General features: G+C 66.7%; 53 protein-coding genes (2 of these 53 running past the window's edge). 24 read left to right on the top strand and 29 right to left on the bottom strand.

Annotated elements, in window-relative coordinates:
- A protein-coding gene (locus tag ACOGJB_RS08770; RefSeq protein ID WP_419840430.1) for a hypothetical protein crosses the window boundary here: on the bottom strand, positions 1–95 show its beginning. 1,033 nt of this gene lie to the left of the window's left edge; 95 of the gene's 1,128 nt are visible here — the first part of the coding sequence; its start codon is at positions 93–95; its stop codon lies off the left edge, out of view.
- A 100-nt stretch (positions 96–195) separates the two neighbouring features.
- Complete coding sequence (locus tag ACOGJB_RS08765; protein ID WP_419840429.1) at positions 196–1,311, bottom strand: L,D-transpeptidase family protein; 1,116 nt, start codon at positions 1,309–1,311, stop codon at positions 196–198.
- A 200-nt stretch (positions 1,312–1,511) separates the two neighbouring features.
- Here ACOGJB_RS08765 and ACOGJB_RS08760 point away from each other — a divergent pair, with 200 nt between their 5' ends.
- Positions 1,512–1,949, top strand: coding sequence for a nitroreductase family deazaflavin-dependent oxidoreductase (locus tag ACOGJB_RS08760; RefSeq protein WP_419840428.1), 438 nt, complete (start codon positions 1,512–1,514; stop codon positions 1,947–1,949).
- A gap of 49 nt (positions 1,950–1,998) precedes the next feature.
- On the opposite strand, the gene ACOGJB_RS08755 is transcribed toward ACOGJB_RS08760, so the two are convergent.
- From ACOGJB_RS08755 to ACOGJB_RS08745, 3 genes are all read right to left on the bottom strand, one after another.
- The gene (locus ACOGJB_RS08755; protein WP_419840427.1) at positions 1,999–2,958 is read right to left on the bottom strand and encodes an SDR family NAD(P)-dependent oxidoreductase; all 960 of its coding nucleotides are present in this window, start codon (positions 2,956–2,958) and stop codon (positions 1,999–2,001) included.
- Positions 2,955–4,229 (bottom strand): cytochrome P450, encoded by a 1,275-nt coding sequence (locus ACOGJB_RS08750; protein WP_419840426.1) that lies wholly within the window; start codon positions 4,227–4,229, stop codon positions 2,955–2,957. The genes ACOGJB_RS08755 and ACOGJB_RS08750 overlap by 4 nt, the downstream gene beginning before the upstream one ends.
- A gap of 219 nt (positions 4,230–4,448) precedes the next feature.
- Entirely contained in the window at positions 4,449–4,943 is a 495-nt protein-coding gene (locus ACOGJB_RS08745) for a hypothetical protein (protein WP_419840425.1), read from the bottom strand.
- A gap of 128 nt (positions 4,944–5,071) precedes the next feature.
- On the opposite strand from ACOGJB_RS08745, the gene ACOGJB_RS08740 reads away from it, so the two are divergent.
- Positions 5,072–5,602: a hypothetical protein gene (locus ACOGJB_RS08740; RefSeq protein WP_419840424.1), complete on the top strand. Its 531-nt coding sequence runs from the start codon at positions 5,072–5,074 to the stop codon at positions 5,600–5,602.
- Here ACOGJB_RS08740 and ACOGJB_RS08735 read toward each other — a convergent pair.
- Both ACOGJB_RS08735 and ACOGJB_RS08730 read right to left on the bottom strand, forming a co-directional pair.
- Complete coding sequence (locus ACOGJB_RS08735; RefSeq protein WP_419840423.1) at positions 5,599–10,779, bottom strand: hypothetical protein; 5,181 nt, start codon at positions 10,777–10,779, stop codon at positions 5,599–5,601. The two genes, ACOGJB_RS08740 and ACOGJB_RS08735, sit on opposite strands and share 4 nt — an antisense overlap.
- 166 nt (positions 10,780–10,945) lie before the next feature.
- Positions 10,946–11,167: a hypothetical protein gene (locus ACOGJB_RS08730; protein WP_419840422.1), complete on the bottom strand. Its 222-nt coding sequence runs from the start codon at positions 11,165–11,167 to the stop codon at positions 10,946–10,948.
- 27 nt (positions 11,168–11,194) lie between these two features.
- On the opposite strand from ACOGJB_RS08730, the gene ACOGJB_RS08725 reads away from it, so the two are divergent.
- Complete coding sequence (locus ACOGJB_RS08725; protein WP_419840421.1) at positions 11,195–11,386, top strand: hypothetical protein; 192 nt, start codon at positions 11,195–11,197, stop codon at positions 11,384–11,386.
- A gap of 81 nt (positions 11,387–11,467) precedes the next feature.
- Here the strand turns inward: ACOGJB_RS08725 and ACOGJB_RS08720 are convergent, their stop codons facing one another.
- Positions 11,468–11,602, bottom strand: a complete 135-nt coding sequence (locus ACOGJB_RS08720) for a hypothetical protein (protein ID WP_419840420.1) — start codon at positions 11,600–11,602, stop codon at positions 11,468–11,470.
- A gap of 255 nt (positions 11,603–11,857) precedes the next feature.
- Between ACOGJB_RS08720 and ACOGJB_RS08715 the strand changes: the two genes are divergently transcribed.
- Positions 11,858–13,774: an N-6 DNA methylase gene (locus ACOGJB_RS08715; RefSeq protein ID WP_419840419.1), complete on the top strand. Its 1,917-nt coding sequence runs from the start codon at positions 11,858–11,860 to the stop codon at positions 13,772–13,774.
- A 47-nt stretch (positions 13,775–13,821) separates the two neighbouring features.
- Here ACOGJB_RS08715 and ACOGJB_RS08710 read toward each other — a convergent pair whose 3' ends face one another.
- From ACOGJB_RS08710 to ACOGJB_RS08700, 3 genes are all read right to left on the bottom strand, one after another.
- Positions 13,822–14,475 (bottom strand): MamI family restriction endonuclease, encoded by a 654-nt coding sequence (locus tag ACOGJB_RS08710; protein ID WP_419840418.1) that lies wholly within the window; start codon positions 14,473–14,475, stop codon positions 13,822–13,824.
- A gap of 283 nt (positions 14,476–14,758) precedes the next feature.
- The gene (locus tag ACOGJB_RS08705) at positions 14,759–18,550 is read right to left on the bottom strand and encodes a hypothetical protein (RefSeq protein WP_419840417.1); all 3,792 of its coding nucleotides are present in this window, start codon (positions 18,548–18,550) and stop codon (positions 14,759–14,761) included.
- A 248-nt stretch (positions 18,551–18,798) separates the two neighbouring features.
- Positions 18,799–22,548, bottom strand: a complete 3,750-nt coding sequence (locus tag ACOGJB_RS08700; protein ID WP_419840416.1) for a hypothetical protein — start codon at positions 22,546–22,548, stop codon at positions 18,799–18,801.
- Between the two features lie 279 nt (positions 22,549–22,827).
- On the opposite strand from ACOGJB_RS08700, the gene ACOGJB_RS08695 reads away from it, so the two are divergent.
- Entirely contained in the window at positions 22,828–24,504 is a 1,677-nt protein-coding gene (locus tag ACOGJB_RS08695; protein WP_419840415.1) for a thiamine pyrophosphate-binding protein, read from the top strand.
- A gap of 94 nt (positions 24,505–24,598) precedes the next feature.
- On the opposite strand, the gene ACOGJB_RS08690 is transcribed toward ACOGJB_RS08695, so the two are convergent.
- The 7 genes from ACOGJB_RS08690 to ACOGJB_RS08660 all read right to left on the bottom strand — a co-directional run bounded on the left by ACOGJB_RS08690 (position 24,599) and on the right by ACOGJB_RS08660 (position 29,567).
- Positions 24,599–25,792, bottom strand: a complete 1,194-nt coding sequence (locus ACOGJB_RS08690; protein WP_419840414.1) for an acyl-CoA dehydrogenase family protein — start codon at positions 25,790–25,792, stop codon at positions 24,599–24,601.
- The gene (locus tag ACOGJB_RS08685) at positions 25,792–26,940 is read right to left on the bottom strand and encodes an Ldh family oxidoreductase (protein ID WP_419840413.1); all 1,149 of its coding nucleotides are present in this window, start codon (positions 26,938–26,940) and stop codon (positions 25,792–25,794) included. Before ACOGJB_RS08685 ends, ACOGJB_RS08690 begins: the two co-directional genes overlap by 1 nt.
- Positions 26,937–27,125 carry a hypothetical protein gene (locus tag ACOGJB_RS08680; protein WP_419840412.1) on the bottom strand — a complete coding sequence of 63 codons (189 nt, stop codon included), beginning with the start codon at positions 27,123–27,125 and terminating at the stop codon, positions 26,937–26,939. The genes ACOGJB_RS08685 and ACOGJB_RS08680 overlap by 4 nt, the downstream gene beginning before the upstream one ends.
- Positions 27,126–27,441: 316 nt before the next feature.
- Positions 27,442–27,657, bottom strand: a complete 216-nt coding sequence (locus ACOGJB_RS08675; protein WP_419840411.1) for a type II toxin-antitoxin system HicA family toxin — start codon at positions 27,655–27,657, stop codon at positions 27,442–27,444.
- Entirely contained in the window at positions 27,654–27,926 is a 273-nt protein-coding gene (locus tag ACOGJB_RS08670) for a type II toxin-antitoxin system HicB family antitoxin (protein ID WP_419840410.1), read from the bottom strand. The genes ACOGJB_RS08675 and ACOGJB_RS08670 overlap by 4 nt, the downstream gene beginning before the upstream one ends.
- Positions 27,927–27,956: 30 nt before the next feature.
- Complete coding sequence (locus ACOGJB_RS08665) at positions 27,957–29,015, bottom strand: isocitrate/isopropylmalate dehydrogenase family protein (protein ID WP_419840409.1); 1,059 nt, start codon at positions 29,013–29,015, stop codon at positions 27,957–27,959.
- A 48-nt stretch (positions 29,016–29,063) separates the two neighbouring features.
- A complete protein-coding gene (locus tag ACOGJB_RS08660) occupies positions 29,064–29,567 on the bottom strand; it encodes a DUF2269 family protein (RefSeq protein ID WP_419840408.1) in 504 nt (167 codons plus the stop codon).
- 222 nt (positions 29,568–29,789) lie between these two features.
- On the opposite strand from ACOGJB_RS08660, the gene ACOGJB_RS08655 reads away from it, so the two are divergent.
- From ACOGJB_RS08655 to ACOGJB_RS08605, 11 genes are all read left to right on the top strand, one after another.
- Positions 29,790–30,044, top strand: a complete 255-nt coding sequence (locus ACOGJB_RS08655; protein ID WP_419840407.1) for a hypothetical protein — start codon at positions 29,790–29,792, stop codon at positions 30,042–30,044.
- A 3-nt stretch (positions 30,045–30,047) separates the two neighbouring features.
- Positions 30,048–30,923, top strand: coding sequence for an FAD binding domain-containing protein (locus ACOGJB_RS08650; RefSeq protein ID WP_419840406.1), 876 nt, complete (start codon positions 30,048–30,050; stop codon positions 30,921–30,923).
- 1 nt (position 30,924) lies between these two features.
- Entirely contained in the window at positions 30,925–31,494 is a 570-nt protein-coding gene (locus ACOGJB_RS08645; protein ID WP_419840405.1) for a (2Fe-2S)-binding protein, read from the top strand.
- 1 nt (position 31,495) lies between these two features.
- The gene (locus ACOGJB_RS08640; RefSeq protein WP_419840404.1) at positions 31,496–33,877 is read left to right on the top strand and encodes an aerobic carbon-monoxide dehydrogenase large subunit; all 2,382 of its coding nucleotides are present in this window, start codon (positions 31,496–31,498) and stop codon (positions 33,875–33,877) included.
- Positions 33,874–34,947, top strand: coding sequence for an XdhC family protein (locus ACOGJB_RS08635; protein WP_419840403.1), 1,074 nt, complete (start codon positions 33,874–33,876; stop codon positions 34,945–34,947). Before ACOGJB_RS08640 ends, ACOGJB_RS08635 begins: the two co-directional genes overlap by 4 nt.
- A complete protein-coding gene (locus ACOGJB_RS08630) occupies positions 34,947–35,531 on the top strand; it encodes an SRPBCC family protein (RefSeq protein WP_419840402.1) in 585 nt (194 codons plus the stop codon). The genes ACOGJB_RS08635 and ACOGJB_RS08630 overlap by 1 nt, the downstream gene beginning before the upstream one ends.
- A 10-nt stretch (positions 35,532–35,541) precedes the next feature.
- On the top strand, positions 35,542–35,793 hold the full coding sequence (locus ACOGJB_RS08625) for a hypothetical protein (RefSeq protein WP_419840401.1): 252 nt from the start codon (positions 35,542–35,544) through the stop codon (positions 35,791–35,793).
- Positions 35,794–35,804: 11 nt separating this feature from the next.
- Entirely contained in the window at positions 35,805–36,032 is a 228-nt protein-coding gene (locus ACOGJB_RS08620) for a hypothetical protein (RefSeq protein ID WP_419840400.1), read from the top strand.
- A gap of 64 nt (positions 36,033–36,096) precedes the next feature.
- Positions 36,097–36,312 (top strand): hypothetical protein, encoded by a 216-nt coding sequence (locus ACOGJB_RS08615; RefSeq protein WP_419840399.1) that lies wholly within the window; start codon positions 36,097–36,099, stop codon positions 36,310–36,312.
- 1 nt (position 36,313) lies between these two features.
- Positions 36,314–36,604: a hypothetical protein gene (locus ACOGJB_RS08610; protein ID WP_419840398.1), complete on the top strand. Its 291-nt coding sequence runs from the start codon at positions 36,314–36,316 to the stop codon at positions 36,602–36,604.
- Positions 36,601–36,960: a hypothetical protein gene (locus tag ACOGJB_RS08605; RefSeq protein ID WP_419840397.1), complete on the top strand. Its 360-nt coding sequence runs from the start codon at positions 36,601–36,603 to the stop codon at positions 36,958–36,960. The genes ACOGJB_RS08610 and ACOGJB_RS08605 overlap by 4 nt, the downstream gene beginning before the upstream one ends.
- Positions 36,961–37,025: 65 nt before the next feature.
- Here the strand turns inward: ACOGJB_RS08605 and ACOGJB_RS08600 are convergent, their stop codons facing one another.
- The 9 genes from ACOGJB_RS08600 to ACOGJB_RS08560 all read right to left on the bottom strand — a co-directional run bounded on the left by ACOGJB_RS08600 (position 37,026) and on the right by ACOGJB_RS08560 (position 44,526).
- Entirely contained in the window at positions 37,026–37,511 is a 486-nt protein-coding gene (locus ACOGJB_RS08600; protein WP_419840396.1) for a hypothetical protein, read from the bottom strand.
- Between the two features lie 93 nt (positions 37,512–37,604).
- The gene (locus ACOGJB_RS08595; RefSeq protein WP_419840395.1) at positions 37,605–38,258 is read right to left on the bottom strand and encodes an RDD family protein; all 654 of its coding nucleotides are present in this window, start codon (positions 38,256–38,258) and stop codon (positions 37,605–37,607) included.
- On the bottom strand, positions 38,255–40,123 hold the full coding sequence (locus tag ACOGJB_RS08590) for an SGNH/GDSL hydrolase family protein (protein WP_419840394.1): 1,869 nt from the start codon (positions 40,121–40,123) through the stop codon (positions 38,255–38,257). Before ACOGJB_RS08590 ends, ACOGJB_RS08595 begins: the two co-directional genes overlap by 4 nt.
- A gap of 182 nt (positions 40,124–40,305) precedes the next feature.
- Positions 40,306–40,773, bottom strand: a complete 468-nt coding sequence (locus ACOGJB_RS08585; RefSeq protein WP_419840393.1) for a hypothetical protein — start codon at positions 40,771–40,773, stop codon at positions 40,306–40,308.
- 89 nt (positions 40,774–40,862) lie between these two features.
- Positions 40,863–41,162: a hypothetical protein gene (locus tag ACOGJB_RS08580; RefSeq protein WP_419840392.1), complete on the bottom strand. Its 300-nt coding sequence runs from the start codon at positions 41,160–41,162 to the stop codon at positions 40,863–40,865.
- A gap of 20 nt (positions 41,163–41,182) precedes the next feature.
- Positions 41,183–42,382 carry a vWA domain-containing protein gene (locus ACOGJB_RS08575; RefSeq protein ID WP_419840391.1) on the bottom strand — a complete coding sequence of 400 codons (1,200 nt, stop codon included), beginning with the start codon at positions 42,380–42,382 and terminating at the stop codon, positions 41,183–41,185.
- Positions 42,379–43,272, bottom strand: a complete 894-nt coding sequence (locus ACOGJB_RS08570) for an AAA family ATPase (protein ID WP_419840390.1) — start codon at positions 43,270–43,272, stop codon at positions 42,379–42,381. Before ACOGJB_RS08570 ends, ACOGJB_RS08575 begins: the two co-directional genes overlap by 4 nt.
- A gap of 27 nt (positions 43,273–43,299) precedes the next feature.
- Entirely contained in the window at positions 43,300–43,560 is a 261-nt protein-coding gene (locus ACOGJB_RS08565; protein ID WP_419840389.1) for a hypothetical protein, read from the bottom strand.
- A 135-nt stretch (positions 43,561–43,695) separates the two neighbouring features.
- Positions 43,696–44,526: a DUF429 domain-containing protein gene (locus ACOGJB_RS08560; protein WP_419840700.1), complete on the bottom strand. Its 831-nt coding sequence runs from the start codon at positions 44,524–44,526 to the stop codon at positions 43,696–43,698.
- A 112-nt stretch (positions 44,527–44,638) separates the two neighbouring features.
- Between ACOGJB_RS08560 and ACOGJB_RS08555 the strand changes: the two genes are divergently transcribed.
- From ACOGJB_RS08555 to ACOGJB_RS08525, 7 genes are all read left to right on the top strand, one after another.
- Entirely contained in the window at positions 44,639–46,849 is a 2,211-nt protein-coding gene (locus ACOGJB_RS08555; protein ID WP_419840388.1) for a molybdopterin-dependent oxidoreductase, read from the top strand.
- A gap of 53 nt (positions 46,850–46,902) precedes the next feature.
- Positions 46,903–48,330: an MFS transporter gene (locus ACOGJB_RS08550; RefSeq protein ID WP_419840387.1), complete on the top strand. Its 1,428-nt coding sequence runs from the start codon at positions 46,903–46,905 to the stop codon at positions 48,328–48,330.
- Positions 48,331–48,537: 207 nt separating this feature from the next.
- Entirely contained in the window at positions 48,538–49,629 is a 1,092-nt protein-coding gene (locus ACOGJB_RS08545; RefSeq protein WP_419840386.1) for a Zn-dependent alcohol dehydrogenase, read from the top strand.
- 72 nt (positions 49,630–49,701) lie between these two features.
- Positions 49,702–50,526: an SDR family NAD(P)-dependent oxidoreductase gene (locus tag ACOGJB_RS08540; RefSeq protein WP_419840385.1), complete on the top strand. Its 825-nt coding sequence runs from the start codon at positions 49,702–49,704 to the stop codon at positions 50,524–50,526.
- A 141-nt stretch (positions 50,527–50,667) separates the two neighbouring features.
- Entirely contained in the window at positions 50,668–52,062 is a 1,395-nt protein-coding gene (locus ACOGJB_RS08535; protein ID WP_419840384.1) for an MFS transporter, read from the top strand.
- Positions 52,063–52,073: 11 nt separating this feature from the next.
- Positions 52,074–52,238 (top strand): hypothetical protein, encoded by a 165-nt coding sequence (locus ACOGJB_RS08530; RefSeq protein ID WP_419840383.1) that lies wholly within the window; start codon positions 52,074–52,076, stop codon positions 52,236–52,238.
- Between the two features lie 131 nt (positions 52,239–52,369).
- Positions 52,370–55,390, top strand: a complete 3,021-nt coding sequence (locus tag ACOGJB_RS08525) for a choice-of-anchor R domain-containing protein (protein WP_419840382.1) — start codon at positions 52,370–52,372, stop codon at positions 55,388–55,390.
- A gap of 119 nt (positions 55,391–55,509) precedes the next feature.
- Here ACOGJB_RS08525 and ACOGJB_RS08520 read toward each other — a convergent pair whose 3' ends face one another.
- Entirely contained in the window at positions 55,510–56,529 is a 1,020-nt protein-coding gene (locus ACOGJB_RS08520; RefSeq protein WP_419840381.1) for an alpha/beta fold hydrolase, read from the bottom strand.
- A gap of 44 nt (positions 56,530–56,573) precedes the next feature.
- Entirely contained in the window at positions 56,574–57,008 is a 435-nt protein-coding gene (locus tag ACOGJB_RS08515) for a DUF6941 family protein (protein ID WP_419840380.1), read from the bottom strand.
- Positions 57,009–57,106: 98 nt separating this feature from the next.
- On the opposite strand from ACOGJB_RS08515, the gene ACOGJB_RS08510 reads away from it, so the two are divergent.
- Positions 57,107–57,201, top strand: partial view of a hypothetical protein gene (locus tag ACOGJB_RS08510; RefSeq protein WP_419840379.1) — the 5' portion only. The gene runs 178 nt beyond the window's last position; only the first 95 of its 273 coding nucleotides appear in the window; the start codon lies at positions 57,107–57,109; the stop codon falls past the right edge of the window.

Here is a 57,201-nt window from a genome sequence, read left to right as displayed (position 1 = left end):
GTGTCGTCGCGTGCCTGCCGACGCAGCTCGTCGAGGACATCGTCGATCTGTGAGTCTTCCGAGTCGTCTGTGTCACGTTGTGCCTGACCGAACACGCTCGCAGTATCGCGCTGCTGATGTGCCTGGAGCGGTCTCGGCGGCATCTCCGCGGCGCCTGCGCTGCAACACCGCATTGCAGCGGGGGCACGCCCTTGATCAGGCGAGCACGATCACCGGGGTGCCGATCGACGTCCACTCGTAGAGCTGCTCGGCCTTGTCGTCTCGTTGGCGCACGCAGCCCAGCGACAAGAAATCGCCGAGTTCTGACTCACTCTGTACGGGGGTGTCGCGCCAGCCGCGGGGAATGGAGTGGAACCCGATCCAGTCGCCGTCCTCGTCTGTGGTGAATCGCACCATGTGCTCCATGGTGACCAGCCAGTTGTAGGAGATCGCGTCCTCGGACTTCGAGGTGACTGCATAGCGGCCCGGCACCGGCGACGTGGCATGCCCGCTGACCGGATAGTTGTCGACGACATACCCGTCGGCGTCGACGAGCCAGATCCACTGGCTGGCGCGGTCGTAGATGACGTGGCGCGCCCCGGCGAGCCCGACGTCTGGCACCGAATTGCCGCTGTGCCACAGCGCCCGACCCTGCGGCGTGATCACCGACAGTGCGCCGCTGTCGTCGAGCTGCAACGCCGCGCCCGATTCGCTGCGGGTGTCGCTGGTCCACAGTCTCGCGGCCGCGCCATCGGAGGCCCCATCCCCGAAACCGGGGCGGGCGGTGTCAAAGAGGGCGAGCTCGCCGTCAGCGCGCATCACCAGCAGCGGCATCACTGCCTCGACAGGCCCCGTCGACCACAGCAGGCCGTGCCGGCCCAAGCCGTCGTCAGTGTTGCGCAGGGTCAGCCGGCCGTCGGGTTCGAGTGTCAGCCGGTACCAGCCGTTCGGCGATGTGGCCGACTGCCCGACCGACAGATACTCCCCGGATTCCAAGACGACCGTCGAAGGCGGTGGCTGTGGGGGCAGATTCTTCGAGCCGAAGGCATCGTGAGCGCCGTCGGGTGGCCACGACGTGTCGAAGTCGAGGTGCCAGCGCTGGCTCGGTTCGGCATTCAGATCCGAAATGCTGCTGGCCGCTGAGGCGACATCGACGGGCAGCAGGACGAGCGCAATGGTCACGAGGACCGCCGCAGCACCTCGAAGCCCGCCACGGCGCGACCTGATGCCGCCAAGGCGGAGGCCGGCGCTCGATCTGGCACGGCGGGTTCGCCCCGCACCGCACATGCGCGGTGCGCCGACGATGCGCAGGGGCGTCCTCCAAGCGAGCACGCATGACGAGAGTACGCCACAACCGGCGCACATGGCAACGAGCGCCGGCCAGAGCGCGGACCAAGACTTCTGGTGGCGGCGCCCGTTGCCTCCCGCTCTTGTTCGCTGTCGCTCTCGGGCAGCTTGGGCCCCCGGCTACGCCTACCCGAACAGCCTCTAGGGTTCGTGAGTCCACTGGTTCGAGCGGGAGCGGGCGCATCATGTCGATGAAGGGAATGCAGGACAGTCAGGTGCTGTCGTTCAACGAGCAGATCATCGCCGAGTTTCGGGAGAACGAAGGGCGCTGCGGCGGCAGGTTCGAGGGCAATCCGATGCTGCTGATGACGATGACCGGGGCTCGCAGCGGCCGCCAGATCACCAACCCGCTCACCTGTCACCACCACGGCGACGACTACATCGTGATGGCCTCAGCCGGCGGTCACGAGCGGCACCCTTCCTGGTACTTCAACATCATTGCCAACCCTGGGGTGACGCTCGAAGTCGGCACCGAGACCTTCGCTGCAACCGCCGTGGTGCTCGAAGGCGACGAGCGCAGTGAAGCGTTCGACGCCATGTGCGAGGCGATGCCCCGCTTTGGCGACTATCAGGATTCCGTGGAACGCGAGATTCCCATCATCGCCCTGCGCCGCATCGGTTGAGAGTCTGAGCGGACAGGCAAAGCTGCGGCCCGCCACGACACAGGGTCGCTCAGCCCCCGCCGCTGTCCTCGTTCGAGACGGCGAGCTCGCCGAGCACCGTGGCAGCCACTTCGCCGACATCCCAGCTGGAGGTGTCGTGTGCGGCCAGCCGGTCGAATGCGGCTGCCACCTCAGCGGCCCGAGCGTCGGCATAGGCGCGAGCGTTGTAGTGCGTCGCGATGACGAAGTGCCCGGCGGCGACGCCTTCGAGCGCTCGTTGCGCCACCACTTCGGCTGGCATGCCGCGTTCGATGATTGCCTGGGAAATGGGCTGCGGCTCGGTGGGTCCGCCGAACTCGCCGGGCCGATGAGCGCCGGAGGCCCACAGCCGGCTGGAGGTGAGCCCCGGGCACAGCACGCTGATGCCCACATGGGCAGGCAACTCGGCCCGCATCACCTCGCACAGCCCGAGCACCGCATGCTTGGATGCGGTGTACGCGCCGGCCCCTGCGTGCGGCAGGCCCAGGGAGTGCTCTGAGCCGGTGGCGAGCAGCCATCCCGGTTCTTGCGCGGCGGCCATCGCGCGCCCGAACGAGCGCAGCGTGGCGAGCACGCCGAAGAAGTTCACCTCGAGCACCCAGCGGGCGTCGCGCGGCTCGCCGTCGAGCAACGGTCCTCCCGAAGCGGCCACCCCGGCGTTCGCACATACCAGCCCAGGAGTGCCGTGCCGGGCGCAAAGCTCACCGGCCAGCCCATCTAGGGCATCGGCGTCGGTGACATCGCAGCGCACCCCAACCGCTTTGCCGCCTCCTGAGTTGATGTGCGAGGCGACCTGCTCGGCTGCGTCGTTATCGATGTCGGCCACCACCACCGTCGAGGCGCCGCGGCGCGCTGACTCGGCGGCGAGGGCTGCACCGATGCCGTTGCCGGCCCCGGTCACCACCACCAGACGTCCGGCGACGGTGTCGGTTGACTCGCGACGCGACGCGCCCGAGCCGTCGTCTGAGGCAATCTCCCCCGCTCCGCTCACGATGCTGCTGCCGCGGGGTCTTCGCTGCCGCGGCCGGCCGCGTGGGGGCAGGTAAGCACGGGCATGGCGGTGATGGCGTTGAACCAGACGCTGCCGGTGGGTGTGTAGGGCTCGGCGAGGGAGATGTCGGGCAGACGCCGGTAGAGCTCGCCGAGCAGGATGCGCAGTTGGGTGCGTGCGACTGCGGCGCCCAGGCAGAAGTGCGGTCCTGCGCCGAACGCGAGGTGCGATGACGCGTTGGCGCGTGTGATGTCGAATCGGTTGGGGTCGTCGAAGACATCTTCGTCGCGGTTGGCCGAGACGTAGGACAGGTACACCTTGTCGCCTTTGGGGATGGTGACCCCGTGCAGCTCGATGTCGGTGGTGGCAGTGCGGCAGAACTGCATGACGGGCGGCGAGTGGCGCAGCACTTCTTCGATGGCGTTGGGCAGCCGGTTGTCGAGGTCGTCGAGCAGCAGGGCCTTCTGGTCGGGGTGTTCATCCATGAGGCGCACGAAGTGGGCGGTGGTGTTGCGGGTGGTCTCGTGCCCGGCGATGGAAAGGGTGATGAAGAACTGGGTGATCTCGTCGGGGGTGAGCGCGCGGCCGTCGACTTCGCCGTGGGTGTACTTGGACAGCATCGTGTCGTCGTCGGCATCGCCGCGGCTCTTCACGAGCGTGTCCAAGAACACGTACAGCTCGAACATGGACGTCTCGAAGTTCGGGTTGAACTCAACGTTCGCGATGTCGTTCGCGATGCGCAGGTACTCGCGGCGCTGTTCTTGGGGCACGCCCATCATCTGGCACAGCAGGATCATCGGCAGTTCTGCGGCCACCTCGAACACGAACTCGGCGCGGTCGCGTGCGGCCAGCTCGTCGATCACCTGCTCTGCCTGGGCCGCCAGGAACGGCTCCAGCGCTGCGACACGCCGCGGGGTGAAGCCTGGCTGCAACAGCCGCCGATGCTGGGTGTGCTGGGGCGGATCCATGCCCAGCAGCCCCGCACGCTGCATCTCGAGATTGGCAGGAGTCTGCTTGACGTCCACCCACAGCACCGAGTTCTCCCACGCCGAGAAGCGCTGCGGGTCCTTCGAGGCTGCATCCACGTCGGCATATCTGCTCAGCACCCAAAAGCCCACGCACGGGTTCGCCAGCTTGTTCTCGGGCGGCGGCGGGTTCCACCACACCGGCGCCTCGCGGCGAAGCATCTCGAGGTAGTCATACGGCGCGCTGCCGATGCGCGCCATGTCGGCCTGGCTGGCCAAGTTCACATCGCCTGGTCGCAAAGTCACAGCACCCCCCGTGCTCGCCGTGTTCCTCGATCGCTCGGTGTCCGCTCACGTCAGCCGCGCCGACAACGCAGAGCCCACCGATGCCCCGGCGCCTGCCAGCGCATCAATGGTCGTGCGGTGCACAGACCTTACGCGAGCGCTGAGACACTGCGTCACGCAGCTCCGTCGTCGCGGCGTTGACGAAATCCGGCACCGATCCGGCCTTGCCGATCATGTGGCTCAGGCGGCTGCCTTCTGTGAGACGTGCAGCACCAGTCCGCTGGCGAGCAGCGTGCCGATGAAGAGACCCTGGGTCAGGACGTGGTCGCGCGCTCCGAACAGAATCGCTCCTGCTGTCAGCAGCGCAAAGAACAGCACGCTGAGACCGATGCAGGCGGTGCCGACCTCGTAACGGTGCGGCTTGCGGGTTGCGAAGGCGATCAGCGACACCAAGAACAGCAGGCCGAGCACGATTTCGGTGATGCCGACGATGATCGCCAGCGGCCATGCCAGCGATGTGCTCAGTCCCAATGAAGGCAGCAGTGCGCCTTCCAGCGCCATCTTGAAGTTCACGCCGTAGAACGTGTCGGCGTTGAGGAACTTGTCGAAGCCGTTCAGCAGCCAGAACAAGCACCAGTACAGGCTGAGTACCGTGCCGATCATCGTCGGCTTGCCAAATCGGACGAGCGCGCCGATGAGACCTGGCGCGTCGCCGCTTGCGTTGCCATTGGGCATGGATTCGTCCTCCTCGAACGACAGGGTGACCGGGACGAGTCAACAGCGCCTGCGGCGCCTGCGCTCGGTTTGTGATTCCCGGCGTGGTCACCCTATGCCGAACATCGGCCCTTCGGGAGGCATGCTGATTGCGTGTTCTGGGGGCCGAGGCCACGATGGATCCCGTCACCGCTTTCGAGGCTGCTTCGCCGGCATTAATCACAAGATGCCTCGTCGAGGAAGTCGAAGCGCTTCAGACGGTCGACGAGCCTGCCCACTGCAGTCCTCGGCTCGAAGCGCTCTCCCTCGGCGGCGGCGGCGCCTTTCTGGCCTCAGACTGCCGAAGCGAATGCGATTCCGAGATCATTGCGGTGTACCTCGCTGAGTTCATGTCGCGGGGGCTGTCGCTGGAGACGTCCATGAAGCACAGCCTCGACGATCTCGATGGCGTGTTCACCTACGTCTGCGTCACCGGCAATCAGCTCGGTGTCGCCAAGGACGAGATGGCAGCCAAGCCGCTCGTGCTGTTCGAATCCGACCCGCTGGTGGCCGTCGCCACCGAGGAAGTGGCCATCCGATCGCTGGTGAAGCGTGAAGTGGTCACCCGAGACCCCTACGAGCGAGAGGTGCTGGTGTGGCAGGTACTGGCCGGCGGTGCGCCGATCGGCAATGACGACTAGTCGTCGTCGATGATCGTCATGGTCCCTTCCGCCCGTTCCAGCGTCGCGCCGTCCGGGGCGGAGAGCCTCACCGTGAAGACTTCGTCCGGTTCGTCCCTGGAGTCCTGATTCAGCCACACGGCTCCGGTGCCGCTGGTCTTGCCCGCCCGAATCAGGATCTCTCCTCTCGCATGCCAGAAGTCGTGAGCGTAGCCCTGACCGCCGCGCGCACGGTTTGCGCTTTGCGAATGACTGGTAGCCCACTGCACCGTGATGTCCTCATTCGACGCCTCGGAAAGGGTCACTCGGAACACCAGGTCCGAAGCGCTTTCCGATGCGGAAGCGTCCTCTATGGAAACGGTTACGGAGGACTCAACCGGCGGATCGTCATCGTCGGCCACGCCGACCGTTGCGGTCTTGACTGTGCCGAGGTCGTACTCGGAGCCGTCGACCAGTGTCGCCGTGACGGAGCCGTCGGCTTCGTCCGCCGAGTCGTCGGAGGTGGCGACGTTGAACGTCGCGCTGCCGCCGGTCGGAATGCTGACGGTTCGCGAGCCGGTCGCAGCGCCATAGTCGCCGCTGGCCGTGATCGTCACAGTCACCGAGATGGCGCTCGTCGGCGCTGGAGTCGCCGTCAGGGTGAAGCTCGCGCTGCCGCCCTCGGTCACCCCAGCGCCGCCTGCGATGCTGACCACCGGGATCGGCGGATCGTCATCGTCTGCGACGGCGACCGTTGCGACCTTGTTCGCACCGAGGTCGTAGTCGCTCCCGGCGACCACAGTCGCCGTGACGGAGCCGTCGGGCTCGTCCGCCGAGTCGTTGGTCGTCGCAACGCTGAACGTAGCGCTGCCGCCGGTACCGATGCTGACGGTTCGCGAGCCGGTGGTCGCGCCGTAGTCGCCGCTGGCGGTGACCGTCACGCTGACCGTGATCGCGCTGTCGGGGGCGGGAGTCGCCGTGAGCGTGAAGCTCGCGCTGCCGCCCTCGGTGACGCCGTTGCCGCCGCTGATCGAGACCACTGGCGTAACCGCGACCTGCTCAAGCTCGGGCGGATCATCGTCGTCGGTGACCTGCGCGGTCTGAGACGACAACTGGCCGATGGTGTAACCGCTGCCGCTGCTGAGCGTTGCGGTGACCGAGCCGTCGGCTTCGTCAACCGAGTCGTCGGTCGTGGGCAACGTCAATGTGGCGCTGGACATGCCGCCTGCGATGGTGACCGTTTGGGTACCGGCGCTGACGCCGTAGTCGCCCGAGGTCGTAATCGCCAGACTGACATCCAGGTTGGCCGTCGGCGCGGGACTCGCGGTGACGGTGAACGTCACGTTGGAACCCTCGGTTCCGCCCGATGAGGCGGTGATGTTCACCTCAGGCGTGGGCGGCTGCACCGGCGGAGTCGTCAGCGCGACCAGCGCCGCCTGCACCTTCGGCAGCGTGACCTTGCCGTCTTCCCAGTTGTGCTGGCGCGAGAGCGCGAGCCACGAGGCGATCCGTTCGTCGCTCATCCCGGTCCGACCTTCCAGCCGGTCGAGGATCAGGTTCCAGTCGCGGATGCCGGCTGGGTGGTTGCGGGCGGTGAAGTCGGCGATGTGCGCGTTGACCTCCGCGATCAGCGCCGGGTCGACGGTGTATGACGACGTATCCTCCGGCGCGCCACCGATGTTGCTATCGGTTACGACTGAATCGTCGTCGTCCACCAGCGTCAGGGTGACGCTGGATGGCGTGCCCACCGTGTACCCCCTCGGTGTCATATGGTCGTCCACGATCCGCCCGACCACCGTGCCGTCGTCCAGATCGAGGTCGTCGGAGTAGGCCGTGTGCGTCCAGCTGGCCGTGGATTGGTGGGCGGGGATGATGATCGTGGTCTGCAGGGAGCTGGCGACGAGGTCCACCCCTGATCCCATCTCTTCATCCGCGGCCAGGTTGACCGTGACGTCGAACTGCGGCGCCGGGTCGGCGGTGATGGTGAAGGTCACGTCGCCGCCCTCGGTCACCGACGTCGCCGCGCTGGCGATGGTCAGCGTCGGCGGCAGCGCCACGACCTGTCCCGAGGTCTTGGGTACGACCTCGACCACGCGGGTCTCCTCGTAGCGCAAGCCGCTGATATAGCGACTGGCCGTGTTCCGGTTGGGGCCGGGTTGGCGCAGGCTGGGGTCGGGCAGGTCGGTGTCGGTCCGCCTCAACCAGCTGTAGTTCCAGAAGGTGAGCGCCTTCCGGGTTCCCGGCGCCGCATCCTCGCTGACATGCAGTCTCAGCCTGACCGGGTCGGTGGTCGCCGCGTCAACATAATAGCCCGTGCCCCAGTCGAGATCGGTTAAGGAGGATGGCGTGTCATTGCCGTAGAGGTTCGGCGACAACCCGATATCGCAAGGCGGGTCAACATACCGGTCGCCGCAGCCGCCGACCTTGGCGAAGATGTAATCCTGATTCGAATGGCTAGCCAGCGACGGGTCCAACAGCTTGATCAGCACGTCGTGGGTAGCGCCCACCTCCAGTTCGTCCGGGATGGCTTTCTGCAGGCCGCCGTCGCTCGCCTTGGTCCAGGTGACCCCGTTGTCGCCGGAGTAGAGGAACTCCTGGTCCCAATTGTCGTCGTCAACGATGCGGAGATCCACATACTCTGTGCTGAACGTCCGCGGCGTAATTTTTCTTTGCCGGGCCGGACCAATCCCCTCCTGGCCGGGCGGGCCGTCGTACACGTAGCCGCTGCCGGGCGCGGTCGTGCGCACCCGGTGCTCCAGCACGATGGCTTCATCGTAGGCGTCGGCGTCGTGACCGGCGGAATAGGTGACCGTCTGCCAGTCGTTGCGCTCCGCCCATGACATCTGGTTCGCGTGGTAAGGGCAGCCGCCAAATAGGTCATGCCACTGAGTAGTGCTGGTGTAGTTGGTCGAAGTGACTACGTAACTGCTGCTCCCGCCCAACGGAGTCATTGTCCCATGGTCCTCGGTCCTGTGGCACTGGATCCGGTCCCAATCCGCCAGACCGGTGCCGACGTTGTGCGGGCCCTTCTTTCGCGTGTCCTCGATGCGGACGGAGGCTTCTCCAAACGCATCGTCCTGGTTCATGTGCCCCACCAGCTTGTACTGGTAGGTGACCGTGCCGCCGCCTTCCGTCATCTGGATCAGCGGGCGGTCCGATTCGACCCAGCCGGTGGTGCTGGTGGTGGTGCAGCCGCCGTTGGGGCAGGTGCGGAAGAGGATCGAGCCTCCGCGGCTGCCGTCGAGAATCTGTATCTCGGCTTTGCCTACCGGTTGCCCCGACTGGGTGAATTCGAGCTCCAGATGCATTTCGTCCGCTACGTTGTCCGCGACGGCTTCGATGTCGAACCGCGCGGTGCGGTTGGTGACCGCGGCGTCGAAGGAGCCGCTGTTGATGGTGGTGCTGCCGCCGGCGGGGTAGTAGATCTTGTAGTCGCTGTCGGAGGGGCCCGGCGAGGCGTTCACCGTTACCGTGGTCCCGGTCAGTCCGAGTCCGCTGACGACGATGGTCTTGCGCTCGCCTTCGTACAGCCGCTTGTAGTTGACGTCGAACGGCGCACCGGCGTCCACCTGGAACACCGGGGAGATGCCGTACAGGGAATGGGACTGGCCGACGGGGGCGTTGTTGTCGCTGATCGGCCCGGTTGTGGTCGGGCCCACGGAGAATCGTCCACGCCGGGCATGGGTGGGGTGGCCCAGATGGTTGGCGTGACTGGCGCCGTCGGCGGCGGTGCCGGTCCAGGGCCAGTCGGAGTGACCATCTGGGCTGCCCCACTGGGTTCTGCGGTCGGGCTGGGCCCAGTTCTGCCACCGGTCGCTCCAGAAGCCGGCGTAGTTCGGCGCCACCTGCGAGCCGTTCAGCCAGTAGACGGGCACGCCGCCGCCGGTCAGCCCGGCGTGGTTGCGGGCGCTCACCGACGCGGTCGACCCGACCGCCCGGAACTTCTGGGCGTAGGGCCCGATCGCGGTGTGCCCGGCAGCGGCCCGCGCTCGGACGGCGGCGTCGTAGACGGCGATGTCGCCGGAGGTCGCTGGCAGGAAGCTGGTGGTGATGAACAGCAGCCGGAACCTGCCGCCGGGCTGGACCCCGCTGGGGATCAGAGCCCAGTCGTCAGGGACGACGACCACGTTATCGACGTCGAGGATCGACAAACTGAAACGGTCAGTCAGTGCGGGCGAGCCGGCCGTATGCGGGTCGGCGCCGCCGCCCACGTTGGTGGCGGACCCGTGCGTCGCCCCATCGAACTCGGCGTCAGACGCCAGGCTGATGGTGATCGCCTCGTCTGATTCCCCCGAGAGGTCATCGAGCACGGCGGCGACCTCCAGGACAGCAGTCTGCGCGCCCGCGCCGCTGAAGGTGACGACCTGGTGCGCGAACGCCTCCCCGCTGCCGACCACGGGCATACCCAGCGAAACCCCGGCATTGGGCGAGCCTTCGTCCAGCGTGATCGACCAATCCGACGTGGTGACCGCGGCAGCGGCCTGGTCGATGCGCAGCGGCACGGCGATCACCTCGGCGGGCCCGTGGCTCCCGGCGCCCACCAGCGGGCGGCTCAGGCTCACCTCGAACCGCGCCGTGCCGCCCTCGTCCAGCGTGCCCCCGCCGGTGTCAGTACGCGTCAAGGTGACCGTCGTCGGGTCGTTATCGACCACGGTCAGCAAGACCGTGCTGTCCGCGGGGACCACGGTAAACGCGCCGCCCGAAGGGGGGGTGTTGGGATAAACCTGCACGTAGGCGTAGTTGGGCCGGTCCACGCTGTCGTCGCTCGGATGTATCCGATACGCGATAGAGGTGTCACCCTCGGCTATCAGCGTGCCGATGACCTGCGTGTTCCCGTTCTGAGCAGTACCCGGGGTCCCCGTGTCGATGCCGCCCGCCGGCGCCGGACTGTCCAAGGTGAAGCGAAGCATCCGCGCGCCCGCGATGCCCTCGGCCATCGTGGGATAGGTGAAGCCCGCAGGAGGCCCGGCACCGTCAATGGACATCGTGATCGTGCGCGAGGTCTGCGCCGCGACGTCAGGCGTCAGCGACAACAGCGCAGCGAACACCCCCAACAGCGGCAACGCCGCAAACCGGCGCAGCCGCCGCCTGTCACCCGCCCGCCCGCGAAGCGCCCGCCCCGACCATCGAGACGCAGCACTCATTTCGGGGGGGGGTAAAAAGACTCCGGAACGACACAGCTGCCTCCATAACAGACAAGGCGCACAAAGCGGCCACACGACTCGTCCCCGCAAGCGTACCAACGTCCACAACGGCGACCGAACAACAACGCGCGGACAGAACATTCGCAACAAACACCCGACCGCCGCAGCTCAGGGCCTCACTCCCGCCCCCGCACGGAAGCGGGGACAGGAATTCGCGTTACCCGCTCGCCCGCCGGAGCAATCACCGGTCCGCGTCGAGGGCGTTCATCAATAGTGTGTCGTGGACATGCTGACACTCCCGACCGCCGACTCCGCCGGCACCTGACGGCGCGGAGACTCGCCCGATTGCATAGTTCGCGCGCGGCTGGTTCCACGAGAAGGGTTGATTCGATATTCCGATCAGGCTGCCGACGAGCGCCTTCGGCACCGCGTTGACGTTGCAGCCTCCTCCGGTGACGGTCACCGAACCAGTGGCATAGGTCGCTCTGATATGACCGTCGGGATGGTCACCCGCGAGTCCTCCGCCAGCCCAGCCGCCAACACCGAAACCACAGCAGCCGCCGCCCAACGCCGCCAGGCCCGCGACCTGCGCGGCGAGCCCCAGGCGTTGCTGGCGCCGTTCCGCTACTCGCGCTACGCCGAGGGCCGGCTCCACCCGGTGAGCAACTCGCCCTACCCCTGAAGCTAGCCCGCCACTGGCGTCGGCAGTGGCCCGCAGCATCAATCCGCTGCGCTGCCGGCCCGATTCTCGTGGGTGCGTCACTTAGTACGCAACGTGTGTCACGATGCGGGCGTGGGCCGCTGTGTTGATATCGATGAGCGAGTGGGCGCAGCCGAGATCGCCGAGCGTCTCGGCGTCAAGCGCCGTCAGGTCGTGCATGACTGGCGTCGACGTCATGAGGAATTCCCGCGGCCGGTGGCGGCAGTCTCTCGAACACTTGTTTGGCACTGCCCGGCGGTGCGCCGATGGGCAATTCAGACTGGTCGGCTCGGTGCCAACCGGCGCGTTGTTGTGACAGGGCCTCATGACAATGAAGCACCTGACGCCGAGGGCGTCTCTGAGACCGTTTGAGAGGCGGTATCGGTGAGTACGGCGACTACTGCGCCAGTTGACTTGGCCAGAGAACTTGACGGCCTTCACCAGCTTCTCTACATGCGTGGCGGAATTCGTCCTTCCAACGCCGCGGTCGAGGAACTCACGAAGCTGCTGTTGCTGAAGATTGCGGCTGAGCGCGAACCTGATGCCGCAGTTGCCGACTTTGGAAGGCTCGGGCCTGTCCTTGACTGCATTCGGCACGGCAAAGACGAGAGCATCAGATTGGCCAAGGCGGCGTTTCGGGTGGCGAACGGCCTGCCGTCCCTCGCTGCGCGCTCGTCAGACGGTCAAGCTCAGACTGTCTGGCCCATCGATGAGCCACTTCGGATTTCGAGATGCGACGTGCTATCGGAAGCCCTGCGCATCCTCGGGAGCATGGAGCTTGGCGCAGTTGGAGCATGCGACCCATTGGGTACGGCCTTCGACGTCTTCCTGCGCGGCAGGTATGAGCACGCAGGAGGGCTCGGGACGTACCTGACTCCAGAAGGCGTTGTCGATCTCATGGTGAACGTTGGCTTCGAGTTGCTTGAGGTCTCCGAACCCGAAGCTGTGGGCCAAACCTTCATGGGCGACCCGTGCTGTGGCAGTGGACGCTTTCTTGTCGGCCTGCTTCACGAGGCTCGCCGGCGAGGTCTTGACGAGCGTTGGCTCGGGAGGGGCAGCCTGCTGTTCGGTGCGGATCAGTCGGCATCTTCGGTGGCAATGGCACGAGTAAATCTCATGGCAGCCGGGGTTGGTGCGCCGGAGGTGCTGCTCGTCAGTGACTCGATCACGGATCGGCACGTCTCGCAGTGTCGAGGCCAATTCTCACTGATCTTGACCAATCCACCATTTGGGGACAAGAAGTACGATTCTCCGGAAGGAATCGAGCGGGCCGCCAACTACATTCCGACCTTGGCCGGATCCCAGCGTGTTGACCCCGCACTTGCATTCGTGGCTCGCTGTATCGAGCTTCTCGCGCCGGGTGGGGTTGCCGGGATTGTCCTACCCGATGGAGTGGGCAATGGCCGAGCAATGCGAGAGTTACTTCTCGATGGGTCACGGCGCGACCTGCCGCTGGCCCTCGAAGGGGTAGTCAGCCTCCCGCCGGTCACGTTCGCGCCGGCCGGAACCACGGCAAAAACGAGTGTGACCTTTGTTCGGAAATCCGCATCCGAGCCGCAGAAGCATGTATTTCTAGCGCGTGCGGATCACGTTGGGTTCGTCATGAGTAAGGGTTCGCCGGCACACGATCCGCATGGCGACGATCTTCCCCGGATCGCTGCGGAGATCCGGCATGTCGTCACCGATGCAGCTACTTGGCGGCCGTCCAAGCAGGTTGCCAAGCGACGGCTTGCCGAGTTGGCCAACCTCGGGGCCTCGGCTCTTGATGTAGACGCGGACGCCGCCCGTGCTTCGCTCAAGGACGCAGGTGGTCTCGAAGCCGGGACCATCCTTCATTACGGCGGCAAGCGCCGTGCCCGCTTGGCAGGCGACCTGCCGTTCGTGTCGGTCCTACACGTGGATGAGCTCGGTGCAGTCGACTGGAGTCTTGCGAGCTTCAATCGGCCCGTAACCCCGGGCCAACTCGCTCAGCCTGGTGAACTGCTCGTCTCATTGCTCAACCCGCGCAAGTTCAGGGCAGCGGTAGTCCCTGAGAGCGTCGGTTCAGTCCAGTGTTCGGCGGAGTTCGGGGTTTACCGGCCAGACATCGATCCATACGCGGCGCTGGTGCTGCTTCAGCACCCACTCGTTCGTCGACAGATCGCCCCATTGGGCCGCGGTACATCGAGTTCACGTCGCCGCATCGACGCTGCCGAAGTACTGTCGCTCATTCTCCCGCCGTTTAGCGAGTCATGGGCGACGCAAGCGGGGCAGGCAGCCCGAGATCACTTTGACCACATCGCAACTGCAAGGGGGGGACTGCGCGAGCTCTATTCGTGCCCGCAGAGCACGAGCATTGAGGAGCACGCGCTGCTGTCGCAAGAAATCTGAGGAGTAGGTCGCAGCGCCGGCCGTCGTCCACCAGGTTCAGACTGCGACTACGGCACCGAGCACTTGCCGGGACTCGGGTCCCAGTGCTCAACCTCAAGGTAATCCACGCCTCTGATATCCAGTTGGGTCGCCCGAAACGCTAGCGGCAGCGCGATGTCGCCGCTCTGATTGGTGGCGACATCGGAGTCGCTCCAACAAGGCGGATGAAGTTGGAAGTTGCCCGAGGAATGCTTCGCAGCCCATGTCCTGACGACGTTGCAGAAGACTGCGTCCTGTGGGGGTTCAATGACCCAGACGCGGACCCGCACCGGAAGGTCCTTGCCTCTCTCAGGCGTGTCGAACAGACTGAAGAAGATCGCAGGGTTGTTCAGGTAGGTATCGACAGCCTGTGGCGTGTTGAGCTTGTTGTTCCAGCGCGGTTTGTCGACGCCGCCGAGTGTGCTTGCGATTTTGATCTCGGAGCCGTCGGCGAGGTCTGCTCCCTTGCCTCGGCTGCCTCTGCCCCGCCCCGGAATGCCTGAGACCAGGCTCACGAGATGTTGACCGAGATAACCGGAGTCGATCTGCGCTGACTGGCCGGTGATGTGCTGCCAGCGCACGAGCTGGTGGTATTGGCCGATTACCGCGTCTTCGATGAACGACTTGGCGAGCCCGCGACGCACCTTCTCATTCAGCTCGGCTACGGATGGCTCCTGTTCCACGGGGCGAAGCTAGCCCACAAGCCTCCAGCCGATCTCCTGCACTGGCCGGGCTGCTAACGGGTCGAAATACCGGCCGAGGCGAGAGGTGTCATCCGGATGCCTGCTCTGCTCGGGCGCTGGGTCCGTAGGACAGGTGCATCAGGTCGCCCTCGGCGAAGCGCGAGGGCCGCATCGCCCGGATGTCGATCGCCGGAGCAATCACCAGCCCTCGTCGAGGGCGTTCATCAATCGTGTGCCGTGGACATGATGTCGATGAGGGTGCGCGATCTCGTTGACAGGCATGTCAGTCGGTGATCGTGGCTTCGGCTTGGGCTGAGTAGTTGGCGGCGCCGATGGTGTACACGACGTGGAACGTGACCGATGTGTTGACTCCGGTGGTGGGCACGTTGACGGTCGCGTCGGTGTCGCCGCTGTCGATGTCGACGGTGCGAACGGAGTTGAAGTCGGCGCCGTAGGCGACGAAGTAATAGACGGTGACAGCGCCCGTGGAGCGGCAGCTGAGGCTGATCACGAACTCCAAGTCGTCGCCTCGTCGTGCTGCGGCGTCGGCGACGGAAACCCGCGGCTTGCCGGTGCATGCCGCGACGGCGGGCTCAGGGGGCGGGTCGTCGTCGTCGAGGATCTGCGCGGTCTGTGTCGCCTGCGCGCCGATCTCGTAGCCGCTGCCCGCAGCGAGCGTCGCGGTGATCGTCCCGTCGGGCTCGTCGACGCTGTCGTCAGTCGTGGCGACAGCGAGGGTCGCCACGGTGGCGCCTTGAGGGATCGTCACCGTCTGGGTGCCTGTGGCGGCGCCCCAGTCGCCGGTTGCGCTGACCGCCACGTTGACGTCGAGGTCGGCTGCGGCGGGCTTCGACGCGGTGACGGTGAACGTCGCTGCGGTGCCTTCGGTGCCGCCCGACGCTGCGGTGATGCTCACTTGCGGCGGCGGGTCGTCGCTGTCGACGATCACCACGGTGGTCGAACCGTCAGCCCGCTCGGTGCCGTCGGGACCCCACGAGATGCCCAACGTGACGCCGTCGGTGCTGCCGTTCAGCGTCGGCGCGCGGCTGCCGGTCCCATAGGACGCGGTGATCTCGTGATCGTCCCAGTCGCTGTCAGCCACAGCCGTCAACGCCATCTCCACCCGTTGGTCGCCCGGCCCGAAGGTCACCTCGAAGTCGTTCGCGAACACTGCGTCGGGATCGTTCAGGTCGCGCATCGTCCACTGGGCGCCTTCGTCGCCGCCGGTCACGCTCAACGGCACCGTCAGGGTCTCCCACGACCGCAGCGTGCGCGTCAGCCCGATGTTGAGCCCGGCCTGGTTGTCATAGCCGGTGCCGTTCTCCGCGATCGATCTCGAGAAGAAGATCATGTACACCGTCAACGGGTCCACATCGTCATCAGCGACCGCCACCGACGCTGTGCCGTGGGCGGCGGAGACCGTGTAGCCCGCGTCCGCCGCGGGCGCATCCAAAGCGACCGACACCGAGCCGTCGGCCTCGTCGATGTCGTCGCCGACCGTCGAGATGGTGAGTGCCGCGGTCGGGGCGTCCGCGGCGAAGCTGACCGTGTGGGTGCCACCCGACACGCCCCACTCGCCGGACGCTGAGACCGTCACGCTCACATCGACAGCGGCCGTCGGCGTCGGCACCGCGGTCAGCGTGAACACCGCATCAGAGCCTTCAGTCACATCACCGGCCCCCGTGATGCTCACCGTCGGCACCGCCACCGGCACCGCATCGCCCTCATCGGGCACTGCGTCGCCATCGGGTACCGGGGCGTCCTGCGGTACCGGAGCGTCCTGCGTCGGAGCGTCCTCGTCCGGCACCGGAGCGTCCTGCGGTACCGGGGCATCGTCCGGTGCCGTCGCCTGCGCGGCTTCGAGAGCGGTCAGCTCGGCCACTACCTCGTCCCACACCGGGCTGCTGTGCGCATCAGCCATCTGCTGAGCCTGCACCAAAGTCATCGCGCCCCCCGCAACGCCCGCTGCGTCGAGCACCCCGAACGCCGCCAGCACCCGCTGCCAGCGATTCACATGCGCCGAGCCGTGATGGGTCTGCGAAGCCAGATACTCCACCTTCGCCACCACACCGGCATCGACCACATGACCAGGCGGTTCAGTGCCGCCTGAGTCCTGATCGGGGTCAGTGGCCGGTGGCTGGGTCGCATCGTCATGACCGGGCGGTTCAGTGCCGCCTGAGTCCTGATCGGGGTCAGTGGCCGGTGGCTGGGTCGCATCGTCGTCGTCGACTACATCGGCCATCAGCGACATCACCGCGCCGACGGTGTAGCCGTCGCCAGCCTGCACCGTCGCCGTCACGAACCCGTCGGCCTCGTCGACGCTGTCATCGACCGTAGGCACCGTCACCGTGGCAGTGCCGCTGGTGCCGATGGTGACCGTGCGAGTCCCGGCGGTGACGCCGAAATCGCCCACGGCGCTGATCTCGACATTCACATCGAGCCCGAACACGGGCCTAGGAACAGCAGTCAGCGTGAACACCACGTCGGCGCCCTCGGTGCCGCCCGACGCCGCAGACAACGACACGACAGAATCCGGCTGGCTCGCGTCATCGGAGTCGGGCACGACCACGATCGTGGTCCGCACCGACCGCTGCCGGACCGGGTCCAGCGGGCAGTACGGCTCGCCGTCGGCAGTGTCGATGCCCGGCTTGTCGGCGCAGTATTTCAGCACCGGATATTGCGACGACGTCCCGAAATCCCACGGATCATTACCCGGACCGTTGAAACGGCCGTCCGCACCCACATCGACGTTCCAGTCCGCGTAGATGCCGGTATAGCCCGTGGGGGCCTGCAACTCCGCCGTCGTGTATCCCACCCCGCAAACCGGGCTCGTCGCCTGGCGCGTGGTCTCTACATCCCAATAGTTCGAACCCTCACTACGCGGTGCCCGTGAGCCGATGCACATGCCGGTCAGCCCGCCGACTCCGCCGGCACCTGACGGCGCGGAGACTCGCCCGATTGCATAGTTCGCGCGCGGCCGGTTCCACGAGAAGAGTTGATTCGATATTCCGATCAGGCTGCCGACGAGCGCCTTCGGCACCGCGTTGACGTTGCAGCCTCCTCCGGTGACGGTCACCGAACCAGTGGCATAGGTCGCTCTGATATGACCGTCGGGATGGTCACCCGCGAGTCCTCCCCCGCCGCAGCTTCTCGCGTGTACGTGGCCGTTGGCGTAGCTCGCAGCGGTGCCGGACCAATTGAGCATCCCGGTGAGGCCGCCGACAGATGTACTCCCGGTCACGTCGCCGGTGGCATAACTCTCGATAACGAACGCGTCACGCCAGCTCGCCCCGATCAGGCCCCCCACCTGGTGGGCTCCGCTTACGTCGAGGTCGGACCACGCGCCGCTGATCCGGCCTCGCTCCAGCGAGCCTGTCAGCGCTCCTACTTTGTTTGCGCCTCGTAGCTCACTGTCAGGGTTGGGGGCGCTCAGCCCGACATTGCGCACATTCCCGCCGGGGCCGACGTAGCCGAACAGCCCGACATGCCATCGGTCGGGATCGTTGATGAACAGGTTCGCGATCGTGCGGCCGTTGCCCTCGAAAGTCCCGGTGAACATGCGTGCACGCGGATTGGGCCGGTCCCCGTAAAAGACGAGCTCCTCCCCGTAATAGCTGTTCCCCACCACGTCTTGGAGACGATCGTCGGCTTGCCAGTCGTAGATCGCCTCGCCGCCCATCAACGGGAACCAGCCCTTGCCGCCGTTCCAATACGCGTCGCCGGCGTCGGCCTGCCCGTTTGCGTTGGTGTCGAAATCAAGATTCGCGGCGAGTTCATAACCGACGCACCCCGACGACGGGCAGCCCATCCCCGCCATCGCATTGGGGAACGCCGTCGCGAGCTTGGTCGCGCCGTCGGGGTCATGGCCGGTGCGGCCTTCTTGATCAGGCGGATACACGTCGGCGGCGCCGTCGCCGTCGAGATCCCACCGGATCGCGTTCAACTGCGCCAGGCTCGAAACCTCGATCAGACCGTCATCGTCGACGTCGTAGTCCACCGCCGGAGGCGGATTCTGCGCCGCCACCGGCACCGCGGACATCGGCACCGCCAGCCCAGCGGCCAACACCGCAGCCACAGCGGCAGCCGCCCAACGCCGCCAAGCCCTCGACTGTGTCGCGTCTGACTTCGCCCGACGAGCAGCCCCATCCGAACCTGAACTGCTGCCTCGGCCTCGATCTGTGTCTCTTGCCAGCATGACCACCGTCCTTTGGCGTTGCTCTGTCGCATCGGACCGAACCGCACCACGATCCCGCCACGATCACCGGACACTAGACCAACAAACACCGGTGTCTGCGACGCGCAGCATCGGCGATGACCGGCATGTCAGTTGGTGATGGTGGCTTTGGCTGTGGCTGAGTAGTTGGCGGCGCCGATGGTGTACACCACGTGGAACGTGACCGATGTGTTGACCCCGGCGGTGGGCACGTTGACGGTCGCATCGGTGTCGCCGCTGGCGATGCCGACGGTGCGGACGCTGTCGAAGTCGGCGCCGTAGGCGACGAAGTAGTAGACGGTGACAGCGTCGGTGGAGCGGCAGCTGAGGCTGATCACGAATTCGAGGTCGTCGCCTCGCTGCGCGGCGGCGTCGGCGACGGACACCCGCGGTTTGCCGGTGCAGGCCGCGACGGCGGGTTCGGGGGGCGGGTCGTCGTCGTCGAGGATCTGCGCGGTCTGTGTCGGCTGCTGTCCGATCTCATAGCCGCTGCCTGCTGTCACGGTGGCGGTGATCGTCCCGTCGGGCTCGTCGATGCTGTCGTCGACGGTGGAGACAGCGAGGGTCGCCGCGGTGGCGCCCTGGGGGATCGTCACCGTCTGTGTGCCTGTCGTGGCTCCCCAGTCGCCGGTCGCGCTGACCGTCACGTTCACGGCGAGGTCGTCGACGGCAGGCGCCGACGCGGTCACGGTGAAGGCGGCGTCGGTTCCTTCGGTGCCGCCCGACGCGGCGGTGATGCTCACGTGCGGCGGCGGTTCGTCGCTGTCGACGATCACCACCGTGGTGGACCCGTCGGCGCGCTCAACTCCGTCGGGACCCCACGAGATCCCCAACGCCACGCCGTCGGTGCTGCCGTTGAGCGTCGCCGCCCGGCTGCCGGTCCCATACGACACAGTGATCTCGTGATCGGCCCAGTCGCTGTCAGCCACAGCCGTCAACGCCATCTCGACGCGCTGATCGCCCGGGCCGAAGGTCACCTCGAAGTCGTTCGCGAACACTGCGTCGGGATCGTTCAGGTCGCGCATCGTCCATTGGGCGCCTTCGTCGCCGCCGGTCACGCTCAACGGCACCGTGAGCGTCTCCCACGACCGCAGCGTGCGCGTCAGACCGATGTTGAGCCCGGCCTGGTTGTCGTAGCCGGTGCCGTTCTCGTCGATCGAGGTCGCGAAGAAGATCATGTACACCGTCAACGGATCCACATCGTCATCAGCCACCGCCACCGCGGCTGTTCCGCGAGCGGACGACACCTCATAGCCCGCATCGGCAGCGGGCGCGTCCAAAGCGACCGACAGGCTCCCGTCGGCCTCGTCCACGCCGTCGCCGACCGTGGCCACGGTGAACGCCGCAGACGCCGCGCCCGCGGCGAAACTGACAGTCTGCGGGCCGGCTGCGGCGCCCCAGTCGCCCTGCGACGACACCGTCACAGCCACATCGAGACCAGCAGTCGGCGGCGGATCCGCGGACAGCGTGAACACCGCACCTGAGCCTTCCGTCACATCGCCGGCGCCCGTGATGCTCACCACGGGTACCGTCACCGGCACAGCGTCGCCCTCGTCGGGCACCGGAGCGCCTTGCGGCACCGGAGTGTCCTGTTGCGCCGCGGCGGCTTCGAGCGCTGTCAGTTCGGCGACTACTTCGTCCCATACCGGGCTGCTGTGAGTGTCGGCCATCTGCTGAGCCTGCACCACAGTCATCGCGCCCCCGTCGACGCCAGCCGCGTCGAGCACGCCGAAGGCGGCCAGCACTCGCTGCCAGCGGTTCACATGCGCCGAGCCGTGATGGGTCTGCGAAGCCAGATACTCCACCTTCGCCACCACAGCAGGATCGACCGCGTAACCCTGCGGCGCCCCATCGCCGTCGCTGTCGCTGCTGTCATCGAGCGAGCCGGTCGGCTCGTCGTCGTCGACGACATCCGCGCTCAGCGACGACACCGCGCCCACCGTGTACCCCTCGCCGGGCTGCACCGTCACCGTGACCGACCCGTCGGCCTCGTCGACGCTGTCATCGACCGTCGCAACCGTCACCGTCGCAGACCCTCCGGCGCTGATCGTGACCGTACGCGACCCCACCGCCGCCCCGAAATCGCCCGACGCAGTCACCTCGACGGTCACATCGAGATCGGCCTGTGGCGCCGGGGCAGCCGACAGCGTGAACACCGCATCAGAGCCCTCCGTGCCGCCCGACGCCGCTGACACCGACACAACCGGCGGCGGCGTGTCCGCGTCGCTGGTGTCGGGCACGACCACGATCGTGATGCCGCCCGACCGCTGCCGCACCGGATCCAGCGGACAGTACGGCTCACCGTCGACCGTGTCGATCCCCGGCTTGTCCGCGCAGTACTTCAGCACCGGATACTGCGACGACGACCCGAAATCCCACGGATCGTCGCCCGGCCCGTCGAAACGCCCGTGATACCCGCCCACGTCGACGTCGACGTTCCAGTCCGCGTAGATGCCCGTATAAGCCGTCGGCGTCTGCAACTGCGCCGTCGTGTAGCCCGCGCCCACGTCGGCGGGGCTGTCGGTGTGCCCGGTGGTGTCTGTGTCCCAGTAGCTCGCGGCGACAGCCCGAGGGGGGTTGCCGACGCATCCACCGGTCAGCCCTTCATATCGCCCGCCTTGTGGCCCCGACACGTGGCCCACGGAGTAATTCGCGCGCATCCGCGGCCAGTATCGCCAGCTGCAATGGGAGGCCGATCCGACCAGGCCGCCGCCACGTGACCGCACGCGCCCGTTGTTCTGCACCAACAGGCCGCCGTTCAGCGTCACCGACCCGGTGGCATAGGTCGCCCTGATCCGCCCGTCGACCCAATAGCCCGCCAAGCCCCCCGCGTCACCATTCCAGGTGCTCACGTCGCCGGTGGCATAGCTCGCAGCAACCCCCGACCAGTTCAGCAACCCGATCAGGCCTCCGACCGAACTTACACCATGCACATAGCCCGTCGCGTAGCTCTCGATCACGAAGCCGTAACGAAAGGTCACCCCGGCCAAGCCGCCAACGTAGGTTCGACCGGTCACGTCGACATCGGACCAGGCACCGCTGATCCGGGCCCGCTCCACCACGCCTGCCAGCGCCCCAACATTGTGACCGCCTCGCACCCCGCTGTCGGAATTGGAGGCGGACAGCCCCACATTGCGCACATGCCCTCCGGGGCCGACATAGCCGAACAGTCCCACGTACCACCGCGCGCTGTCGTCGATATACAGATTCGCGATCGTGCGGCCGTTGCCTTCGAACACAGCAGTGAACATGCGAGCCCGCGGATTGGGCCTGTCCCCCAGGTAGCTGGTCCCGACTTGGTCCTCGAAACGGTCCAAGGCGTGCCAGCCGCGAACCGTCTCGCCGCCCATCAGCGGAACCCAGCCCTTGCCGCCGTTCCAAAAGGCGTCGCCCGCGTCGGCCTGGCCGTTCGCGTTCGTGTCGAAGTCCAAGTCGTCGACGAGCTCATAACCGACGCACCCATCAGACGGGCAGCCCATCGCCGCCATCGCATCAGGGAACGCCGCCGCGAGCTTGGCAGCCCCGTCGGGGTCATGGCCGGTGCGGCCGTCACGATCAGGCGGATACACGTCAGCGGCGCCATCGCCGTCGAGATCCCACCGGATCGCGTTCAACTGCGCCAGGCTCGAAACCTCGATCAACCCGTCATCGTCCGCGTCGTAATCCACCGCCGGAGGAGGATTCTGCGCCCACGCCGGACCTGCCGACACCGGCACCACCAGCCCCGCCGCCAACACCGCAACCACAGCCGTTGCCGCCCAACGCCGCCAAGCCCTCGACCGCCGCGGCACCGCCCGACGGCCATCCCCAGCAGAACCCGAACCGCTGCCCCGGCCCCGATCAGTCCCTACTGCCACCATGACCACCGTCCTTTCGGGTTGCTGTGTCGCATCGGGCCGAACCGCACCACGATCCCGTCCCGATCACCGAACACTAGATCAGCAAACACCGGTGTACGCGACACGACGCTTCGTCTGACGTACCAGATCAAGACAGTCCCCCTCGGCATGAGATCTGCTGGCGCTTGTCATCCTCGTGGTCATGATCGCGGCCGAATGGCTGACACTCCGGGCTCGCAGCGGTGCATGGCGCCGCAGGGCTACCGTGCGGGCGATGAACGGGTTCCGAGGTGCATGCCAGTGACGAGTGAGATGACCGGCGGCGAGGCAGTCGCTGCGACATTGGCGCGAATGGGCGTGCGGCACGTGTTCGGCATTGTCAGCGTGCACAACCTGCCGATGTACGAGGCTCTGTCGGTGCGCGACGACATCGAGGTCGTCAAGGTCCGCCACGAACAGGCCGCGGCTCATGCCGCCGACGCCTACTTCCGGGCCACCGGGGAGATGGGAGTGCTGCTCACTTCGACCGGCCCTGGCGCGGCCAACGCGGTGGCGGGCCTGTACGAGGCATTGTTCAGCAGTTCGGCCGTGCTGATGGTGACCGGGCAGACCGAGTCTCGCTTCTACGGCAAGGGCAAGGGCTTCCTGCACGAGAACGACCGGCAGGCGGCCATGCTGGCGACGGTGTGCCGCAGCGTGGCCTCGGTGCGGCATCCGAGCGAGATCTCGGCCGAGATCGCCCGGATCGCCGACGACGTGCGGACGGGCCGACCACAGCCGGGCGCGGTGGAGATTCCGATCGATTTCCAGTACGCCAAGGTCGGCGATGCGCCGCTCGCGGGTTCGGCTGATGTGCCCAGGCTGCGGCCCGAGCGGGCGTTGCTCGACGACGCAGCCGAGCGCTTGGCAGCAGCGCAGCGGCCGCTGATCTGGGCCGGCGGCGGCGTCGTCAGCGCCGATGCCTCGGCGGAGCTCACGGCACTGGCGGAACGTCTCGGCGCCCCCGTCGTGACCACGATCGAGGGGCGGAGCGCCCTGAGCGAGCTGCACCCGCTGTCGTTGGGTTTCCGCTCAGACCGCCCGCAGATGGCCGAGGTCTTCGCTGAGGCCGATCTGCTGCTCGCTGTCGGCACGCGGTTCCAGAACTACGCGACCAAGGTGTGGGCGCTGCGCCTGCCCGAGGAACTGATTCATGTCGATGTCGATCCCGGCGTGATCGGCCTGAACTATCCAGCCTCGCTGGCCGTCGTCGGCGATGCGAAGCTCAGTCTCGCCGGACTGCTCGAGCGGCTGGGCGGCCGCAGTCCCACCATCGACGACGGCTTCGTGGAGCGGGCCCGCAAGCATCGTGCCGCCGACATCGAGGCGATGCGCGAAGAGATCGGCCCCGATCACGCAGCGATCTGCGATGCGATTCGCCGCGTCCTGCCCGACGAGGCGCGCATCGTGCGCGACACGACGGTGCCGGGATACATGTGGGGCAACCGGCTGCTGCCGATCGTGGCGCCGCGCACTTCCATCCGGGCGGCGAACGCGGCGATCGGCCCCGGCGTGCCGATGGCCGTGGGCGCATCGTTGGCCAGCGGGCAGCCGACAGTCGTGATCCAGGGCGACGGCGGGTTGATGCTGTCAATCGGGGAGATCTCGACGCTGGCCGAGCACGGTCTTCCTGTCATCGTCTGCGTGTTCAACGACGGCGGTTACGGGGTGCTGCGCATCATCCAGGACGCGTTGTGGGACGAACACCACGGCACAGAGATCGGCGGCATCGACTTCGTCGGCGTCGCCGAGGCGATGGGCGTGCCCGGCCAGCGGGTCGCCAGTGCCGCCGAGTTCGAAGGGGCGTTCAGCGAGGCTGTCGCTCGTGCCAGCGGCGAATCGGGCCCCGTGGGACCGTCGCTCATCGACATTGATCTCACCGCGCTCATCCCCATCACGTTCCCCCTGCCAGCGCACCAGCGCCGCCGCGAAAACTGATCAACGCCGATGAAGTAGCGCCCGCAGGCCATCAGGCAGCGTGCAAGACCGTCTGGAGGGCCGATGAGGCCCATGCAGCGCGTCGGGCCTGCGACTACAGGCCCGAGGTGTCGGCGTCGGGGTCGAAGAATGTGCGGCCGGTGAGTTCCATGACTGGCATCGCGACCATGAAGTGAGCTGAGGCTGTTTGGGCGTCGCGCAGGTGGCGCTGAAGCGGCGACGCTTCGAACACGGCCGTGCCGCCCACGGCGGAGTTCATCGACTGCGCAACCCGCAAGCTTGTCTGCATCGCGTGGGTGGTGGCGGTGCGCAGGTTTCGCCTGATCTCCAGGTCTGCCAACCTGTGCTGCGCTCGTTCCCACGCGGCACCGATCTCTGCGTACAGCAGCGTGCGGGCGGCCCGCACTTCGGTGTCGGCGACCGCCACGGCTGAGTGGAGCGACGGACGCTGTCCGAGTGTGCGACGGGAGCCTTGGGGCACCTTCGAGGTGGCGACCTCGATGACCTCGTCGATGCAGGCACGGGCCATGCCCAGTGCGATCGCGCCGATCGGCAGCGCCAGCAGACCGAACAGCGGCATCCGATACAACGGCTGGGCCGCATGCGGCGACTTCAAGATGGCGCGCTCATAGGCGATGCGGTCGGAAGGGAGCCAGATGCCGTCGGCTTCGAAGGTGCTCGAACCCGAGCCTCGCAGCCCGCTGGTGTGCCAATCGTCGTGGAGCACGATGTCTTCGGGACGGAAAAAGGCCCGTCCCAGCGCCGGCTGCCCGGCATCGCTCGGCGTGCCGCTGTCGATCTGCACGCCGCCGGAAATCCACTCGGCGTTGTGAGAGCCCGACGCCCATGCCCAGCGGCCGTTCACGACGTAGCCGTCGGCACCGTGCGGCCCCGGCGCGGGGGTGGCCGTCCCAGAGTGCGCAAACACTCCGGCGGTGATGACCTTGGGGTTCTCCAGCACCTCGGCCAGCTGGGCGGGCTCCAGGGCGGCGAACATGATCTGCGACGTCGAACCTATGAACGTGCACCACGCCGCCGACGCGTTGCCCATCGCCAGTACTTCGCTGATCTCGGCCACGACGGCTGGTGACAGTCCCATGCCGCCGAGCGCCGGCGGCACCAAGGTCCGGTAGAAGCCGTCGGCGGCGAGTGTTTCAGCGAGGTCTTGGGGGAGTTGCCGCAGCCGGTCGATCTCGACGCCTCGCTCTTTCAGTGTGGGGATCCACTCAGCCGCGAGCGCCAGCATCTTGTCGCTCGCTGCGCTGTCGGCCGCATCGGTTTCTGCCACTACGAGCCTCCTGCGGGGCTGGCGTCAGACACGGCTGCGCAGTCGAACGGCACGCCGAGCTCATCGCCGACACGGCGCAGCGAGCGCACCACCGATGCGGGATAGCTCACCGTGCCGTCGGCGGTGCGCCGGTCCATCGCGAGTTGTTCGAGTTCGCCGGGCAGGTACACGGTTTGGCCTGGCAGCACGTCCTCTTCGCCGGCAGCGCGGATCTGGGCGACCATGTCCTCGATGTCGTCGTAGTACTCGTTGCGGTCCCGGAACACGCCGGGGTCCATCAGCAGGAAGAACTGCCCTCGACGCCCGACCGCCACATCGCCGGTGTGTGCCGACCCGGCGAGGATCCCCGCAGCGATGTTCGAGGCGGTGATCATGCCGATGCCCTTGTAGCCGCCGATGGCCGGCACGATGCCGCGCATCGCTACATCGGGATCGACGGTGGGGTTGCCGTCACGGTCGAGGAAGCCCCACTCGACGGGGATGTCGGCGCCCTCGGAACGAGCACGCAGCACCTTGCCGAGCGCGACCGGGGTGATCGCCATGTCGAGCACGATCGGTGGCTCATCGCGGCGGGGGAATGTCCACACGATGGGGTTGTTGCCGAACAGCTTGCGGCGGCTGCCGAACGGGGCCAGGTTCGGCACCGAGGTGGTCGTGCCGTAACAGACGAAGCCGGCTTCGGCGGCGTGGTACGGGTAGTTCGCCCCGCAGCCCCAGTCGTTGGAGTTGCGGATCACCCCGACCACCAAGCCGCTTTCGGTGGCGGCGTCGATGAGCTGCTCCATGAAGCGGGTGATGACGAGCTGACCGAGTCCGTGGTGCCCGTCGGCGACCAGGACGGACGGCGTGCGGGTCACGATCTCGCACTGGGCGGTGGGATTGGTGGTGCCGTCACGGAACCAGTTCACGTACCAGCTCACCCGCTGGAAGCCGTGCGTGTCGACGCCCCGCCTGTCCGACCAGAGCTGGTTGTCGACGACGGTCGCAGCGTCATCGGCAGCCATGCCGGCGGCCACGTACGCAGCGATGCCCCACTGCCGCAGTTCGTCGAGCCGGAACGACTCAGATGCGCTGTCGTGGCCGTCTGCGGGCCGGTCGTCAGGTATCCCCCGCGGCAGTGTCTCGGAGCTTGTGGAAGTTTCGCTCATGATCGCTCTCCTGGTAATGCCGGAATGCTGTGGACGTTGTTGATCGAAGCAGTCAATCCGGCGGCGGACTCCCGGCGGGCAGTAGCACCGCCATGCAAGTCCATGACCGGATCGCCCAGTCCGGCGCCGTTGAGCCGCTTGGTGACGGCCTCAAGTGCGGCTCGTTTCTCTGCGACGAACAGCACTCGCTTGCCTTGGGCTGCGAGCGCCGCAATGAGGTTGGAGATGGTCTGTGACCGGGCGTGAGATCCAGCGTTCCGGTTCGCAGATCGCGGAACCGGAAGAGCCGGTTGCGACCTGTCGTGTCGAGCAACTCGTTCTGCCACCGTTGTGCCGCCGTGCGGACTGCCGCCAGACGTTCGGCATCGGGTGGTGTCATGGGCGATGAAGCGTAGTCAGGCAGTCAACAGCGGTCGTCTGGACGGCGTGCGCGAAGAGGAGCAACGACCGGACGCGAGGTGATGGTCGTGCGTCGAACTGAGGGAGAAAGGGCGTCGTGAGCTAGCGGTTCAGCCAGTCCTGGCGTGTGCAGCCCGCTTGCTTCAACGGGCGCAGCAGGAACGGAGCGGGGATCTCGCGGTCGCCCGGGATGACCTGTCGATGGCTGTCTTTGATCATGAATTCGTGATTGCCGCCGGTTCGGGGACCGTCCCAGCCCCGCTCGCTGAGGAAGCGGATGAACTCGCGACGTGGGGCTGGGGGGAGCCGACTCGTCATGCAGGTGCGGCGATTTCGCCTTCACGGATCGAAGGAATCGGGTGATCGAGTTCTTGGCCGAGCTGGACCCACCCTGCGAGCACTTCCTGGAGCCTCTCGTGAGCCTCCTCCTGAGTGGTGCCGTATGCGGACGCACCGGGACAGTCCGAGTTCTCGGCCCACCATCCGGCCAGCGTGCCCTCGTCATCGGAGACTTCTTCGACGGTGGCACCGGCGAGCGCGGTGTTGAGCCACTCTTGCGAAGGGATGTGCAACTGGGCTTGCGCCATGGCCTCAGTGTATTCCGGCTTGGTCAGTGCCTACGAGAGCATTTCGATGACGGCGGTGGCGAAGTCTTCCGTGCCTGCGCTGCCGCCTTGGTCGGGCGTCAGTTGGTCGCCGTCCTCGTACACCTCTGCCAGGGCCCGGTCCAGCCGATCCGCGGGGGCCTCGAGCCCCAGGTGGCGCAGCATCATCTCGGCTGATTCGAGCGTGGCGGTCGGGTTGATGATGCCCATTCCGGCGATGTCGGGTGCCGTGCCGTGGGCCGACTCGAAGTACGCCCAGTCATCGCCGTAACAGCCAGACGGCGCCAGGCCCATGCCGCCGATGGTGCCGGCGCCCTGGTCGGACAGGATGTCGCCGTAGAGGTTCGGCAGCAGCAGCACGTCGAGGTCATGGGGTCGCACGACCAGCCGGTGGGCCATGTCGTCGATGATGAACTGCTCGTATTCCAGGCCCGGGTACTCAGAGGCCACCTCGCGGGCGATGTCGCAGAACCAGCGATCGGTCGCGGGGAGCATGTTCGTCTTGGCCGAGACAGTCAGCTTGCCACCGCGGCTCAGCGCCAACTCGGCGGCAAATCGGGTGACCTGCTCGGTGCCGGGCCGGGTGATGATCTTGGCCGCGAAGCGGCCGTTGACGGCGTCGGGCGGCACGCGGGAGCGGCCCTCGGTCAGCCCTGCATCCAGCAGCGCCTTGGCGGGGCCCATGACGCCGACATACATGTCCTCGAGGTTCTCGCGCACGATGACGTAGTCGATGCCTTCGGGCCGAGCCAGCGGGGAGGCATAGCCGGGCCGCCAGCGAACCGGCCGCACGTTGGCGTAGGTGCGCTTGCCCCAGCGCATGAAGCCCGCCCCAGGCGTGGTGCCGTTCGACGAGCCGAACAGCACCGTGTCGGCGGCGTCGATGCGCTCGCCGACCAAGGTTTCCCGCTCGTCGGGTGTCAGCGCCGCCAGCTCATCGCCGATCGGCACATGGTCCCAGTCGATGGGCAGGTCCAACGCGTCCAGAACTCGAAGCGACGCCGCCATCGCTTCGGGCGCGGCGTCATCACCTGGGATCACGCACACACGCTGCCGCCGTTGGTCAGTCATCCGCGCCAACGCTACGCGGCGAGATCGGTGTTTGCGTGGTGGGGTGAGCTACAGGCCGGGTTTGGTCACCATCACGGCAATTGCGGCCACGATGACCAAGTTGCTCGCCATGGACCACAGCTCGGCCCGCTTGCGCAACCGTTGCGCGTCGGCAGACAGTTCGGGTCCCGCGTCCAAGGCTTCGGCCAGCTTGGCGCCGGTCGGACGCAGAGCGCCGTGGTTGATGCCCGCCCAGGCGAAGTACAGGACGAACCCGATCGTCACCCAACCCTGCCGGAAGTTCCACGGTCCGATGAGCACTGCAACAAAGCCCGCTATACCGGCCAGATAAGCCGCCACGTCGGTGAGGCGATTCGAAGCGAATTCGAACGTCCGCCGCACGGCTGCCGCTGCGTCAGGACCCTCGGCCCAAGCGCGGCGCAGCATCACCGTGCCCAGTGCGCTGCCGCCGAAGCCCACCACCGCACTGGCCAGATGGACCACGAGGACTGCCTGATACCAGCCTGAGTTCACTCCCGCACCGAGAAGCGAACCGCTGAAGCCGAGTGACATGCCCGTGAGTATCGCTGCCAGGGGCACAGATGCCATAGCTGCGGCGGCAGGAGACTCTGAGACGTTGCGACCTGCCGGATCGCTGGCCGCAGAGGGTCCGGCCGCCGCCGCAGCGGGTGCACCTACACGTGTGGCTTGCGAGTTCGTTCTGAGCGCTCGGGGGAGCAGTGGTAAGTTCACAGTGCCGCAGACACGGCCGGATCTCCGGGGGAAGGGGTATCCATGCCGATCGAGTCATCAGGCCACAGCGCTGGCAACCCAAGGCTGTACGAGGTCATCGAGGGTGCGCCCACCGAAGGCGCGAGCCCGACGATCTGGGCATGGCCGCAGATCATCGACTATCTCAAAGTCGCAGGTCAGCCGGTCCAAGGACCGTGGCCGCCACACCAGGAGCGACGGCCGGATCCCGACGACGAGTCGATGCCGCGAGCTGTTCCCGACCCACAAGGGCCCGGCGGACCGCCGACAGGAGGCTGAGGCATGTACCCATCCCGCTTCCGCTATGAAGCCCCCTCGACCGTCGCCGAAGCCATCGGAATGCTCGCCGCGGCAGACGGCGAGGCAAAGATCCTGGCCGGCGGACAGAGCCTCATCCCGATGATGAAGCTGCGATTTGCCGCTCCGGCGATGATCGTGGACATCAACGGCATCGGCGGTCTCAACTACCACCGGGCTGATGGCGACGGCACCTACCGCATCGGTGCACTGTGCCGTCACGCCGATCTCGAGAAGTCGGCCACGCTGGGCGACCATCAGCCCACGATCGCCGCCGCGGCACCTGTGGTGGCCGACCCGCTCGTACGCACACGAGGAACGCTCGTCGGCTCGGTGTGCCACGCCGACCCGCAGGGCGACTGGGCCTCGGTGATGGTCTCGCTCGACGGCGCCATCGTGGCCCGGGGCCCAAACGGCCAGCGGTCCATTCCGGTCGACGACCTCATCGACGGCCCGTTCCAGACGGTGCTCGCTGCCGACGAGATCGCTGTCGAAGCGGTGGTTCCCGCAGCACACGGAACCCGGGCCGGCGGCTACCTCAAGCTCGAGCGCCGTGTCGGCGACTTCGCCACCGTCGGCGTCGCGGTCTCGGTGGAGATGTCGGGCGACAGCGTCGCCAAGGCAGGCATCGGGCTGACCGGCGTCGGGCCCGCCACCATCAACGCCTCGGGCGCGGCGGCGGCTCTGGTCGGCACGTCACTTGAGGCCGACGCCGTGGACGCAGCGGCCCAGCTCGCCGCCGAAGCGGCCCAGCCCCGCTCCGACCATCGAGGAAGCGCCGACTACAAGCGCCACGTCGTCGCAACGTTCGTGCGCCGCATCGGCGCGCAAATCCAGCGGTCTGAACGCAAGGCGGCCTGAGATGAGCACATTGTTCGAGGAGGTCCGGCCGAGCGTCGGTGACCAAGGACCGGACGACGCAGTGCCGGTTCGCCGGCTGGAATTGACCGTGAACGGCGAACGCCGCGCCGCCGATGTCGAACCGCGGCTGCTGCTGGCACACCTGCTGCGCAACGGCTTCCGCCTGACGGGCACCCACACCGGCTGCGACACGACCAATTGCGGCGCATGCACGGTGCTCTACGACGGTGTGCCCGTCAAGAGCTGCACGATGTTCGCTGTTCAAGCCGACGGCCACGAGATCCTCACCGTCGAAGGCTTGGCAACCGCCAGCGAGCTGCACCCGATCCAGGAAGGCTTCAAGGACGAACACGGCCTGCAGTGCGGCTTCTGCACTCCGGGAATGATGCTCAGCGCCAAGGCCCTGCTCGAAGAGAACCCGAACCCAACCGAGGATGAGATCCGCTGGGCACTCTCGGGGAACCTGTGCCGCTGCACCGGCTACCAGAACATCGTCAAAGCAGTGATGTGGGCTGCCGAAAAGCTGGGCGGCGGCGCAGCCGACAGCGATGAGGCCGGAGAGGAAGGCTGAGATGGCGCTCGACGAGATCAAGATCGGCGGCCTCGGCGCCAGTCGGCACCGGGTCGAAGACAACCGCTTCATCCGCGGCAAGGGCAACTACATCGACGACATTGCCCTGCCCGGGATGCTGCACATGGAGATCCTGCGCAGCCCGCTTGCCCACGCCCGCATCCGCTCCATCGACGTCAGCGCCGCCTGGGCCGTCCCGGGCGTTCGCATGGTGCTCACGGGCGAGATGCTGGCCGCCCGGAATCTGGCATGGATGCCGACGCTGTCCTATGACACCCAGGCAGTCCTCGCCACCGACAAGGTCAGATTCCAAGGCCAAGAGGTCGCCTGTGTCGTAGCCGACGACCCCTACATCGCGAAGGACGGTTGCGAGGCGATCGTCGTCGACTACGAGCCGCTGCCGCCCATCGTCAACCCGATTCAGGCGAAGGCGCCCGACGCCCCGCTGATCCGCGACGACAAGACCGGTCAGAACGACAACGTGGTGTTCGACTGGGAGGTCGGCGACCGCGAGGGCACCGACCGTGCCTTCGCCAAGGCCGACGTGGTCTCGTCCATCGAAATGCACTACCCGCGCTCGCACCCGTCGCCCATTGAGGCGTGCGGCTCGATCGCGGACTTCAACCGGGCGACCTCGAAGCTCACCGTGTACATGACCACCCAGGCGCCGCACATCATCCGGGCTGCGGTGGCGCTGGTGGCCGAGCTGCCCGAGCACATGATCCGCATCGTCTCGCCCGATCTCGGCGGCGGCTTCGGCAACAAGGTGCCGGTGTATCCCGGCTACGTCGTGTCGATCCTGGCGTCGATCCTGCTCGAATGCCCGGTCAAGTGGATCGAGGACAAGAGCGGGAACCTCATCTCGACGGGATTCGGCCGCGACATCTACCTCAAAGGCGAGATGGCGCTGCGAAGCGACGGTCGGATGCTCGGCGTGCGCATGCACACCGACTCCGATCACGGTGCGTTCTTCTCCGATGCTCAGCCGAGCAAGTTCAAGGTCGGCCTGATGCACTCGGCTTTCAGCTGTTACGACATCCCGACCGCCCATCTCACCGCCCAAGGCGTCTACACCAATAAGGCGCCGGGAGGGGTCGCGTATCGGTGCTCGTTCCGTGTCACCGAGGCGATGTACTTCCAAGAACGCATGGTGCAGGCCGCCGCCGCCGACCTCGGCATGGATCAGGCCGAGTTCCGTCGCATCAACCTGGTGCGAGACGACGACTTCCCCCATCGCACGCCCTGGGGCTTCCTGACCGACTCCGGCCAGTACGCCAAATGCCTCGACATCGGCCTCGAAGCCATCGGCTACGAGGACTTCCTGCGCCAAAAGGAGGAAGCGCGCCAGCGGGGCCGGCTGCTGGGCATCGGCATCTCGACCATGACCGAGCCGCTCGGGGCCGGCAACAGCCGGGAATACGACATCTTGGGCATCAAGATGTTCGACTCCGCAGAGCTGAAGGTCCATATGACCGGCAAGGCGTTGCTGCGCACCGGCGCCAAGTCCCAGGGTCAGGGCCACGAGACCACGTGGGCGCAGATCGTCGCCCACGAACTCGGCATACCCGCCGAGGATGTGCTCGTCGAGGAGGGCGACACGGACACCGCCCCATTCGGCATGGGCACCTACGCATCTCGCAGCACGCCGGTGGCCGGAGCAGCGGTGTCCATGGTGTCTCGCAAGATCCGCGCCAAGGCCCGCAAGATCGCCGCGCACCTGCTCGAGGTGTCCGAAGAGGACATCGAGTGGGAGCTCGGGCGCTTCTCGGTGCGCGGCGCCCCTGATCGAGGCGTGACGATCCAGGAATGCGCCATCGCCGCCTACAGCAACATGCCCGACGGCATGGAGCCGGGCCTCGAGAACAACGCCTACTACGACCCGCCGAACCTCACGTGGCCGTTCGCCTGCTACATCGCGACCGTCGAGGTCGATCCCGAGACCGGGGTGTGGGACGTCCTGCGGGTGGTGGCGGTGGACGACTGCGGCGTGCGCATCAACCCGATGATCGTCGAGGGCCAGATCATGGGCGGGCTCACCGAGGCCTATGCCATGGCCAACATGCAGTTCATTACCTTCGACGAGGACGGCAACTGCATCGGCTCGAACTACATGGACTACCTGCTGCCGACTGCGTGGGAGACACCGGGCTTCGAGCTCCACGAAGTGGTGACTCCGTGCCCGCACCATCCCATCGGTGCCAAGGGCATCGGGGAGTGCGCCACCGTCGGCGGTCCCGCAGCATTCGTGAACGCCGTGATCGACGCCATCGGTGACACAGGCGTGCGCAATATCGACATGCCGCTGCTGCCCGATCGGGTCTATGAGGCCATCACCCAGGGCCACGACATCTCCGGCGCACCGCCGGTGAAGACCGAGCCATGAGCGGCCCCAATCGCATCGGGCCCAGTGCCGCTGAGTCCAGCTCTGTCGAGGGCTGGGGCGTGCTCGAACGCGCCACCGAACTCGCACGCAGCGGTGAGGCATTCGTGCTGGCCACGGTTGTCTGGCGGGAAGGTCCGACGTCGGGCCAGCAGGGGTCTCGTGCCATCTACACAGCCTCGGGCGAGATCTACGGGTGGATCGGCGGTGCCTGCGCCGAGCCGGTGTTCATCCGTGAGGCCGTGGCAACGCTCGAAGCAGGGATGCCGCGTTTGCTGGCGCTCGGAGCGAGCGACCGATTCGGCGATCTCCCCCAGGGCACGACCGCGGTGCCGATGTCGTGCCGCAGCGACGGCGCCCTGCAGATCTACTTGGAGCCCGTCGTGGCCACACCCCACATCGTGATCGTCGGAAGCTCGCCCATGGCGACAACCCTGTCGGTCCTCGCAGCCCAACTCGACTGGCGCGTCGAACTCGTTGATCGTGCCGAGTTCAGCGAAGGGCTGCTCTCGCCGCAGTCGATCGTCGTCGTTGCCACCCAAGGGCATGGCGACGAAGACGTGCTGGCGGCTGCGTTCAAGGCCGACCCCGCCTATGTGGGCCTGGTGTCGTCCGCGCGGCGATCCGCAAGTGTCCGGGCCTTGCTGGCCTCCCAAGGCGTGGAGGAAGCCAAGCTCGGCGCACTGCGCGCCCCCGCTGGCCTCGATCTCGGCAGCACCTCGCACAAAGAGGTTGCCGTGTCGATCTTGGCTGAGCTGGTGCAGCTGCGTGCGGCGGGTGCGTTCGCGGCGACGGTCACGGCTCAAGCGCCTGCTGCCCCAACGGCAATCGACCCCATCTGCGGCATGACAGTCCTGGTCGAATCCGCAGCTGTCTCACTCGAGGTGGGCGACGAGGTCTTCTATTTCTGCTGCGCCGGGTGCCGCACGGCCTATGAGGCTGAGCCGTTAGGCGAAACCGGGGCCCGAGCGGCCCGTGAGCGGAGCGAACAAGAGCGGGAAACAGGAGCCGACGCGTCGGGAGGGTTTGCCACCCCGCGCACTCCCACTGATCGCGAACAGGGAGTCGCCTGATGCAGATCACGAATCAGTTCGAAGTCGCGCAGCCGATGGAGGCTGTATGGGACTTCTTCGGCAACGTGCCCCAGGTCGCCGCGTGCCTGCCCGGTACCGAGCTGACCGACGAGCTCGGCGACGACCGCTACGGCGGCACGGTGTCCATCGGCCTCGGCCCGATCAAGCTGGACTTCGACGGCGGTGCCGAGATCACTCACCGCGACGAAGATGCCCGCACGATCTCGGTCGCTGCCAGCGGTGCCGATCGCAAGGGCCGGGGCCAAGCCACCCTTGAGCTCCACGCAAACCTTGCCGAAGCCGCGGGCGGCACGGCCGTCGAGGTCGCGATGGACCTGCAGCTCTCCGGTCCGGCAGCGCAGTACGGGCGCGGACTGGTGGGCGACATCACCGCGGTGCTGCTGAGCGATTTTGCCGCCAACGTGCAAAACCGGCTCGCTGCGATCGCGGCGGGCCGCGATCCCGACGAGGTCGGTCAAGTCCAAAGCGCCGGCGGTGCCGCCATCGGTGTGCGTGCCGCGCAAAAGGGGCTTGCGCGCGTGGTGCGTCGATTCGTCATGCCGTATCGCCCCGAGGCCGTCTGAGGAGGCTGCTGTGCTCTGGTGGATAGGAAACCTGATACTGCTGGCAGTGGTCGTGCCGGTTGCGGTTGCACTGCTGAACCGGGTCTTGGCCGCCATCGAGCGGATCCGCAAAGCCAGCGACGACATCCTCGCCGGGGGCGTGGGGGTCATCGGCGAGCTCGGCACCACGCGTGATCTGCTCGCGACCACTGACGAGACGATCGAAGAGGTAGCGGACGGTGCCGTGCGCTACGCCGGTTCGGTCGGGAAGCTCTTGGGCTGAAGGGAGATCTGATGCCTGCTGTTGCCTGGGTCACCGTCATCATCGGCGCCTTGATCATCGTGGCTGCCGCCGTCGGGCTGTTGCGAGTGGTGCTCCACTTGCGAGCCGTTCACGCCACGCTCGTGCAGGTCGCGGGCGGCGTTCGTGTCATAGCGGAGCAGACCTCGACTGTCCCGACGGTGCTGCCGTCAGTCAATTCGACGCTCAAACCCGTCAGCGACTTCTGCGAATCGATCTGAGGGGGGCATTGCCGTGATGCAGCTACTCGCTCAAGAGTCCACAACCGGATGGACCATCGGCTACGTGATCGGCATCGCGGTGGTGATCGCCGTGGTCGCGCTCGTCGTGCCGATCCTGATGCTCGCCCGTTCGATCGGCAATCGGGCCTCGGAGATCAACGACGCGCTGGAAGACGCAGTGACCAACACGGCGGCGCTGGCGGAACTGAACACCACGATTGAGGCGGCATCGACCATCGTCGCCGGTCTCAAGCGTGGTCGGGCCCGGTTAGGAGGCTGAGATGGATCTATTGGGGTTGACCGACACCCAAGAGAATCTGTGGTGGGGCGTCATCATCGGCGGCTTCGTCGTGATCGTGGCCGTCGTTGCGCTGCTCACGATGCTGGTGCTGCTCGTGCGCACGATCGAACGCCGGGTGGAAGTCATCAAGGACACACTCGAGCGAGCAGCCGCCAACACCGGTGACACCGCTCTCATCGCAGAGACTGCCGAGCAAGTCGATGCGGTCCTGACCGAAGGCCTCGAACACCACCTGTTCTTGGGCCGTGTGCTCGACAAGGTGCGCTCATGACGACGCTCGTAGTTCTCTCCGTCATCCTGATCGGCCTGCTGATCGCGGGGCTGGCCTTCTACCTGTTCATCGTCGGAAGCCAGCTGACCCGCATCGCGGGGCTGCTCGAAGAGTGCTCGCAGATCGTCTGGAAGATCAAGGCCGACGCCGAAGCTGTGGAGCCTGGTGTCGAGCGCATCAACAGCACCAGCGGCGTTATCGCAGGAGCGCTGCCGCTGCTCTACGGCATGGCCGAAGGCATTGTGGCCGGCGCTACCTATGAGCCCGCGGAGCCTCGCGAGCCAGTGCCGGCTCGGCCCGCCATGGGCACGCGGCGCAGCCGGCTCCACGACGCGGTCGGCTACCACCCCGAATAGCCCCCAGCGACCGGCACGAACGACACAGCACCCGTTGCCGCGTCCGCCGACTCCACAACTGGCAATCAGCCGCCGACATCTACACTCGACTCAGTCGCAACCACCGATAGAGCCTGCCCACCCTCCGGCGCCGCGTCATTCGCCAGCACATCAACCCGAATGGTCGTGCCCAACGGCGTCGTCGCCGAATCAGGCACCGCGCACGGCACTGTGTCTGGGTAGGCCACCAGCGGCTCGAGCATGTACGCCGTATGAGTCTCCCCAGCCGGATTCGTGCCGGATCCCTGAATTGCGTAGACACGCGGGGCAGCATCAACAGACGCCGACGGCGTGTCCGGGACCGGCCACGAGAATGTCAGCGTTCCATCAGGATCCGCAGTCTCTGCAGGCACGGCCAGATCCCCCGACAAAACGCCGCCCAAAGATGCCCACTTGCCGACGAAGCTCACAGACGCATTCCCGGCGAACCCTTCCGCGGCGAACAACAGCACTTCGCCCGGCGTCACGAAACGCCCAGCGCAACCGGGCACCTCGCGTGCCCGACCCGCCACCAGCAGCCCACAGCACCGCAGAGGCCGCCCCGGCAGCGATCACTGCAACCCACAGCGCCGACTTCCATTTGTTCGCGTCCATCAGCAAGATCCTCATGCCTGCGTTGGCCGGCGAACCGGCTTCACCAAGCCCGCCGACTGGTCCGACGAATCCGGCCCCAGCACCCGACTGCCCGGCCGCGGCGCCGACACCACGATCGTGTGTGCTGCCCAGTCATGCAAACCGCGCCGAGATCGAGACAACAGTGCCGGCGCAGCAACCACCAGCAGCCACCCCAAGCCCCCGAGCGCCGGCCATCGATCGCCCGTAGGCCACTCCAAGCAACCCGCGGCCAACGCAACCGCGGTCGGAAGTTGCAGAGTCATCCACCGCGCCGACAACCGATCAACGCCAGGCGGTGCCGTGCGCCTCGCGTCGTGCGCCACCACGCGCAAGCCCAACAACCGCTTGCCCGGCGTTTGCCCTGAACGCCTCGCCACTACGCATTCATACACATACCAAGTCACAAGGGCAGCCGGCAGTCCTATGAAGACCAAGGCAATCAACAGATAGAAACCCACGACCAGATCGGCACCGAAGAATCCGCTGGAGGCCTCACCTTCGGAACTCCATTTGCCTAGGCCCACTGCTCCAGCGCTGATGAGGAAGAGGATCAGCGTGATCGCCGCAGCGAGGCAAACGGCGTCGCACAGCCGCGCGACAAGCCTGCGCCACAGCAGCGCGGCCTCTGTTTCTGTGTGGGTCACCGGCTCGCAGCCTTCGGGTTCGCCGGAAGGCCCGCCTCGCTCAAGTCGGTGCCTGCCACGATCTGCGCTCTGATGTATTGCTCAAGGTTTCGTGCGTACGCCGTATGGCCTGCCACATTTGGATGGAATGACTTGGCTGACGCGGGAGTCTGCTCCATATCCAAGACGAAGCCGTGCAGCCAAGGATCGGCGCCGCAGGGATCGCGGCCCACAAGACTCCCAGTCGAACTCGCGAACTGGTCTCCTGATCGGATGTCCACAAAATGCACGCCCGCCGCGGCAGCAGCACGCTGCACGGCTCGATTCAGCGCTCCCGCGCTCGACCACAGAAAGTCAGCCTCGACGTGATCGATCTTCGCAATACCGCTGGCGATCTCATCCAATGACAACCCGTTCACGCTGGCCGCAATCCCAAGTGGACTCCACCTGGCCAAATAGCCCAAGGGCCTGAACACAGCGGGAAGGCTTTCCACCCCCGCCGAGTGAGCGAGTATGTCCTGTGCTGACAGTGCAGGACAGTCATCGATTTGCTGGTTGATGCCCAACTCTGGACAGTCCCTGACGTCGCTAGGGCACGGTGTGGGCCGAGGGGTGATCGGCGGGTAGCCCAGCGCGTATATCGACGCCCGCGGGGATGCCGCTCGAATCTTCGTCAGAGCGTCCTCAATGCGGTCTTGCACCTCCGCCCAGCTGAGCGCCAAATCGTCCTGGTTGCATGTCGAGTCGAGGTTGCCGATGAGCGGCGTTGCGCAGGCTCTGATCACATTCGCGAATCCGACGTCGTTGCCGCCGATGGTGATGGTGATCATGTCCACATCGTTCATCGCTTGGGCGTTCGCCAAGGACACAGCTTGGCGGGGTTCCCAGTCGCTCGGGCGTGGCAGCAGTTGGCCGGTGTCGGAGTCGTAGCTGAGGCTCGGCACCGGATGAGAGGGCTTGTTGGTCTCGATCAGGTCTTCCTGGGTGACCTCATCACCGGGTCCGCGCGGGTCGTGGATGTTGTAGGTGATCGCGCCGGTGCATGCGAACGTGGCGAAGGTCGCGTTGATGCCGACAGTGCTGTCGCCGAGGAATTCGCGGGCGATCACGTTCGGGTATGCCTCGCTCCAGCGGCGGCAGTGCGGGTCGGCGGGACTGACGCCGTTCTGGTAGCCGCCTGCGAAGCCTGCGGCGTCGGGGCGGCCTTGCTCGCCGGACGAGTACGAGTCGCCCAATGCGACGTAGCTGGGGGCTTTGGCGACGGGGATGTCGATCGCTGCGGCGGGTTCGTGGCCGACGCGGCCGGGAAGATGGTCATGGGCGCCGTCTTGGTCGCGGTCCTCGAATACCAGCAGCGTGTCGCGCCCGCGGCGCAACGCGTGCGCCGCATTGGTGGGCACCAAGTAGCGCACGGTGACCTGCCCGTGCGCGTCGGTCGCGCAACTGCTGGAATATCCAGAGGCGGCTGCGCCGATGGCGGACGGCACGAGGCACATCACCGACGCGCCGGCGCTGGGGCCGTGCGTGACAGCGGCGCCTATCGGGGCGTTTGCGACCGGTGCTGCCGCTCGCACCGGCTCGGCGCTGCCGCGGTACACGAGCCTGACCGGGCGGCGCAGTTCCAAGACGAGCTCTGTGAGTCGGCCGGCGCGGCTGACCGGGTCGCTGCCGCGCAGCACGAGCATCTCAAGTCCGTCGGGCCGTGTCGGTATCGACGCGGTGCCGCCGGTCTCGGCCATGTCGGGCAGACTCGCCTCGCATACCGTGACGTCATGCCAGATGTCGTCGTGGCGGTTGCTGGGCGGCCAGTCGTCAACGCGGAACAGGTCGTGGGCGGCGCAGGCCACCGCGACCGTGGCGCCGAACCCTGCCTGGGTTCCGCTCATGACACCGAGTGTTGCATGTCGGTCCGTGACTCCTGGCGGGACGATGGAATGTGCAGGTTTGGCAGGAAGTGCAGGTCTGACCTCTTGGTTCGCTGTCGGCAACGACCCGAAGAGCGGCCCATTCGCAACCCGCTCGATGCAGTGGCCAGTCAGCACAGGCTTGGCAGAGCACGCACCGATGATCAGTTGTCGTTCGGTTCAGAGACCGGTCTCGATGACTTGGGGGGATCTCGGGTGGTGGTGAGCGGGCCGGCGGTAGGGGTCCGGTAGCTGCCGATCCACTCGTCCTCCCACACTTGGTCGAATTGTTCGGGCGCGCAGCCGGGCCGGTAGACCGAAATCAGCTCTCGGACGATCTGTTCGCGGTGTGAGGGCAGCCCGCCAGGCACCTCGTAGGTGCAGATGTGGAGATTCCACTTGTTGCCGGCGCGTCGCTCCCAGCACTTGGCGCGCTGGTGGCCGAATGGCAGCCCGGCCGCAGCCAGATTGTCTGCGTGATCGACGTCGAGCACGGCGTAGTCGTAGGGCTTGGCGTCGGGGTCGGCCCGGTACAGGATCGCGAACACGCCCGGTGCCGCAGGCGGCGTCCAGCCGCCGAGCACTCGTGGTCCCTCGAAGGGGTAGCCGGCGAGCGAGCCGAGCCGAATCATCGGGTCCAGGTCATCGGGGCCGGTCCAATGAGGTGCGGCTCATGCGGCCTGGCTCGTTTGTCGGATTTGCCGTCGAGTCATGGACCGGATCATTCTTCGATCCCAACTTCGCCTACCTCAAACTCATCTTCTCCGATCACTTCCGCACGGGTCATTGGCCAGGCCGGCAGGTTCGCTGTCTCGGCCGCCGCGGCGAAGGCCTCCATCGCCGCCTCGACAGCGTCGTCGGCCGTGTCGGCCTCGACCACGATCTGGGCTCCGTACGCCATCGCTCCGACGCCCGATGCGATGCCGTCGAGCGGCGCCACCGCGTCGGCCAGCGACACCACCTCGTCGAGTTGGACGGGCCGGTCGCCCTCTGCCTGGATGGAGACGCTCCACCTCTTCATCGGGCTCAGCTTCATCAGGCTCAGCCGATCTGGGGCAGCTTGCGGGCGAACAACTCGAGGCTGTCGAGGTTGTGGCCGGACTGGAGCGAGTCGATGAATGGGCCCGCCACCGACATGGCGAGGGTGTTCGGCAGGGTCTCGACATCATCACCGGCGAGCGGGTTCATCCAGACGATCCGGTGGCAGAGCCGGCTGAGACGCTCCATTGCGTCCGCCAGCACAGCAGGGTCCCCGCGGTCGAGCCCATCGGAGCAGACCACAACGGTGGCACCGCGGCTGAGGCCCTTGCGACCCCAGCGGCGGACGAAGGTGTCCAGCGATGCGCCGATCTGCGTGCCGCCGTCCCAATCGAGCACACGAGCCGCGGCGAGTTTCATGGCATCGTCGGGGTTGCGGCGGTCCAGCGCCGGCGTGATGCGCGTCAGCCGAGTGCCGAAGCAGAAGACCTCGACTTTGCGAGCTGCCCGACGCATCGAATATGCGAACTGCAACATGTTGCGCGAGTAGTCGGCCATCGACCCTGAGACGTCACAGATGAGCACGAGGGGTCGGGGTCGCTGTGATCGTGCCAGACGGCGCAGCTCAGGTGCCGCGTGGCTGAGGCGCATGGCCTCGCGGGCCATCCGCCGGATGTCGAGCCGCGCACCCGAGGGATCCGGCTGCCGCCGTCGTGTTCGGCGTCGCGGCGGTTCGAGTCCGATGCGCGCCATGATCCGTCGCAGCGCAGCCAACTCTTCGGGAGTGCACTCGGCGAATCGCTTGTCACGCTGGATCTCGACCGCCGATGCCTGCAGGCCGAGCACCATCGGCCGGTCGTCTCCGGTCTGTTCGCCAGGCTCGCTGTCGGGAACCTGCAGCGTGCCGCTGAGACTCTGCGTTGCTGGTTCGGGCGGGGAGGCTTCAGAAGCACGTGGCGGGGGATGGCCGAGGAAATACCGACGGAACACCTCATCGAACACCGCCAGGTGCTCGCGGCGATGCACGAGCGTGGAACGGCCGCACCAGTAGACGTCGGCGAGGTCGCTGGGTGTGAGCTCGGCGACGGCTGAGCAGAACGTGACCACGTCGTCGGAGCCGACCGGCAGGCCCTCGTGCCGCAGGGCGTGGCCGAAGCCGACAAGGCGCGCCACGATCTCGGCTGGGCCCGAGCCCGCGTCGTCCGCGGACGCAGGCGGCCCCTCAGGCACCGACGGCGACACCGGCTGCGGCACCGAACTCATGCATCGGCGACAACCCTGTCGAGTTCGGCGCCGACCAGTTCGAGGTCGTCTCGGTCCTTGATGACCGTACCGAGCGTGTCGGCTGCCGAGGCCGCATCGAGCTCGGTGGTGCCCAGCACGCCCAGCGCATCCACCCAGTCGAGCGTTTCCGCGACGCCGGGCGGTTTGATCAAGTCCATGTCTCGCAGACGCTGCACCGCCGCGACGACCTTGTGCACAAGCGTCTCGACGGCGCCGGGCGCCCGCAGCCGCACGATCTCGATTTCTTCTTCGACGCTGGGGTAGCCGATCCAGTGGTACAGGCACCGCCGCTTGAGGGCATCGTGCAGTTCCCGTGTGCGATTCGATGTCAGCACCACGGTCGGCCGGTCGCTGGCTGCCACGGTGCCGACCTCGGGAATCGTGATCTGGAAGTCCGACAGCAGCTCCAGCAGGAACGCCTCGAACTCGTCATCGGCACGGTCGATCTCGTCGATGAGTAGCACAGCGTCGCTTCCGGCCCGGATTGCTGCGAGCAGCGGGCGTTCGATCAGGAACTCGGGGCTGTAGAGGCCGCTGACCGCCGAGGCATCGGAGAGTTCGCTCTCCGACAGCGCCCGGACGTGCAGCATCTGCCGTGCATAGTCCCATTCGTACAGCGCCTGATGGGTGTCGATGCCCTCGTAGCACTGGAGCCGGATGAGCTGCCGCCCGCCGATCTGCGCCAGGCACTTCGCCATCTCGGTCTTGCCGACGCCGACCTCGCCCTCGAGCAGGATGGGTCGACCCAGCCGCAGCCCGATGAGCGTCGCCGTGGCCAGTCCGCGGCTCGCCAGGTATCCAGACGAACCCAGCTGCGCTTGAAGGCCGGCAACGCTTGCCGGCGTTTCGTTGCGGGGCGGTTCGCTCACCGTGGAGAGGCCGGGATATCTCCGGCCTCAGTCTCCTGAGCTTGGACCGAGGACTAGGTCGCGCACCGAGGCGCCGTCGGGGGATGACTTGCCCTCGCGCTCGAGCAGCTTCCGCCAGGACGTGGCGATGTCGTCGTCCCCTTCGGCGAAGCCATCGAAGGTGAAATGGCGCGCGTTGCGACAGACCTTGGCATTGCTGCGCTCAGTGTCGGCGCCAACGTCGTCGCCGCCTCGCCAGACATCCGTCAGAACGGGCGGCCGGTCGGCGGCGTCAGCCCTCGCAAGCATCGGATCTCGATAGCACCGCCTCGATAGTAGCCGCATGCTCGAAATCCCGATCAGCGCATCAGTCCAAGGCCGTCGCTGGACGGCTGTGCTACACGCTGAGCAGAGCGTGCCAGTGTGAGCTCGACCGGGTCGAGTTCACACGACGATGGTCAGCGGGTAGCCGAGGTTGTCGAGCGGGATGTGACCGTCGACGGCACCGAGGTGCTCTGCGTCGCCCGCGGCGATCCGTCGGGCGGTCCAAGCTGCTGCAGCGGCGTCGAGCAGGTCATCGAGCGCGGGATGCGGCGGGCCAGCCAACGGGCTCAGGACCGCCGATTCAGTGATACTGGCGAAGCAGGAGCCGAGCAGCGCCAAACGCTCGGCAATGCCGGCTTGAAAACGCTTCGGATGCGTCATCGGCCGGGATGGTGTCGGTTCCCCGTCGGAGGAAGTCGGTTCGCCGATCCGATCGGGCCCCACAGTCGTGTGAAGCACCGCAGCCATCACGGCGAAGCTCAACTCCGGGTGCACCTCTGCGGCCCGTGGCGCTGCGTTGGCTTCGAATTCGGCGGGTGCAAGAACGGAGCGGACCTCGCGAATCTTCGGCAGCAAGTTGAAGGCCTGCTTCGACAGGCCCATGCCGAGATGGTCGCGAGAGGCTTGGTTGGCAGCGTCGAAGTCGCTCGCAGGCAGAGCAGCCTCGGGCGGAGACCAGAACAGCGATGATCGGCGCGGTCCCAGCATCTCGCGCGCTTGCTCATCAGCAAGGCGCGGTGAAGCACTGGGCAATCCGATCGGCATGTCGATGCCCACGGCCACAAGCGACTGCTGGCGGGCTTGTGACCACAGTTCGGCAAACGATGTCCACATGGAAAATTCGACGGGGTCGCGGTCTCGAGCGCCGGTGACCGCCAGGACCCATCCTCCCGTCGCTCCGTCCACGCCGCCGACGCGTGCCGAGTTGCTTTCAGCGCTGTCATCTGCCATGTCGATCACGCGTCTCTCGCCGGCTGATGAGTTGTTCTGCACTCAAGACGGACTGGGACGCATGGGGCACCGTAATCTCGGGCATCCCGGCCACGGTCCAGAAAGGGCTCGCATGACCGATCGCCAGATTCACATCCGGAGTTGCTCGTTGTGCGAAGCGATGTGCGGACTCGAAGTGCACCACGCCGACGGCGAGGTGAAGCTGATCAGGCCGAACCACAACGACGTCTGGTCCAAGGGCTACATCTGCCCCAAGGGCACCGTGCTCGGGCGTATGTACGCAGACCCCGATCGCGTGCGGGTTCCGCTGATCCGTGATGCGTCGGGCAGCCTTGTCGAAGCGAGCTGGGAGGCTGCCTTCGAACGGTGCGCCGAGCTGCTTGGCGACGTGCGGGACCGCTACGGCGTCGAAGCGATCACCGCCTACCTCGGCAATGCCACTGGCTTCAACTACTCGATCAGCCGGTATGCCGGCATGTTCTTGCAGCTTGCTGGGATACCGACGGTCTATTCGTCTGGCACCGTCGACACGTGGTCCAAGAACGTCGCCTGCCAGTTGATGTACGGGCATTCATGGCGCATCCCAGTACCCGATATCGATCGCGCCGATTTCATGGTGGTCCAAGGCGCCAACCCGTCCGCCAGCCAGGGCAGCTTCATGGGCTGTCCCGACGTTCCGGGCGCTCTGGACCGGGTGCGCGAGCGAGGCAAGGTGGTGGTGATCGACCCTCGCCGTACCGAGACGTGCGCCCACGCCGATCAGTGGCTGCCGGTGCGGCCCGGCACCGATGCGCTGCTGCAGCTCGCCGTGGTGAACGTGCTCTTCGACGAAGGGCTCGTGCGATTCGGCCATCTGGCGGATCGGCTCAAGGGCGCGGACGAGGTCCGTGCCATTGCTGGTGGGTACCCGCCCGAGCGGGTCGCAGAGACGTGCGGGGCCGACGCAGAGGCGATCCGCACCCTGGCCCGCGAGTTCGCTGCGGCTGAGCGGGCAGCGTGGTACGCACGCATCGGCACCTGCAACCAGGAATTCGGCACGCTGGCGTCGTGGCTGCCCGACGTGATCTGCGCGCTCACCGGCAACCTGGATGCGGTCGGCGGAATGATGTGGGCGAAGCCTGTGGCGTGGTCGATGCTGCAGCAGGACTGGGGCTTCGAGGGCGGTTTTGACCGTTGGCGGAGCAGAGTGCGCGACATTCCCGAGGTGCTCGGGCAGTTTCCCATGGGATGCCTGGCCGAGGAGATCGACACACCCGGCCCCGGGCAGCTCAAGGGGCTGGTGGTGGTGGGTGGAAACCCGGTGCTGTCTGCCCCCAATTCCGAACGCCTCGACAATGCCCTGCCCCAGCTGGAAGCCATGATTTCGGTGGACAACGCCCTCAACGAGACGTCCCGCCACGCCCATGTAGTACTGCCGGGGCTGGCAGCGCTGGAGCAGCACTTCTATTCCGAGATGCTGTGGGGCTGGGCCAAGCGCTCGGCTGCAAAGTATGCGCCGCCGCTATTCCCGCCCGCCGACGATCGGCCCGACGAATGGGAGATTCTGACCCGGCTCGGAGCGATGTGCGCCGGAATGGGAGACGTGAACGCGGCCGAGTTCGACGATCTGTACTTCTCGGCCCTCGCTGAGCTTGCCGGTGTGGATCCTGCGATGGCGCTGGAGACATCGCCCGAGCCCGGCCCCGAGCGATTGAATGATCTCGCCATCCGGACCGGTCCGTGGGGAGACCGTTACGGCGACAATCCCGATGGGCTGAACCTCGACAAGCTCGCCGAACTACCCGACGGGCTGGACATGGGTCCGATGGTCCCGCAAGTCGATGACATCGTGACTCATCCCGACGGGAAGATCGACTTGGCCCCCGAGCGCATCACCGCCGACATCGAGCGCTTGGCGCGCAGCATCGACCGACCAGCCGGTTCCCTGGTGCTCACAAGTCGTCGCCACGTTCGCTCCAACAACTCCTGGATGCACAACGTGGAGGTGCTGGTGCGGGGCAAGGATCGCTGCACGCTGTTGATGCATCCCCAAGATGCCGCCAGCGCCGGCATCTGCGATGGCGAGTTGGCACGAGTTGCTTCGACCAACGGCGCCGTAGAGGTTCCGGTGGAAGTCAGCGACGAGATGTACCCAGGCGTGGTGTCGCTGCCCCACGGCTGGGGTCACGACAAGCCGGGAACCCGGCAGTCAGTGGCCAGCCGGTACGCAGGTGTCAACTACAACGTGCTGGTCCCGCCCGATTTCGTGGACGTCCCGTCTGGCAACGCAGCCGTCAACGGCGTCCCGGTGACGGTCGCCCCGGCATCGGGCGTGCCGGCCTGATCCAGCAGCAACGACAGGCACTCTGCGGCGCTCGCTCGTAGGATGCCGCGCTGATGCGCAGGGGGGCGGCCGCCGCTGAAGCGCCGCGCCTCGAGTCCGAGTTCAGCGGCGGTGGAGCGTTCGCAGCACGCGGGTTCGCGCCGCTGTGGTTCAGCGGCCTGTGCTGGCACTGGGGACGCTGGGCGATCGCATTCCTCGCGAGCTACCACGTCAACCAGATCACGGACTCGCCTCGGATGGTGCAGCTCACCGGCGCGGTCATGTGGGCCCCGCTGCTGCTCGGTGGCGCCATCGGCGGTGTCATCTCGGATCGCTTCGACCGTCGCCGCACGGTGCGGCTCCAGACGGCCTTGCTCGTGCCGTTTGTCGCCATCATCGGCTTCGCCGAGAGGTCCGACCAACTGGGCATCTTGCTGTTGTTCCCGTTCCTGCTCTTCGCCGGCATCGGCTGGGTCGTCGACATGACCAGCCGTCGTGCCCTGCTGCTGGACATCGTCGGTCCACATCGGCTGCACAAGGCGATGGCGTGGGAGACGATGGCGCTGGCGTCCGGCGTCGCTGCGGGGCAGTTGCTGGGCGGTGCCGTTGCTGACCGTGCCGGCGTCGGGACGGCCTTCCTCGGTGTCGCTGGCATGCTCAGCGTCGGCCTGTTCCTGCTGATGTGGGTGCCCCGGGTGCCGCCAGCTCGCCCCGTCGCCGAATCGATTGACCGATGGTCCGACGCCCTGCGGGACCGGATCTTCGAGGTTGTGCCCGTCGGCCGAGCCGGCGAGGCGCAACAGCACGGCCGAGCCGGCGAGGCGCAACAGCACGGCCCAGCCGGCGAGGCGCTTCCATCCGGCAGGACGTCCGGCCGCCCTGCCGCCGCTCGCACGTCGACGCTCGCGGAGCTTCGTGAGGGATTGCGGCTCGCTCGCACCAACCGCAGCCTCCTCAGCATCCTGGGCGTCACCGTGATGGCGAACTTCTTCATGTTCGCCTACTTCCCGGCCGTCCAGCTCATCGGCGACCAGGTCGACGCCACCGCATCTCAGATCGGGATCATCGGTTCGATGACCGGCTTCGGGATGATCACCGGATCGCTGGTCACTGCCCGGTGGGGCGCCGGCCGCTGGGGGCTTGCCTACACGCTCGGCGTCTTCGTGGCCATGGCGACGCTCATCGTGTGGGCGATGTCGCCGAATGTTCTCGTTGCCGTGATCACGCTGTACATCGCCAGCTGCGGCAGCGGGCTCTTCGCAGCGACGCAGTCGACCTTGGTGCTCACCACCGTGTCCGAGGAAATGCGGGGTCGCGCGATGGGCTTGTTGAGCATGGCAATCGGCGCGCTGCCGGTGGGCACCTACGTGCTCGGTGAGGTTGCCCAGCAACTCGGCGCTCGCGCCGCAGTCGTGCTGATGGCCTCCCTTGGGCTTGCAGGCATGACGCTGTGGCTGATGATCCGTCCCGAGGTCATTCGCCGCACCGGTCCCACACCCTGAGCTTCAGCGCCACAACGCTGCGTCTCGCCTTCCGTGGACCAGCCCTTGCTTCCCGCTCTTGTTCCCCATGCTCATGCGATTGGGCTCACGGGCCGCTCGGGCCACGACTTCGCCATTCGGCTCAGTCTCTGCGCTCTGCCGTGGGTGACTACGCTGCGGCGTGGCCAAGTTGCGCCGCCGATGTGCGCGACGGGAGGGGAGCCGACCATGAAAGCTGCAGTGCTCAATGAGATCCCGGGTGAACTCGAGATCGAGGACATCTCCGTCGATGCGCCCGGACCCAACGAAGTCCTGTTGCGGGTGGTGCACGCAGGCTTGTGCCACAGCGATCTGCACTTCATGGATGCGCACTGGCCGTACCAGCTGCCCGCTGTCATGGGTCACGAGAGCGCCGGCGTGGTCCAAGCGGTCGGCGACAACGTGTCCTACGTGCAGCCCGGCGATCACGTCATCAGCTGCCTGTCGGTGTTCTGCGGCCACTGCGAGCGCTGCCTGACCGGACGTCCCAACATCTGCCAGAACCACGCCGCGGTAGCTCGCCCAGATGGAGCGGCGCCCCGGCTGTCCAAGCATGACGGCACCGAGGTCGGGCAGTTCGCCCGGCTCGGCGGGTTCGCCGAAGAAATGCTGGTGCACCAGAACGCTGTGGTGAAGATCCGCGACGACATGCCGCTCGACCGTGCGTCGCTCATCGGCTGCGGCGTCACCACCGGTCTGGGTGCGGTGTTCAAGACAGCCCGCATCGAACCCGGGGCCACCGTTGCCGTCTACGGCGCGGGAGGCATCGGCCTGTCCGCGGTGCAGGGCGCTCGCATTGCGGGCGCTGGTCGGGTGATCTCGGTCGACGTCGAGGACTCCAAGCTCGAGACGGCCCGCCAGGTGGGTGCGACCGACACCGTCAATGGAAGCGAGGTTGATGCCGTCGAGGCCATCAAGGAGCTGACCGGCGGCGGCGTGGACTACGCCTTCGAGTGCATCGGGTTGAAGAAGACCTGCGAGCAGGCGTGGTCATCGTCTCGCGCCGGCGGCACCACCGTCATTGTCGGCATGATGCCGTTCGGCGAGAAGATCGAGATCCCCGGCTACGAGGTGTTCATGCTCGAAAAGCGGCTGCAGGGCTCGATGATGGGCTCGAACGCCTTCCGGGTGGACATGCCGCGCTACGTCGACATGTACCTCGACGGCCGGCTGATGCTCGACGAGATGATCTCGGCGCACATGCCGCTGGAGGACATCAACGCCGGCTATGAGCAGATGCGCCAGCGCGTCGGCACCCGCACCGTCATCGACTTCGACTAACGCCAAGCACGGCGCGGCGAGATCGCGGCAACGCACAAGACACACATCGACAACAGAGGCGAGTGAGGAGCAATGGACGTCGAAGGCAAGGTCGCCGTCGTGACGGGGGCGGCAAGCGGAATGGGCCGAGCCATGGCGGACACGTTCGCCGCGGCGGGCATGAAGGTCGTGCTGGCTGACATCGAGGAAGCCCCGCTGAACGATGCTGCTGCCGAGGTGCGCGCGACCGGCGCAGAGGCCATCGCGGTGCGCACCGATGTGTCGAAGCTGGCTGAGATCGAAGCGCTCGCAGAGGCGACTGTGTCCGAGTTCGGCACGGCTCACGTTCTGTGCAACAACGCCGGCGTCGGCATTCCGGGCCCGGTGGGGGACATGTCCATTGAGGACTGGCGCTGGACCCTCGACATCGACCTGTGGGGTCCGATCTACGGATGCCACGTGTTCCTGCCGATCATCGAGGAGGCCGGTGAAGGCCACATCAACTCGACTGCATCGGTTGCGGGCCTGTATGCGGGTGCCTCGTTGGGCGCCTACAACGTGGCCAAGCACGGAGTCGTCGCGCTCATGGCCACGCTCGAGCGCGATCTGCGGCTGCGCAACTCGCCCGTCCGTGCCTCGGTGCTGTGCCCAGGACCGATCAACACCAACATCGTCTACAGCCAGCGCAATCGCGACCCCGAAGATGCCTCTCACCACGTTCGCACCGACCAGGGCGAGAAGTTCTGGGACATGATGAAGGGCTTTCTGGCAGAGGGCATGGACCCTGCCGAGGTCGGTCCGATGGTGCTCGACGCCGTCCGCACCGAGCGCTTCTGGGTGCTCACCCACCCCGACATGGGCAAGATCGCCCGCTATCAGGCCGATGCGATGCTCGAAGACGGGCATCTCACGCGCTGAGCCGCTTCGTCGCGTGTCGCCGCCACGCGTGGCGAATCTGAGGCAAACGGCGCGTGAGGGCGTTTACTGAAACCGTGACGTCGACCGCGCGGCCCAGAGGGGAACGCTCACCCAGAACGCTGCCTTGTCGGTCCTGAGTACGTGAAGCCCGCAGGACCGCTGCGGCGCGCCCCGACGCAGTTGCCCACGGCACGGCCGGCAGTCTTCACCGTCGTCCCGCGGGTGCTCGATGCTGCCGGTCGGCCGCTTGCCGCATCGGTAGCACCCCCCTCGCCGCGCCCGGCGCCGTCGCCCGCTGGCCCCGCCGACCGTCCAGCCACGACCGCCGACGCGCCCCCGTCAGACCGCTACCGATGGCGGCTGCTCGGTGTGATCGGGCTGGCGGTACTCGGTTTCGGCTCGCTGATGACCTTGGTGGGCGTCTCGCTGACTCCCATCTCCGAAGACCTCGGAACCACGCTGCCCACCGCCGGCTGGGTCATCACCGGCCTCATGCTGGCCATGGCGGTCTCGACACCCGCAGGCGGCAAGCTGGCCGACCGATTCGGGCACCGTCGCATCTTCCTCATCGGCATCGTCGGGATGACCGCGACGATGATCGCCAACTACTGGGTGCCCGATATCGGCACCTTCATCGCCGTGAGGGTGGTGTTCGGGCTGTGCGGCGGCCTGCTGATGCCCTCGGGCATGGCGCTGCTCATGCACGCCTTCGGTCCGGCCGAGCGAGCACGCGCCGTCGGCTGGTTCCAGTTCGCCATGACGGGTGCGCCGACGATCGGCGTCGTCGTCGGCGGACCGCTGCTCAACGTGTTCGGCTGGCGGGGCATCTTCTTGCTGTTCGGCGTGATCAGCTTCGTCGCATTGATACTGGCAGCGGTCGTCGTGAAGCCGATCCCCCGTGGCGAACGCGTGCCGATCGACATCGGGGGAGCGCTGCTGCTCGCCGGCGGAACGCTGCTGGTGCTGTGGGCGATCACTCGGCTGCCGATCCTCCTGCGGTCGGGCGATGCACTGCTGTCAGATCAGACGCTCATGGCGATGCTCGCCGGTGCGGTGGTCTGCTTCGTGGCGTTCGTGCTGTGGGAGCGCCGCGCCCCGGCCCCTTTCTTGGATCTGCGCCTGTTCCGGCGAGCCAGCTTCACCTTGCCGTTGCTGTCGGCGCCTGCGAACCAATTCGCGTACATGGGCGGCTTCATGGTGGTGCCCTGGGTGTTGCAGGAGCGGTATGGCTACTCGGTGGGCATCGCTGCGATGCTCATGGTGCCCCGGCCCGGTGCGTTTGCGGTGGCATCGCCGCTGGGCGGCATGCTGGTGACCAAGATCGGCGCCCGGATCCCGATGTTTTTCGGCACGTCCGCGATGATCGGCTCGATGATCGCCTTTGCCCTGGGTGCCAAGCCCGTGGGCTGGGGCCTCGCGGCGATCATGGTGGGGCTGGTGCTGTCGGGTGTCTCAGCAGGGGTCGGCTCGCCCGCCTACCAGGTATTGGTCGCCAATTCGGTGGAAGACAAAGACCTCGGCATGGCCAACGGCTGAACCAGACCGTCATGTGGATGGGCATCATCCTGGGGATCCAGACGATGCTGGCCTTCGCCGGCGCGGATCCCTCGCTGAGCCGGCTGCGAGCAACGTTCCTGTTCGGCGCCGCGGTCGCCGCGATCGGCTACGTGGCACCGCTGTTCGCCACACGCGGCGTCACCCGCTTGACCTAGCACCGTTTCAGGGAGCTCTTGGGTCGGGTTGTAGAGTGCCGTGTTGCTCATCGTTGTCCGTGGAGGCTCTTGATGTCTGTGGTACGTATGTTCCGGGGGGGGGGGGGCTTAGGAGCCTTGTAGCGGTCGCTGTGGCGGGCGCGTTGTTGGCGTTGGTGCCGTTGTCGTCGGCGGGGGCGCAGACGCCTGAGCCAGTGTTGGTGAGCAATCTGGGCCAGACCGATGGCGCCCGTGTCTCGGCGATCGGCTGGAATTTTGCTCAGGCGTTCTCGACGGGCGGCAACGCGGGTTACACGGTGAGCAGCGTCGATGTGCAGTTCTTTAGTATCCCAGATACTGATGCGGCTTCGAGATGGTCGGTCACGATCCAGGCTGATGCGGGCGGGAGCCCCGGCGATGTTGTCGGCACGCTGACTTGGCCTGCCTTCTCGCCGTTCACAAGGACCGACACGGCGTTGAGATTCACAGCGCCCGGGGCGGGCATCCACCTTGCGGCGAGCACGACGTATTTCTTGGTGATCACCGACGTCACTGGCACCTCCAATAGCGGTCTCGAGATCAGGAACACCCTCTCGGACGGCGAGGATGCGGGCGCGGCACCGGGTTGGAGCATCGCTGATTCCAGGCTGCAACGCGCACGCACCAGCACCGCTGCTTGGGCCACCTCGAGTCTTACTCCGAAGATCGGCATCAACGGCGTAGAGACGCCTACTTTGGTGTCGGCGCCTGAGGTGGTGTTTGTGGGTGAGGGCGAGACGGTGTCTGTGCGTTTGGACTTGGCTCGGGAGGTGACTGGCCGGGTGCCGGTGACGGTGGTGTCGTCTGATCCGTCGCGGGTCAGGGTGAATCATCCGGATCAATTGTTCATGGGCCGAAAGTACGTGAATGGCCATAACGGACGTAACGGCGTCGTGGGCGTTCAGGTGCAGACCAGTCTTATTCCCGGCAGCGGTCGCTTGGTTGGCAACCGTGGTACACATTTTGACCCTAGCTATGGTTGGTCGGATCAGGACAGGTATGAGCCGTCTGGGTCGATCGGTTTCGATTTCACTGCTGCGGACTGGGCGGGTTATACGTCTATTGAGGAGCCTGTGCTGCACAAGGGCTTTCGGGTGGTGGAGGTGACCGGTGTGCCTTCGGGTGCGGATGGGCTGCCCGCTAATGGGCCTGACGCGAAGTTCCAGTTGCTGTTGTCGTCGAGCGACGCGTCGGTGGCGTTCGCGCCGATCACGGTGGTGGTGAAGCGCTCGCGGGGGCTCGACCCGGTGTTCAGCCCGGACCCGCGTTTCAGTTTCGGGTGCCGTGAGCGGGAGTGTCTGCGTGTCGATGAGGGCGGCACGGTTTCCTACACGGTGCGGAACTCCAACGTTCCGGCGCCGGGGTCGCCGTTGACGATCACCCCGACGGGCGACGGGCTGTCGTTCGATCCGGCGGTGGTGTCGTGGACGCATCGCGATCATGATGAGCCGCGCACGGTGACGGTGACTGCTGCTCACGACAGTGATGTGAGGTCTGATACGCGGATCATTCGTCATGCGTTCAGCGAGAACTGGGACACGTCGGGGTCGCTGTCTCGGATCTTGGGGCAGCGGACGGAGTCCAATTTCAACATGGCGGTGAGGGTCGTCGACGACGACTTGACCGCTTTCGACGCGGTCGGCGCCGACGGGGCCGTGATCGGTCAGGTCAGCGTGTTGAGCCGTGCGGGCGAGAGCCGTTCGGGAGCGGGACGGTTCTGGCTCCGGGTCGACGGGCCGCCTGACTGCGAGGGCCGTTCTGTGGGGTTGTGCTGGGATACGTTGCGGATCCGGCTGCGCACCGGCCGCCCTGACGGGTCGTGGGACAACGCGCCGGTGGCCGCGACGGTGCATCGCGCCGATCAGGCGGGTGCGAGTCCGTTGTCGTACTCGAAGGTCGCGGGGCCCAGGCACTGGTACGCGATGCATATCAGGCCGGAGCACTGGGACAGGCTGTTGCGGGTCGATTTGACGCTGGACCCGGCGCAGTACGGCACCAGCGACAGCTATGAAATCTCGATGAGCTTGGAGCGGGCGAACGGCGAGCCGTCGGCGCATCGGCAGGTCACGGTCAGCTACGGGCCGAACCTGGAGACCTCTCCCAGCGTCGACGACAACGACGACCCGATATCGGACGGCGACCCGGTGCCCGACGGCCAGCAAGCACCCCCCCAGGATCAGGACCAGGCCGATCAGCAGCAGGCCCTCCCCGACGCAGACAGCGGCGGCGCGGTGTATGCGGCGGACCCCCAGGTCGTCTCCGCGGTGCAGTACTTGGCGTCGCAGACCCATCACGGCTTCGCGCACGTGAACCGCTGGCAGCGGGCGCTCGCCGCGATCGGCGCGCTGGACCCCGCCGACGTGACGGGCGGCGCACTGACCCTGGCCGAGGCGCGGCAGAACGCCAGCAGGTACAGCAGCCCGGTGTGGGACCAGGTAGTCGCCGAGATCGAAGCCAAGCAAGCCCACGACACAGCACAACAACAACAACAACAGCAGCAGCCTGTCGGCGACGGCCAGCCACAGCAGCAGCCGCAGCACCAGCCTGTCGTCGTGCCTGAGGTGACTGTTGCGTCCGCGTCAGGAGCGACCGAGGGATCCGCGGTGACCTTCACGGTGGCAGCGTCGCCAGCGCCCGCAGGCGACCTGGCTGTGACCGTCACGATCGCGGCGGCAGGCGACTACGGCGTCACCGCAGGCACGCGCACGGTCACGATCCCCGCCGGTTCGTCGTCGGCGACGCTGACCGTGGACACCGTCGGCGACGCGACAGACGAGCCCGACGGGACCATCACCGCTGCGGTGGCCGACGGCGACGGCTACACCGTGGGCGCCGCAGCCACGGCGACGGTCACCGTGTCCGACGACGACGACCCGCCGTCGGCGTACGTGATGGACCCGGCGCTGATCGCGGAGGTCCAAGCGCACATCGCGTCGTTCAGGGCGCGCAGCCACCACGCAGGGATACGCGACTGGACAGCGGTGCTCGACCGGCTCGAAGGCCGCAGCGGCGCCATGAGCGACGACCGCATCGCAGCATGGCTCGCCCGGTCACGCCGTCACGGCTGGGCCGACGGCATCGACACGCTGCCCAAAGTGCAGGCAGCCCTCACCGCCCAAGCAGCCGCCTCATAGCCCCAACAACCACAACAGCCCGCCGGCGACGCTGACCGCGCCCGCCACCGGCAACGCCGGCGACGCAGGCGGCGAGTGAGCGTGCGGCTGCTCGCTGGGAACGGCGCCGGGTCTGTGCGCTAGAGCGCGGCGAGAAATTCGAGCAGTTCGGCGTTGAGCTCGTCGGCGGCTTCCTGCTGCACCCAGTGGCCGATGCCGTCGAGGATCACTGACTTGTGCAGGTTCGGCATGGTCTCGCCGAACTTGGCGATGGAGCCGGCGCCCCAGACGGTCGGCCCGTCCACCTCGCCGCCGACGAACAGGGACGGCTGGGTGATCGGGGCGCTGTCGAAGGCGGCCATGTCCTCCCAGTCGCGGTCCACGTTGCGGTAGCGGTTCAGCCCGCCGGACATGCCGGTGCGCGTGAACTCTGAGGCGTAGTAGCCGAATTCAGACTCAGACATCCAGTGGGGCCAGGTGCCGGGTTCGGGCCAGATGAAGTTGTCCGAGAGCTTGCCGCCGGGCACGACGCCGAAGCCCCCGCCTGATGAGTCGCCCGACGCCACCCGGGCCCGCACGCCGTCGCCCGAGGCGGCGTAGTACATGCCCAGCAGCCAGTGGGGCAGGTCGACTTCCATCTCAGCCTCGGCGCGGCCCGGCGCCTGGAAGTACTCGATGTAGAACTCCTTGTCGCCGCCCATCATCCGGAACGCCGCGCTGGGCTTGAAGTCGCTGCGGGCGTTGTAGGGCACGCTCACCAGTGCCAGCGCGGTGAAGATGTCGGGCCGCAGCAGGGCAGAGCTCCAGGCGATGGGCGCGCCCCAGTCGTGCCCGACGATCACGGCCGAGTCTTCGCCAAGCGCCCGCACGACGCCGACGTTATCGGCGACATGGCGCACCATCCGGTAGTCGTCCACCGCCGCGGGAGCGGATGAGCGGCCGTAACCCCGCACGTCGATCGCAACCGCTCGGTACCCAGCCGCAGCCACCGCGGGGAGCTGGTTGCGCCACGAGTACCACGACTCAGGAAAGCCGTGGACGAACAGCACCATGGGCCCCTCGCCGAGCTCGGCCACATGGATCCGGGTGCCCAGCGCATCCACATCGTGGTGCTTCACACCCGACAGGTTGAGGGTGGTCGTGCCGTTCGATTCGCTCATGGCCGACATTCTGGCCCTTGCAACGTGCCTACAGCGAGCGATGCTCAGCCCGACCGGTCCTGTGTCGGACGATCGACGATCCTGAACGGATACTGGAGCGGGACGTCGCTGCCGACTCGTGCGCACACTACGTAGCGACCAGGATTGGGGAAGGCGATGATTCCGTTGATAGCGAATGGCGCACGGCTCTCGGTTCCGTGCAGCATTCCTGGGGGACGCCCGACTTCGATTTCGGCGTTGACGTCGAGCAGGCCCGTCTGGCCGTCTTCGTCCTCGATCCACAAGCGGAGCAGGTGACGCTGATTGGTCTCAGTCCAGCCGACGACGACGGACACTCCGATCCCGAGGTGTTGGGGCGGTGGATCTGCGCCGTGGGGGATGTCGCGCGTCAACGTGTCCCATTCGGCGCCGCTGAGGTACATCAGACCGTTTTGAACCTCGGCGTGGTTCGCGAGCGTGAGCATCTCGATACGGGGCACGGCGTCAGGCTTCCTCCGGCGTCAGGCTTGTCAGACATGAGTATACGAATGTAAACTCATGGACGAGATGTTGAGGCCATTGTGTAGAGTTTGCCGTCTTGCTGGCAGCCTCATGGGATTGGGACGATCACAACCTTGAGGAGTTGTGGAAGCACGGCGCTGCACGCCGCGATGTGCTCGAAGTCGCAGCAGG

Source organism: Candidatus Poriferisodalis sp. (genome assembly GCF_965208895.1).
In the GTDB taxonomy this organism is placed as follows: domain Bacteria; phylum Actinomycetota; class Acidimicrobiia; order Acidimicrobiales; family Poriferisodalaceae; genus Poriferisodalis.
This window is presented reverse-complemented; position numbering and strand designations above follow the sequence as displayed.

Excerpts from the sequence above, each read along its gene's own strand:
- ACOGJB_RS08760 (WP_419840428.1), top strand. The coding sequence starts at position 1,512 with ATGTCGATGAAGGGAATGCAGGACAGTCAGGTGCTGTCGTTCAACGAG.
- ACOGJB_RS08745 (WP_419840425.1), bottom strand. The coding sequence starts at position 4,943 with ATGCCCAATGGCAACGCAAGCGGCGACGCGCCAGGTCTCATCGGCGCG.
- ACOGJB_RS08725 (WP_419840421.1), top strand. The coding sequence starts at position 11,195 with ATGACCGTCGGGATGGTCACCCGCGAGTCCTCCGCCAGCCCAGCCGCC.
- ACOGJB_RS08720 (WP_419840420.1), bottom strand. The coding sequence starts at position 11,602 with ATGACGTCGACGCCAGTCATGCACGACCTGACGGCGCTTGACGCCGAG.
- ACOGJB_RS08715 (WP_419840419.1), top strand. The coding sequence starts at position 11,858 with ATGCGTGGCGGAATTCGTCCTTCCAACGCCGCGGTCGAGGAACTCACG.
- ACOGJB_RS08700 (WP_419840416.1), bottom strand. The coding sequence starts at position 22,548 with ATGGTGGCAGTAGGGACTGATCGGGGCCGGGGCAGCGGTTCGGGTTCT.
- ACOGJB_RS08685 (WP_419840413.1), bottom strand. The coding sequence starts at position 26,940 with ATGAGCGAAACTTCCACAAGCTCCGAGACACTGCCGCGGGGGATACCT.
- ACOGJB_RS08675 (WP_419840411.1), bottom strand. The coding sequence starts at position 27,657 with ATGACGAGTCGGCTCCCCCCAGCCCCACGTCGCGAGTTCATCCGCTTC.
- ACOGJB_RS08670 (WP_419840410.1), bottom strand. The coding sequence starts at position 27,926 with ATGGCGCAAGCCCAGTTGCACATCCCTTCGCAAGAGTGGCTCAACACC.
- ACOGJB_RS08665 (WP_419840409.1), bottom strand. The coding sequence starts at position 29,015 with ATGACTGACCAACGGCGGCAGCGTGTGTGCGTGATCCCAGGTGATGAC.
- ACOGJB_RS08660 (WP_419840408.1), bottom strand. The coding sequence starts at position 29,567 with ATGTCACTCGGCTTCAGCGGTTCGCTTCTCGGTGCGGGAGTGAACTCA.
- ACOGJB_RS08655 (WP_419840407.1), top strand. The coding sequence starts at position 29,790 with ATGCCGATCGAGTCATCAGGCCACAGCGCTGGCAACCCAAGGCTGTAC.
- ACOGJB_RS08650 (WP_419840406.1), top strand. The coding sequence starts at position 30,048 with ATGTACCCATCCCGCTTCCGCTATGAAGCCCCCTCGACCGTCGCCGAA.
- ACOGJB_RS08645 (WP_419840405.1), top strand. The coding sequence starts at position 30,925 with ATGAGCACATTGTTCGAGGAGGTCCGGCCGAGCGTCGGTGACCAAGGA.
- ACOGJB_RS08640 (WP_419840404.1), top strand. The coding sequence starts at position 31,496 with ATGGCGCTCGACGAGATCAAGATCGGCGGCCTCGGCGCCAGTCGGCAC.
- ACOGJB_RS08635 (WP_419840403.1), top strand. The coding sequence starts at position 33,874 with ATGAGCGGCCCCAATCGCATCGGGCCCAGTGCCGCTGAGTCCAGCTCT.
- ACOGJB_RS08630 (WP_419840402.1), top strand. The coding sequence starts at position 34,947 with ATGCAGATCACGAATCAGTTCGAAGTCGCGCAGCCGATGGAGGCTGTA.
- ACOGJB_RS08620 (WP_419840400.1), top strand. The coding sequence starts at position 35,805 with ATGCCTGCTGTTGCCTGGGTCACCGTCATCATCGGCGCCTTGATCATC.
- ACOGJB_RS08610 (WP_419840398.1), top strand. The coding sequence starts at position 36,314 with ATGGATCTATTGGGGTTGACCGACACCCAAGAGAATCTGTGGTGGGGC.
- ACOGJB_RS08605 (WP_419840397.1), top strand. The coding sequence starts at position 36,601 with ATGACGACGCTCGTAGTTCTCTCCGTCATCCTGATCGGCCTGCTGATC.
- ACOGJB_RS08590 (WP_419840394.1), bottom strand. The coding sequence starts at position 40,123 with ATGAGCGGAACCCAGGCAGGGTTCGGCGCCACGGTCGCGGTGGCCTGC.
- ACOGJB_RS08585 (WP_419840393.1), bottom strand. The coding sequence starts at position 40,773 with ATGATTCGGCTCGGCTCGCTCGCCGGCTACCCCTTCGAGGGACCACGA.
- ACOGJB_RS08580 (WP_419840392.1), bottom strand. The coding sequence starts at position 41,162 with ATGAAGAGGTGGAGCGTCTCCATCCAGGCAGAGGGCGACCGGCCCGTC.
- ACOGJB_RS08575 (WP_419840391.1), bottom strand. The coding sequence starts at position 42,382 with ATGAGTTCGGTGCCGCAGCCGGTGTCGCCGTCGGTGCCTGAGGGGCCG.
- ACOGJB_RS08565 (WP_419840389.1), bottom strand. The coding sequence starts at position 43,560 with ATGCTTGCGAGGGCTGACGCCGCCGACCGGCCGCCCGTTCTGACGGAT.
- ACOGJB_RS08560 (WP_419840700.1), bottom strand. The coding sequence starts at position 44,526 with ATGGCAGATGACAGCGCTGAAAGCAACTCGGCACGCGTCGGCGGCGTG.
- ACOGJB_RS08555 (WP_419840388.1), top strand. The coding sequence starts at position 44,639 with ATGACCGATCGCCAGATTCACATCCGGAGTTGCTCGTTGTGCGAAGCG.
- ACOGJB_RS08550 (WP_419840387.1), top strand. The coding sequence starts at position 46,903 with ATGCGCAGGGGGGCGGCCGCCGCTGAAGCGCCGCGCCTCGAGTCCGAG.
- ACOGJB_RS08545 (WP_419840386.1), top strand. The coding sequence starts at position 48,538 with ATGAAAGCTGCAGTGCTCAATGAGATCCCGGGTGAACTCGAGATCGAG.
- ACOGJB_RS08540 (WP_419840385.1), top strand. The coding sequence starts at position 49,702 with ATGGACGTCGAAGGCAAGGTCGCCGTCGTGACGGGGGCGGCAAGCGGA.
- ACOGJB_RS08530 (WP_419840383.1), top strand. The coding sequence starts at position 52,074 with ATGTGGATGGGCATCATCCTGGGGATCCAGACGATGCTGGCCTTCGCC.
- ACOGJB_RS08520 (WP_419840381.1), bottom strand. The coding sequence starts at position 56,529 with ATGAGCGAATCGAACGGCACGACCACCCTCAACCTGTCGGGTGTGAAG.